At 35.3% G+C, this 57,671-nt stretch carries 36 protein-coding genes and 1 tRNA gene (2 of these 37 running past the window's edge); 10 read left to right on the top strand and 27 right to left on the bottom strand.

The window, feature by feature from the left end; all coding sequences use genetic code 11:
• The 11 genes from EKL97_RS02685 to EKL97_RS02635 form a co-directional block, all read right to left on the bottom strand.
• Window positions 1-1,136 carry the 5' portion of an MFS transporter gene (locus tag EKL97_RS02685; protein WP_126458469.1) on the bottom strand. It extends 79 nt beyond the left edge of the window, so the window shows 1,136 of its 1,215 coding nt (coding positions 1-1,136); its start codon is at window positions 1,134-1,136; its stop codon lies off the left edge, out of view.
• A gap of 39 nt (window positions 1,137-1,175) precedes the next feature.
• Window positions 1,176-2,114: a carbohydrate kinase family protein gene (locus EKL97_RS02680; RefSeq protein WP_126458466.1), complete on the bottom strand. Its 939-nt coding sequence runs from the start codon at window positions 2,112-2,114 to the stop codon at window positions 1,176-1,178.
• Window positions 2,115-3,311 carry a glycoside hydrolase 100 family protein gene (locus EKL97_RS02675; RefSeq protein ID WP_231507383.1) on the bottom strand — a complete coding sequence of 399 codons (1,197 nt, stop codon included), beginning with the start codon at window positions 3,309-3,311 and terminating at the stop codon, window positions 2,115-2,117. It lies immediately after the preceding gene.
• Window positions 3,295-4,596 (bottom strand): MFS transporter, encoded by a 1,302-nt coding sequence (locus EKL97_RS02670; protein ID WP_126563410.1) that lies wholly within the window; start codon window positions 4,594-4,596, stop codon window positions 3,295-3,297. The genes EKL97_RS02675 and EKL97_RS02670 overlap by 17 nt, the downstream gene beginning before the upstream one ends.
• A gap of 133 nt (window positions 4,597-4,729) precedes the next feature.
• Complete coding sequence (locus EKL97_RS02665; RefSeq protein WP_126563411.1) at window positions 4,730-5,647, bottom strand: GyrI-like domain-containing protein; 918 nt, start codon at window positions 5,645-5,647, stop codon at window positions 4,730-4,732.
• Window positions 5,647-7,002, bottom strand: a complete 1,356-nt coding sequence (locus tag EKL97_RS02660) for a vanadium-dependent haloperoxidase (RefSeq protein ID WP_126454194.1) — start codon at window positions 7,000-7,002, stop codon at window positions 5,647-5,649. Before EKL97_RS02660 ends, EKL97_RS02665 begins: the two co-directional genes overlap by 1 nt.
• 33 nt (window positions 7,003-7,035) lie before the next feature.
• A complete protein-coding gene (locus EKL97_RS02655; protein WP_126568016.1) occupies window positions 7,036-10,296 on the bottom strand; it encodes a VCBS repeat-containing protein in 3,261 nt (1,086 codons plus the stop codon).
• Window positions 10,289-13,606 (bottom strand): VCBS repeat-containing protein, encoded by a 3,318-nt coding sequence (locus tag EKL97_RS02650; protein WP_126568014.1) that lies wholly within the window; start codon window positions 13,604-13,606, stop codon window positions 10,289-10,291. The genes EKL97_RS02655 and EKL97_RS02650 overlap by 8 nt, the downstream gene beginning before the upstream one ends.
• A gap of 264 nt (window positions 13,607-13,870) precedes the next feature.
• Window positions 13,871-15,409 (bottom strand): RagB/SusD family nutrient uptake outer membrane protein, encoded by a 1,539-nt coding sequence (locus EKL97_RS02645; protein ID WP_126568012.1) that lies wholly within the window; start codon window positions 15,407-15,409, stop codon window positions 13,871-13,873.
• A gap of 11 nt (window positions 15,410-15,420) precedes the next feature.
• Window positions 15,421-18,396 (bottom strand): SusC/RagA family TonB-linked outer membrane protein, encoded by a 2,976-nt coding sequence (locus EKL97_RS02640; protein ID WP_233588540.1) that lies wholly within the window; start codon window positions 18,394-18,396, stop codon window positions 15,421-15,423.
• Between the two features lie 726 nt (window positions 18,397-19,122).
• Window positions 19,123-21,129 (bottom strand): glycosyl hydrolase family 95 catalytic domain-containing protein, encoded by a 2,007-nt coding sequence (locus tag EKL97_RS02635; protein ID WP_126568011.1) that lies wholly within the window; start codon window positions 21,127-21,129, stop codon window positions 19,123-19,125.
• 196 nt (window positions 21,130-21,325) lie between these two features.
• Between EKL97_RS02635 and EKL97_RS02630 the strand changes: the two genes are divergently transcribed.
• The 4 genes from EKL97_RS02630 to EKL97_RS02615 all read left to right on the top strand — a co-directional run bounded on the left by EKL97_RS02630 (window position 21,326) and on the right by EKL97_RS02615 (window position 26,762).
• Entirely contained in the window at window positions 21,326-22,915 is a 1,590-nt protein-coding gene (locus tag EKL97_RS02630) for a glycoside hydrolase family 32 protein (protein WP_126568010.1), read from the top strand.
• Between the two features lie 49 nt (window positions 22,916-22,964).
• Window positions 22,965-24,293 carry a sugar porter family MFS transporter gene (locus tag EKL97_RS02625; protein WP_126454209.1) on the top strand — a complete coding sequence of 443 codons (1,329 nt, stop codon included), beginning with the start codon at window positions 22,965-22,967 and terminating at the stop codon, window positions 24,291-24,293.
• 2 nt (window positions 24,294-24,295) lie between these two features.
• On the top strand, window positions 24,296-25,183 hold the full coding sequence (locus EKL97_RS02620; RefSeq protein ID WP_126563417.1) for a carbohydrate kinase family protein: 888 nt from the start codon (window positions 24,296-24,298) through the stop codon (window positions 25,181-25,183).
• A gap of 550 nt (window positions 25,184-25,733) precedes the next feature.
• On the top strand, window positions 25,734-26,762 hold the full coding sequence (locus EKL97_RS02615) for a LacI family DNA-binding transcriptional regulator (RefSeq protein ID WP_126458431.1): 1,029 nt from the start codon (window positions 25,734-25,736) through the stop codon (window positions 26,760-26,762).
• Between the two features lie 19 nt (window positions 26,763-26,781).
• On the opposite strand, the gene queG is transcribed toward EKL97_RS02615, so the two are convergent.
• The 10 genes from queG to EKL97_RS02565 all read right to left on the bottom strand — a co-directional run bounded on the left by queG (window position 26,782) and on the right by EKL97_RS02565 (window position 40,539).
• Window positions 26,782-27,750 carry a tRNA epoxyqueuosine(34) reductase QueG gene (queG, locus tag EKL97_RS02610; protein ID WP_126568008.1) on the bottom strand — a complete coding sequence of 323 codons (969 nt, stop codon included), beginning with the start codon at window positions 27,748-27,750 and terminating at the stop codon, window positions 26,782-26,784.
• Between the two features lie 92 nt (window positions 27,751-27,842).
• Window positions 27,843-28,865, bottom strand: coding sequence for a Holliday junction branch migration DNA helicase RuvB (gene ruvB, locus EKL97_RS02605; protein ID WP_126454217.1), 1,023 nt, complete (start codon window positions 28,863-28,865; stop codon window positions 27,843-27,845).
• Between the two features lie 265 nt (window positions 28,866-29,130).
• The gene (locus EKL97_RS02600) at window positions 29,131-30,927 is read right to left on the bottom strand and encodes a cbb3-type cytochrome c oxidase subunit I (protein ID WP_126562636.1); all 1,797 of its coding nucleotides are present in this window, start codon (window positions 30,925-30,927) and stop codon (window positions 29,131-29,133) included.
• A 30-nt stretch (window positions 30,928-30,957) separates the two neighbouring features.
• Window positions 30,958-32,094 carry a cytochrome c oxidase subunit II gene (locus EKL97_RS02595; protein ID WP_126553157.1) on the bottom strand — a complete coding sequence of 379 codons (1,137 nt, stop codon included), beginning with the start codon at window positions 32,092-32,094 and terminating at the stop codon, window positions 30,958-30,960.
• A 19-nt stretch (window positions 32,095-32,113) separates the two neighbouring features.
• Window positions 32,114-33,577 (bottom strand): quinol:cytochrome C oxidoreductase, encoded by a 1,464-nt coding sequence (locus tag EKL97_RS02590; protein ID WP_126563488.1) that lies wholly within the window; start codon window positions 33,575-33,577, stop codon window positions 32,114-32,116.
• A 27-nt stretch (window positions 33,578-33,604) separates the two neighbouring features.
• Window positions 33,605-34,150 carry a c-type cytochrome gene (locus EKL97_RS02585; RefSeq protein ID WP_126458417.1) on the bottom strand — a complete coding sequence of 182 codons (546 nt, stop codon included), beginning with the start codon at window positions 34,148-34,150 and terminating at the stop codon, window positions 33,605-33,607.
• Between the two features lie 8 nt (window positions 34,151-34,158).
• A complete protein-coding gene (locus tag EKL97_RS02580; RefSeq protein ID WP_126458413.1) occupies window positions 34,159-34,683 on the bottom strand; it encodes a DUF3341 domain-containing protein in 525 nt (174 codons plus the stop codon).
• Window positions 34,676-36,079, bottom strand: a complete 1,404-nt coding sequence (gene nrfD / locus EKL97_RS02575; RefSeq protein WP_126458410.1) for an NrfD/PsrC family molybdoenzyme membrane anchor subunit — start codon at window positions 36,077-36,079, stop codon at window positions 34,676-34,678. The genes EKL97_RS02580 and nrfD overlap by 8 nt, the downstream gene beginning before the upstream one ends.
• A 39-nt stretch (window positions 36,080-36,118) precedes the next feature.
• On the bottom strand, window positions 36,119-39,175 hold the full coding sequence (locus EKL97_RS02570) for a TAT-variant-translocated molybdopterin oxidoreductase (RefSeq protein WP_126568006.1): 3,057 nt from the start codon (window positions 39,173-39,175) through the stop codon (window positions 36,119-36,121).
• A 29-nt stretch (window positions 39,176-39,204) separates the two neighbouring features.
• Window positions 39,205-40,539 (bottom strand): c-type cytochrome, encoded by a 1,335-nt coding sequence (locus tag EKL97_RS02565; RefSeq protein ID WP_126568004.1) that lies wholly within the window; start codon window positions 40,537-40,539, stop codon window positions 39,205-39,207.
• Between the two features lie 215 nt (window positions 40,540-40,754).
• On the opposite strand from EKL97_RS02565, the gene EKL97_RS02560 reads away from it, so the two are divergent.
• Window positions 40,755-41,144: an SPOR domain-containing protein gene (locus EKL97_RS02560; RefSeq protein WP_126458404.1), complete on the top strand. Its 390-nt coding sequence runs from the start codon at window positions 40,755-40,757 to the stop codon at window positions 41,142-41,144.
• 440 nt (window positions 41,145-41,584) lie between these two features.
• Here the strand turns inward: EKL97_RS02560 and infB are convergent, their stop codons facing one another.
• The 3 genes from infB to rimP all read right to left on the bottom strand — a co-directional run bounded on the left by infB (window position 41,585) and on the right by rimP (window position 46,326).
• On the bottom strand, window positions 41,585-44,482 hold the full coding sequence (gene infB / locus EKL97_RS02555; RefSeq protein WP_126458402.1) for a translation initiation factor IF-2: 2,898 nt from the start codon (window positions 44,480-44,482) through the stop codon (window positions 41,585-41,587).
• 112 nt (window positions 44,483-44,594) lie between these two features.
• Window positions 44,595-45,848 (bottom strand): transcription termination factor NusA, encoded by a 1,254-nt coding sequence (gene nusA, locus EKL97_RS02550; protein ID WP_126453830.1) that lies wholly within the window; start codon window positions 45,846-45,848, stop codon window positions 44,595-44,597.
• Window positions 45,849-45,861: 13 nt separating this feature from the next.
• Complete coding sequence (gene rimP / locus EKL97_RS02545) at window positions 45,862-46,326, bottom strand: ribosome assembly cofactor RimP (RefSeq protein WP_126459084.1); 465 nt, start codon at window positions 46,324-46,326, stop codon at window positions 45,862-45,864.
• A gap of 175 nt (window positions 46,327-46,501) precedes the next feature.
• Here rimP and EKL97_RS02540 point away from each other — a divergent pair, with 175 nt between their 5' ends.
• Window positions 46,502-47,326: a universal stress protein gene (locus EKL97_RS02540; RefSeq protein ID WP_126568003.1), complete on the top strand. Its 825-nt coding sequence runs from the start codon at window positions 46,502-46,504 to the stop codon at window positions 47,324-47,326.
• Between the two features lie 119 nt (window positions 47,327-47,445).
• Here the strand turns inward: EKL97_RS02540 and EKL97_RS02535 are convergent.
• Window positions 47,446-47,516: transfer RNA gene (locus EKL97_RS02535), tRNA-Gln, on the bottom strand.
• Window positions 47,517-47,753: 237 nt separating this feature from the next.
• On the opposite strand from EKL97_RS02535, the gene EKL97_RS02530 reads away from it, so the two are divergent.
• Window positions 47,754-51,035 carry a DUF2723 domain-containing protein gene (locus EKL97_RS02530; protein WP_126458400.1) on the top strand — a complete coding sequence of 1,094 codons (3,282 nt, stop codon included), beginning with the start codon at window positions 47,754-47,756 and terminating at the stop codon, window positions 51,033-51,035.
• A gap of 72 nt (window positions 51,036-51,107) precedes the next feature.
• Window positions 51,108-51,743, top strand: a complete 636-nt coding sequence (locus EKL97_RS02525; RefSeq protein ID WP_126568150.1) for a polysaccharide deacetylase family protein — start codon at window positions 51,108-51,110, stop codon at window positions 51,741-51,743.
• A 5-nt stretch (window positions 51,744-51,748) separates the two neighbouring features.
• On the opposite strand, the gene EKL97_RS02520 is transcribed toward EKL97_RS02525, so the two are convergent.
• A complete protein-coding gene (locus EKL97_RS02520; RefSeq protein ID WP_126458398.1) occupies window positions 51,749-52,045 on the bottom strand; it encodes a thioredoxin family protein in 297 nt (98 codons plus the stop codon).
• A gap of 64 nt (window positions 52,046-52,109) precedes the next feature.
• Entirely contained in the window at window positions 52,110-53,354 is a 1,245-nt protein-coding gene (locus tag EKL97_RS02515; RefSeq protein ID WP_126563421.1) for a metallophosphoesterase, read from the bottom strand.
• Between the two features lie 329 nt (window positions 53,355-53,683).
• On the opposite strand from EKL97_RS02515, the gene polA reads away from it, so the two are divergent.
• Both polA and EKL97_RS02505 read left to right on the top strand, forming a co-directional pair.
• Window positions 53,684-56,524: a DNA polymerase I gene (gene polA / locus EKL97_RS02510; protein WP_126563422.1), complete on the top strand. Its 2,841-nt coding sequence runs from the start codon at window positions 53,684-53,686 to the stop codon at window positions 56,522-56,524.
• A gap of 304 nt (window positions 56,525-56,828) precedes the next feature.
• Window positions 56,829-57,671 carry the 5' portion of a pseudouridine synthase gene (locus tag EKL97_RS02505; RefSeq protein WP_126458390.1) on the top strand. Its footprint extends 66 nt past the window's final position, so the window shows 843 of its 909 coding nt (coding positions 1-843); its start codon is at window positions 56,829-56,831; the stop codon falls past the right edge of the window.

Raw genomic sequence — 57,671 nt, 5'->3', positions numbered from 1 at the left:
GCGTTTTCAGGGCCTTCATTTTTAAATAAGTAACCAATAACTCTAGAGCCCAAAGTACCACCAAGTGCTGAGAAAACCACAATTAAACCAGTCATAGAACTGTGTAATTTTTTTGGCAAGGCACTTAAAACTACTGAATTTAAAAGCGGATAAATCGGTGCAATAAAAAGTCCTACTAACGGAAATGCAAATCCTATCAAAGGAATATCGCTTAATGAATTGATTTCTTTGACATTCAATCCAACTGTTTTAGGAAGTACAAAAATCACAATGAGCATAGCTGCTATAATACAAAAACTGAGTACCCAAATCCAATTGACTCTTTTAGTAATTACCCCAGCAACAAGTCGGCCTACAGCCAATGAAATAGCCAAAATACTCGCCATCATGATACTGATATTCTCCGGAAGATGCAACACCTTATTATTGAAAGTAGGCAACCAAGACATAATTCCCTGCTCAATCATTACAAATAGGAATGCGCTGATTACAAAAACGATGGTTAACAGTTTCGCAAATAATTTGAACATTTGTTTGAAGTCATCAGCTAGATCAACGCCCGGAATTTCAATTTTATTTTCGAATTTGATAAAAAATAAAAAACCAAAAGACAATAACGAAATACCGGCCAATAACCAATACACGTTCAACCAAGCATCTGGATTCGCATCTGAATTAAAAGCCGGAAACAAGAAATACGCTAATGCAATTCCTATCATAAACACGCCTTCAATGCTACTCATCAAACTATTGTGTTCGTGTTGATTGGTTGTTATGGTTCCAATAAGTGAATACACCGATACTTTTATCAATGCAAAAGAAACGCCCACGGTAGCAAAAAGCAATTTGGCCGTTCCAAAAGAATTTCCATAATACATACTGACGCAAGCTGCTGAAACCAAAGCCAAACCAATAAGCATAGCTTTCTTATATCCAATTCTGGGTAAAAACGAAGCGATTAAAAACGAAACTATAGCAATGGGCAAATCCTTGTATGCTTCCAAAACACTGGCTTGAAATTCATCTACACCATAATTTTTTTGCGCCTTTAATATCACAATTCCCACGCTGTTCAGCAGAATTGCAAATACAAAGTAGTTGAGATACATGGCTAATTTTATAGTGCTTTTTTTCATGTTTTATCTATTATAACAATTAATTTTTATTCAAAGACATTACAAATCGGAATTTAAATATTCCTGAATATCTATTCCTTCTGGCAATCTGCCTACATTCTGAAGTTTCAATACTGCCAGTTTCTGTGCAATAGTTATTGTTTCTTCAAAGTTTTTATTCAACAATTGTGCATATAAAAAACCCGTCCAGAAAGCGTCTCCTGCTCCTGTGGTGTCTTTAATATCTTCTACCGGCAATGCTTTTTGATGAAACCTTCCATAGTCAACATTAGACAATACTACGCCATCTTTCCCTTTTGTCAAACAAATCGTTGAAGCGCCCAAGCTATGAAAATAATCAAAAATAAAATTTTCGGTTTTTTCTTCCGCAAAAAGACGGTAACAGTCATCTTCGCTTAATTTTACCAAAGGATTTGTTGACAAATAATCCTTTAAAACCTCACTTGCCTCTTCCCGATCAGGCCAAATTCTCTCCGAAAAATTAATATCAATACTCGTTTGTAATCCTAATGCTTTCGCTCGTTTGGCACTTTCCACAATAGTGGTCCGAGCTGGATTTTTGCTTAAAGCAAAACAAGTCGTATGGAAAATTTTAGCACTTTCCAGTAAATCATTCGGTATTTGACTTTGCTCAATCTGACAATCTGCTTCTCTGTACGGAATAAAATCCGGCGTACTTGTCGATTTTGAAACAAATATTACAGACGTCGGATGACTTTCTGATATTCTAATTTGTGACGTAATGACATGATTTGCTTTTAACTTTCGAACAATATATTCGCCTAAACCATCTTCTCCACAGGTGGCCACTAATACTGATTTCAGACCCAAACGCGCAGCATTTACGGCCAAATTTGTTGGCGAACCGCCCAGAAAACGATGGTAATCTTTGGTTCTATTTATAGACGTATTCATTTCATGACCAATAAAATCAATCAAAACTTCGCCTGCACATAATATGTCTATTGACTTTTTCACTTAAACTAAAAATTTAAAATTTGTATGTACACTTTGGTGCAACAGCACCGTTGCTGCGCCACTCCAAGCGCAAAAAGGAACGCCGTTTGGCTCTTTGGTTTCGCTATTAAAATTTTCGTAGAAACTAAAATTTTCAATAGCGTTGGCTTCATTTATAGCCGTTAAAAGCGCCTCTGCTTCCTTATTATTTCCTTTCGAAAGCAAAGCCAGACCATAAAAGCCATTGACCATGGACCAACTTCCACCGTTATGAAACTCATTAGGGTAATTTCTGAACTCGTATTTGCAATTGTTTTTAAGCAAATTCCAGTCTAAATCAGTTTCTTGTATTGGTGGCCAAAAAGCAGGTAGCAACTGCAATTTCATTTCGTTTTTGAGTGCAATTGAATATTCTAAAATTGAATTTTGAAAATCTTCTGAACCAATGTTTAAGTACAAAGCCAACGAATTTGCAAAAGCATCAAACTGTGTTTTGTAACCAGCCGGTGAAAAAGAACACGGCATGTATTTTTGGAAGTTCAATTCATTATATGCACGTTCGTGGTATTTTTCACCAACTGAATTTGGAGTGAAATTAATTTCTAGTTGCGCTGTTATTGTTTCAATCTTTACGGTAATATCCTCGTCATGTGCAAAATGATTGTAACTTTTTAAGGCCCAAATTCGGAGTAATTGATCGTACAAAACATAGCCGTCCGTAATATATTCATCCGCCCAATTTCCTGATAATGGCACATACAAAAGGCCTTTATTGTTAAATTCCCAGGATTCCAGGAGCGCAAAACACTTTTCAATTTCAGTATCGTATTTTGCTACAAAAGTAATGTCCTTTGTATAATACGCATATTGGCAGATCCCAATTACAAACCAAGTCACGGCGTCGACTCTTCCTGCCAATCCGCCATAACTAACCTCAACTTGCTCGCCAATTGTCATCACGTTAGACGGAATAGTGCCATTTTGATGTTGATTACTAGCTAATGTTTCTAATGTGTTACGGAATGTTTCGATCAATTTTTTATCTCCCGAGGCCAAAGCCGCCAATCCACAAATCACTCCATCTCGGGCCCAGACCCTTTTATAGTTGGAAATATTTTGAGCACTGGCTAGAAATCCTTCAGAAGAAGACACTTTCTCAAGCAACTCCATTGCTTTTGTATAATTCAAATCACTGTTCATATTATTGTCTTGAAACATTTTTACTTTTAATCAAAAGAGTACAAAAAGCACCGATTAGCATCAGAACACCAGCAAAAGTAATGGCTTGGCGAGCATCATTGTCTAAGAAATTCTTTAAAATATAACCAAAAGAGAGATTTTGGATAATCATTGGAATAACAATCATCATATTAATAATACCCATGTACACTCCATAGCGCTCTTTTGGAATAACAGCAACGACCATCAAATATGGTATTCCCATCATACTGGCCCAAGCAATTCCGTAACCAATAATTACTGCAAAAAATATGTATTGATTTTGCACCATTGGAAACCATAAAAAAGAAACGGCTCCAAATAAAAGACAGACAAAATGAATCATTTTTGCACCGTATTTTTTAGCTAATATTGCCAAATAAAAGGCAATTGAAAAAGTAACTATAAATCCAAAAGCACCAATTAATCCGTTCCATTCTACCGCTTTTTCATAGCCCATTGTATTCATCGGAGTTACATTCCACACGGACAAAGCAATACTTTTCGAATTATTTTGCCAATAGCACATCATGGCATACCATTGAAACAAATACACCAGAAACAGTTGCCACATGACCGTTGGCATTTCTAAAACTGCTTTATAAATATCGATAAAAGGCGAAAAAATATTTAGAGGTTCTGCTTTTAAGATAGCTAATTCTTCTGCTGTTGGCGGGATTTCTGTAGTTTTACCCATACTCCACCAAATGGAAGTTACTGAAAGAATTGCTCCTAAAAAAAAGGAGGCATAAATCCACGTTGGTAGCGATCCTGTATATCCTACAAAAATAATTGGAAACAGAAAAAGTGAAATATAAGCCAGAAACTGTCCGAAACCAGTAAAAAAACTTTGCGCCTGGAAACCTGTTGGTTGTTGTTCTTCATCCAGCGTATCCGCAATAAAAGCCCGATACGGTTCCATAGCAGTATTGTTACCAACATCCAGAATCCAAAGCAAACCTGCAGCCATCCATAAGGAACTGCTAAATGGGAATAGAAATAAGGCGATACTACAAATTATGGCTCCGATAAAAAAGTACGGTTTGCGCCTTCCCCACCTTGGATGCCACGTTTTATCACTCATCGCGCCAATAATGGGTTGAATCAATAAGCCCGTTAAGGGTCCGGCAAGATTTAAAATAGGAATTTGATCCGGACTTGCATGTAAAAAATCATAAATAGGATTTACGGCACTTTGTTGCAAGCCGAAACTGTATTGTATGCCGAAAAAACCAACATTCATATTGATTATCTGCCAAAATTTTAATTTTACTTTAAAGCTCATTTTGGTTGGTTGATTTATTAATTTTATCTAAAAATAATTTTAATATTGCCAATTAAAAACAGATTAAAAACAAAAACGTTTTCGGAAGACCCGAAAACGTTTTCGATTATTTTAAATCAACGACAATCAACCTTTATTTTGAAGCAAAAGGAATGATGATTTTTGTTTCCCATTCTGATTCTACACCCCCATTAAAAGGATTGTCCATGTAATGTTCCAAAACGGTATTTTCTAATTTAAGGTTGTGATTTTTTGCATAATCAATCAAGGCAAACCAACCTCTGTCTGAAGTTCTGAAATTACCATAGTAAGTCGCTTTTAATCCTTTGCGTGCAGGTAAGGTTTTAAATTTAACCACTTCATTTTCAATGACTTTTGTCTTTTTATTAATTGGAAAACAATAATTAAAATCGATTATTTCTTTATCCAAATCCCATTTTGTAATTTCTACATACGGCTTTCCAACTATTTCTATTTTGTTTTGAAATAAAAATCCGGTAATTACAGCGTCATTCGCAATCATATTTTGTGCTTTTTCCTGTAAAACACTTTTTAAACTAATATAGGCCACAAATGTTTCTTCGGAGGAACCTTCCCCGTCAATTCTGACCTTGAAATTTTTTAGATGTTCTGTTAAACCATTTTTAAAATTCGTTATTTTCTTGATTTGATCCTCTTTGAAACTCGTATTAAAAAAAGGAACGGTTATTTTATTGTACCAACTATGATTCAAATCGTGTATTCCAACACTTACTTTTGTAACTGAATCGTTTACAAACTTAATATCCCAAGTATATTCCATTTGGGCAGCTCCTTTTTTCATTTCTTGTTTGATAAAATCAAAATTTCTTTTTTCGAGAATAGTGTAATTTTCTTTTTCATTTTCCAATTGAAGGATCGACCATTCCTGAATCCCTTGAAATACGGTTCCTGTAGCAGCTTTTACTTTAAAAGAAATACAATAATCGGCCTGCTTTAGAAAAAAATACCAAACTAAAAACAAGGACAACACAACGCTTAATACTACTATACTTTTTTTTCTAACTGTCATTATTTTTTACTCATTTTTAATGTATTATTAATGTAATGTCCTATATTATTGCCTTGTACAACACCATTCTCAATAGCGGCTCTGTAATGAATTCCTCCATAAAGCCTACTTATTGAAGCTTCTGCCGCAGCTTGCTTGAATGATTTAAAAGGTCTTTTAGGCAACCCAAAAGAAACTTCTGAGTCATCGATATAACTAAAATTATCTCCAAAAATCGAGGTTAGAATAATTGCCGAACACGACGAAACCACAGAGTGTCCACTCACATATTCCGGAAAAGGAGGTGTTTGTAATTGTGGTCTCCAGTTTTCATCTATGTTTTGATTGATATACGTTTCAGGACGCACAACATTACTCCTATACTTTTCATCCCAACAACTAATGAAGCTCTCAAAAATTCCGATAGATGTTATAGTGTAAGCAAAAACAGTAGTTTCAAAATCTGATTTCGATTTTTTCAAGGCTATTTTAGTGATATTAATCCAATGTGCATCCGGTGTGTTTTTCTTCTTTGCAAACATCATGTGTCCCTGTATGACTGTAGCATAGGGATTACAATCCCAAAAGGAAGCTATAGCCGATTCCTCAGGAATTGGTTTGCTTGGATTTTTTTCGACTTCAATTAATTTTTCAGAAATTAAATTTCCGACATCATAGGTTTCTTTTGCCTCTTTATAAAAAGCAGAATTTTTATCCGTAGAATAAGGATAAGGTGGGATGGCTTTAAATTGAGAGGCTGAATCCATAACCAAAGTTCTTATTTCGCCCCAATGCGGCTCCACACCATCCATATAAGAGGGTGGCGTTGGTTGCCATCGACCGGGTTGATCTGCATACACTGAAAACTTAGAAAAAGTACGCGTTTGTTTATAATTATCTTTCCCCATCCACATTTTTATTCTGTCTACCACTCTTAAAGCGTACGCTTTGGAAACATCAAATTCTTTTTGATTTTCAGCGCTCCATTTTTCATACAAACTATCTCTATATTTTTCTATAGCTTCCTCAGAAAAAATCAATTCTTTACTCACTTCAATATGGGCAATAAGCGCCGCCAAATTTTTATTCACTCCACTTTTAGGATCTAGTTTAGGAATAGAATCCAGACCTTTTAACTGCCCTTGTAAACTTTCGTATTTCGTGCTGTTTTGTGCCATAATCTCGTAAGCGGCAACATTGGGATAAACATAAATTCTACTCGCTACTGGCGGCGAAAATATGTCATGAACCATAATTCCTGTTACTGTATCAACTGCAGCACAAAAATCAGCTGATGATACTTTAATTGGCATCTCTTTGCCACAAGAGGTCAAAAAGAGCATTATAAGTCCTAAAAGATAAATTTTAGAGTTCATTTTACTAGGTTTAAGTGTGTTTTTTTTATTAAATTAGTTCTTAGCTGAAGGCATTTCGTACAGCTCTGCCTTTTTATTATTGATGGTAATTAGTAAATATCTTTTGCCTTTAAAATTGATAATCCCCAGATGCTTAACTGCTTTTTGAGTCAAATCAATTCCTATTTGATGTCCTAGCAAGATGGTTTTTTCGTTCTTGATCAAAGCACCGGAAAACCCATCAAATCTACTGTGGTATGGAGTAACTCCAAAATAATTTCCCGCAGCAAAAACTTCTTCCCTAGCATCTGAATCAAAATTAGATTTCACAAAACTGGTGATAGTCGCTACTTGCATTTTATTCGAAAAGGGCATAAAAGTAAAGGTTCCCTTATCGTTTCTTAAATAACCGGATTTTAAATTATGAACTTCAAATAATTTTCCTGTCGCAAGCATTTTTGGATCAAAAACTTCCTCGAGAGTTTTTCCTGCAAATGATTTGTAACTATTGAACTTCTTTTTTAGCATGCCACTGAATTGCTCTACTAATTCGTCCAGACCTAAAGTGGTGTAATATTTTGCGTTTTTTTCTATTGCCACAATAGTTTCAAAAGACCCGTTCGCATCAAAATCTCCGTAATACATTTTCATTGGAAATTCCTGCGAGGCTTTAAATTTAGAATTCATTCCCCAATTACCAACCAAATAATCTTCGTCACCGTCCTGATCAATATCAAAAGAAAGTATTGACTGCCATAGTCCATTGCTTTTTTCAGGAAAAACAGTTGTTGATACATCCGTGAATTTACCGTTTTTATTCGCAAAAAAAGTAGGCTTCATCCATTCACCTACCACAATTAAATCTGTTTGACCGTCTTTATTGAAGTCTGTAAAAATGGCATCCGTAACCATTCCTATTTTTTCAAAAGTTTTGTTTTGAACTATAGTGAATACGCCTTTATTGTTGTTCAATAAATAACAATCGGGCATACTTCCAAATCTATTATTTACGGAATTATTGGCTACAAAAATATCTAAATCACCATCTTTGTCGTAATCAAAAGCCTTGACAACGGATGCGTTTTGAGCCAGCTTAGGCAAGGTTGCTTTTAGAAATTGATTGTCTTTGCTTAGATATAGTCGGTCTTCCAGATTGGATGCATTTTCGCCCCCACCAGAAACCACTACTAAATCATTCCTTTTATCTGCATTGAAATCCCCGATTACTGCTGAAGCATCTTCATAAACAGAATCCTTTTCGATGGCAGCAAAACCTTTCTTGGTAAATCCATTTTGATTTTGAAAGTAGATTGTCGCTTTTTTATCTTTGGAACCACCAAAGAAGACATCCTCTTTTCCATCTCCATTTAAATCCCCTACTGCAGTAGCCGGACCGCGATCAGAACGTTGATATGGAATCAGTTTTTGAACTAAGAAATCAATATAATCATTTTCCTTATGTATAAAATCAATTCCCAATCCTGTTTCCACCTTTTTGAAAATGGGCAAAACAGCAGGGTGTAATTTTCTGTAATCAAACGCTTTTCTGCTTGTATTTGCTTTTACAGTGAGGGTTTGATTCGTTTTTAAATTCTTCAGAGTTTGATAGGTTTTATCCGGCCAAATTACCACTAAGGAATCTATTTTAGTCGTTTTTCCGTATCCAAAATGAATTATTGGCTCTGATGAGGACTGAAATCCTCTGGTAGTTTGCAGTTCTTTGAATTGTTTTTTTCCTTTGGCATAGGAAATCACTTTGGCTCCAATCCCAAAGGTGTTTTTTCCTATAAACCGCAATTTCAATTTCAGGTAGTTTGCTTTTCCGTCCGTTTTATTAATGTAGACGGTAGCGATACTATTTGTATTATTAGTAATCACGTCTAAATCACCATCATTATCAATATCGGCATAACCACTTCCGTTTGAAATAATAGAGTCGTTTTCTATCCAATCTGCTGATCTGTTTTTATAATGCAAATCAGAAGATCCTTGAAAAATATAATTTGTCACATTTCCTTTTGGCATTCGCTTCAACGCCTCTTTATCCAATAACTTGGTAGTACTGATTTTACTCTTTATCTGATCGTTTGAATAATATTTGACATAATCTAAATCATTAGGTCGCTTAGGAATACCATTAAAAACAAAAATATCCTGCTCCCCATCTTGGTCATAATCGCCAAACAAGGTACTCCAGCTCCAGTCCGTAGCGGAAAGTCCACTTAATAAAGCCGTTTCTGTAAAATGATTACCGGCTTGGTTTAATTGCAACATATTCCTGGCATACTGATAATGATACCCTAATTTTTCGGTTCTCATTTTTAGCATTTGAGAATTATCATCTCCCAAGGAAGATTTTAATACTTTTTCGTCTTCAGGAAGCATATCAAGGCTGAAGATATCAGGGAAACCATCATGGTTCACATCCGCGACATCCAGCCCCATAGAGAACCTGCTAGTGTGTCCAAAGTACTGTTTTAAGCTTTCCGTAAAAGTTCCGTCTCCGTTATTGAGATAATAATAATCATCTTCATGAAAATCATTCCCCACATAAATATCCGGATACCCATCTAAATTAAAATCAGAAACGGCTAATCCTAAACCATAGCCATTGGCACCTCCAAAAATCCCTGCCTGCTCGCTAACATCTACAAATTTTCCATTGTCATTGCGGAATAATTTATCCCCGCATTCGTAACTTCTTTTATTTCTTGTAGCGGCATTGCCAAAAGACAATTCGGAGTGAACCGCATGATTCAACAAATACATGTCTAAATCCCCGTCCAGATCATAATCAAAAAATGCTGCCGAAGAGCTGTAATTATCAAGATCTAATCCGTATTCAGCCGCACTTTCGGTAAATGTATTGTCTTTATTATTGATAAACAGTTCATTCTGTCCCTCGAAACCATTAATTCCTACTACGGCACATACGTAAATATCTAAATATCCGTCACCATTTACATCGGCCATCACCGTTCCGGCATTCCAATCACTTTGCCCCTCTACTCCAGCTTTAGCGGAAATATCTTCAAATTTATTGTTACCTTTATTCAGGTACAATTTATTTTTACCTTGATTAGAAGTAAAATAGATATCGACCAAACCATCGTTATTGACGTCGCCAAGCGCTACACCACCGCCATTATAGTAATAGAGGTAATCTAAAATGGAAATGTTTTTGGACTCTAATAATTGATTATTGAATGTAACATTACTTTCCTCCGAAGACAATTTTTCAAACAACTGTCCTTCTTTTTTGGAACATCCCATAAATAGAAGTGATGCGAGTCCTATTCTAATAAAATTATTCATTGGGTCTAAATAGTTTAGGGGTATTATCATTTACAACGGCTAGTATTGAAATCGTATTGTTTTTGTCTTTGATTGCCTTGAGTTGTTTTACTTCGCCTTTTATGAAAAAACCAGATTTGTCATAAGGAGTCCATGAGAAAGTGCCTTTTTTATTTCCTAAGAGGACACTCCCAAAATTAGCATCTAATCTGGAAAACTGAGGTTTAAATTCATATTGATTTCCTCCTAAGATCAGGTCTAGTATTCCGTCATTATTTACATCCATCGCACAAATAGTGTTTACGCTGGAGAACTGCACTTCTTTTGGAAGCATTTGTATTTCAAATTTTCCATTGCCTTTATTAATGGCAATCACGCTTTCTTGAATAGCAACGGTTTTCTGAATCGAATTAGTAACGATCTCTGGAGTGAAAAGTTCCTGAAACGTTTTCTTAGAATAATCGGCATAACTTAAATTTTTCTTCTTTATAGAAGGAATTTGCCTTGCTAATTCTTGTTTTAAATGGATTGGCAAATCCTTTCCATTTACGGATCGGGTAGCTATTTGCTCAATGGTTCCGTTGTTGTCAAAATCATTGGTAAATAATTTCAACGGATTTCCTTTGGTTGGTTTATAAGGCATATTGGTCCCTCTATTGCCCAGAATTAAATCTTTTTTTCCATCTTTATTTAGGTCAACACAAGCCACAGCATTCCAAAAACCAGTATAACCACTGAGGTTCGTTTTGTATGCTGTCAATCGTCTTCCTGTGTTTTTGAAAATCATTGGTGCCATCCAATCACCAACCAGAATTAAATCTTTTTTGGCATCGTTATCAATATCTTCCCAAACGGCATCGGTTATCATTCCCACAGTATTTATTTTGAATGCTTTTTTATCTGTTACATTCACAAAATTACCTTTTCCCTCGTTTTCTAATAGTAGATGTTTTGGATCTATACCATATACGCCAGGAACACTTCGGCTTCCAATAAACACATCAATATCACCATCATCATCAAAATCACAGGGTGCAATTACGGAAACATTATTGTTCGTTGTTGGGATATTGGTTTTGCTTTTCACAAAAAATCCGTTTCCATCATTCAAATACAAGCGGTTTTTATAATTGGCCTGATCTGATTTCTCGTTTCCTCCTGAACCAACTAATAAATCAACGTGTCCGTCATTATTGGCATCAAAAAAACTAGCGGCAGTATCTTCAAAACCGGCATCTGACTCCAAGTCTTTTTGAGCCAAAAGAGTGAAATTACCATTTCCTTTGTTCACATATATTTTTCCGGCTTGTCCTTTGGCTCCGCCAATAAAAACATCTTCATTTCCGTCACCGTTAATATCAGCCACCGCAAGTGCAGGTCCTTCTTGTGAAAGCATTTTAGAAATTAATCCTTCATGATCAAAATCGACATAATTATTTTCTTTGTGGGCTAAAAACGGTGCTTTCTTTTCAGAAAATAATGGCTTGAGCACCTTGTTTTTTGGAACATAATCCAATTTAGCTGTTGCAATATTTAAATTCATCGTGGTATTATTTACCACTTTTTTAATCATTTCAAACTTTCCATTTGGCCAAATTACCTGCAAAGAGTCAATTTTTTTGGTACCTATTCCAAAAGTCATCACATAATCTACCGAAGACTGAAATCCTCTGGAAGGAATTAATTCTTGTCTGAGAATTTCTTTGCCTGAGAACAACTCCACGACACTTCCTACCGCAAATGTGTTTTGTCCTTCGCCTTTTAGTTTTACTTTTATGAAATGATTATTTTTGTTTTTTTCGGAATTATTTCGATAAATAAAAGCCTCCATATTGACGTTATTGACAATTAAATCGAGGTCTCCATCGTTATCTAAATCGCCGTACGCTGCCCCATTAGAAAAACTTGGTGTATCTAATCCCCATTTCAAAGCTTCATTCGTAAAGGTCAGATTTTTGTTATTCTTGAAGGCATAATTAGGTATTGGAGTGCTTGGCATTTTACTGATAATGGTTTGAATTTCTTCTTTTTTGCCCGTAACGACCATTTTCTGCATGAATTCGTTGGCAAAGAAATCTACAAAATCCTGATTGGTTAAATCGTTATAAATTCCGTTACAAACATAAATATCTTTGTATCCGTCATTATCCATGTCAAATAATAATGCGCCCCAACTCCAATCCGTTTTGGCTACGCCAGCATGATTTGCTATTTCAAGAAATTGATTATTCCCATTATTAATTTGCAGGGTGTTCTGCATATACTGCGTATAAAAATCGAGATTTACTTTTCGGGTAAATAAATCATAATTTTCAAAATTAGTAGTCGTTTTTAAGCGTTCGTCCGGTTCCGGCAACATATCGGTTACAAAAATATCGGCTTTCCCGTCATTGTTTACATCGGCCATGTCAGCACCCATAGAAGATTGACTGATATGAGACGTCCATCCCTGAATTTGTTCGGTAAAGGTTCCGTTTTTATTGTTTATGTATAAATAATCTCTTTCATAAAAATCATTAGAAATATAAATATCCGGATACAAATCTCCGTTTACATCTCCTACGGTAACGCCCAAACCAAAGCCAATCAGACTTCCATAAATGCCTGCTTCTTTGCTGACATCAACAAATTTTCCGTTGTCATTGCGCATTAATTTATCGCCTCCTCCTTTTAGGATTTCAGCCACATCCCAGTCTTTGTCTCTTAAATCTCTTTTGTTAGAATAATTAAGACTACTTACCGGTATAAAACTGTTGTTCAGAATATATACGTCTAAGTCACCATCTTTATCATAATCAAAAAAAGCGGCATGAGTTGTTATGCCCGTATCCGCAAGATTGTATTCGGCTGCCTTTTCCGTGAAAGTATTGTCACCATTATTAATAAAAAGTTCGTTTTGTTGCAAGTCACCCATACTGTTTCCGGCATTACAGACATAAATATCCAGAAACCCATCAGCATTGATATCGACCATCACGACACCAGTTGACCAGGTTTTAGTTCCTTCGATTCCGGCTTTTTTAGAAATATCTTCAAATTTAAAATTTCCTTTATTTAAGTAGAGTTTATTATCGCCCAGATTTGAAGTAAAATACACATCTGAAAGACCATCATTATTGATATCACCAATAGCGACACCACCACCATTATAAAAATTCCTGTACTTGAATATGTTCATATCCGCACCATTCTTCACTTCATTGATAAAATTAATTCCGGTTTGGGAGGCATCTACTTTAGAGAACAAAGTATCGTCGTTTCCAGGGTTATTTTTAGAACAGTTAGAAAAAACAATTATTAAAGGAATAAATAAAAAAATACGATTAAACATATTTACAAACTATTTGATTATGTAATTAGAAATGCCTAATTTATATAATAAACATTATATAAAAAAATTAAAAATAGATAAAATAGAGGCTTAACAGTTAAAAAAACGTTCCTTATTTCTATAATTATTTGAAGACTACTTATAACATTGATTAAGAACTCAAGATTAAATTAAAACACATTTTGCTGTATTATAAAAAAATAAAGAGGGTACTAAATACCCTCTTTATAACTAACTCAAAAATAATTGATTTTAAATAACTTTTTAGTAGCCTGGGTTTTGTTTTAAATTTACATTAAATAAAGCCGCAGATGGGATTGGATACAATGCATACCTCTTATCTGATACATACTTTTTAAGCTCTCTTTCCTGAAGAAATTTTCCAAAACGAATCATATCATTCCTTCTGTACTCTTCAAACCATAACTCACGACCTCTCTCAGCATAAATACCTTCTAGATCTAAAGTTACAGCAGCACTGTTAGTTCTTGCAAAATATGCGGTCATATTAGGAGCTGTTCCTGATCCACCACGTAAGATAGCTTCAGCTTTCATCAATAAAGCATCAGAATAACGCATTAAAACAAAATCATTTTCTGGCGAACCCAAACTAGCGACATCCGGAATGTACTTTTGAGCTCTAATACCTGCAGACTCTAATGTTGCTCCGCTAGTAATTAATGTCAATTCGCGTGTATATTTTAAAGGTTGACCAAGAGGATTAGCATCTGTTTTGATTCTATCCCGCACAATTTGAGTTCCTCCTGGCTTGTATATCTGACCTATTTGGAAACCAACAGGATTTCCGAAAGCAGCAATAATTGAAGCATCATCGTTTTTAGCACGTCTATCAGTCGATTTAAATTTGTCATAGTATTCAGCTACAGTAGCAAAACCGTTCCATCCATCAGGAGTTTGATTGTAATGCATACCCATTCTCCAGAAACATTGAATATTCCCTCCGTTTCCTGGACTGTTTCTTGACGCAAATAAAATCTCAGGAGATGTATTATTTGTTGGCTTAAAATTATCCCAATAGTCTGTTGCTAAACTACTGTTAATAGCATTCACATGCTGAACAACTTTTGTCATATCAGCGGCAGCAAATGTGTAAGGACCTGCAGCATCAGCTGCTGTAAAAACACCTTTATTCAAATACAATTTTGCTAATAAAAAATTAGCCGCGTCTTTGTTAGCAGTTCCAGGATCACCAACAATTCTAGCTGGTAAGTCTGCAAGAACAGCTTCTACTTCGCTAATTACAAAAGTAGTTGCTTCAGATCTAGTCCATACTTTCGGGTCTGCTAAAGAAGAACTTCCCGCCTCTCTGTAAGGAACTTGACCAAATAAGTCAATTACATGATAATAATAGAAGGCTCTTAAAAAACGTGCTTGTGCTTTTTGAGATGCTGTCCCACTGCCGCTAAAAATTACTAGGTTACAGTTATTAACTTGTGATAACAACTGGTTCCACGCCCCTCTTACCTCATTGTGATCTGGCCCCCAGGTATGTACGTGAATCTGTCTCCAAACTCCCGCGTCATCCCAGTCACCACCACGTGTAGGTCCGACTAAGGCATCAGTAGACATTTCATTTAAAGCAAACATTGTTCCCTGGCCTTGAAAATTTCTTAATCCCTCATAAGCTGTTGATAAGAATTGCACAGGATTGATGGCTCCACCTTCTGCTTTTTCAGGAACTACATACCCATCTAAAACTTCTTCTTCAAGATTCGTACAACTTACGCCAAGCGCAAGAGTACTAACGAAGAAAATACCTTTAATTATATTTATTTTTTTCATTGTTATTTTTATTAAAATGTTACGTTTAGTCCAACTCCTAGACTTTTCTCTCTTGGATATGATAAATACTCCATACCCGCAGATGGCACACCATTTAATGATTTATCAGTATCAACCTCCGGATCTGTCCCAGAATATTTAGTGATAATAAATAAGTTAGAACCATTAACAAACAAACGGGCAGATTTTATTCTTAATTTTTCTAATGAACTTCCTGTAAATGTATAACCAAAAGTTAAGTTACCCATTCTAAGAAAATCACCTTTTTCAAGATATTTAGTAGATGGTGAATTTGGATCACCTTGTGCCTGAGGTGAAGTTGCAGCTTCTTCAGTTGTATTTCTTCCTCCTAAGAATGAACCTTTAAAGAAATAGGCATTCGTTGTATTGTTATAAATATAATGACCGAAGGCACCGTAAAAAGAAGCACTTGCATCAAAGTTTTTGTAAGTAAAACTTGTAGAAAAACCAACATTAACTTTTGGCAACGGCTGCTTGTCTAATATCTTTTTAGCAGCTGTCCCTAAACCTGTATCATTACCCGCAGCATCCGCATATATAGACATCCCATTAGCATCATATCCTCTCCATTCATACAAATTGTAAGAATATAAAGGTCTGTCATTCGTTATAATTTGGGCATAAGCCCCTGATAATCCTTGACCATTTAAACCTCCCGTTTGAACGAATCCAGCAAAATTTGTAAATTTATTTGAGTTAAAAGAGGCATTACCCGATACATCCCAAGTAAAATCTCCTGAATCAATTACTTTGTAGTTTAATGAAATTTCATACCCTTTGTTAATTAAATTTCCTTTTGCATTCAGCAAGCGAGGAAAATAAGTCCCTGGTTGAGATCCATCTGGTTGATTCGGAAATATCAAGTCAGTAGTGTTTTTGTTATAATAATCAAGAGAACCTGTCAATCTATTGTTAATCAATTCAAAATCAACACCTACTCCGGAAGAAGTGGTAGTTTCCCATTTCAAATCTGGATTGGCGTTATTAACCGTTACTGGAGTACCATTTAAGCCAAATTGACCTGCAGAAATAGCTGAGTTAGGAGCAAATTCTTGATTCCCAGTTATACCATAACTTCCTCTAATTTTGACATCATTCACTAAACCTTCCCCGCTTTCAACCACCTTATAACCAACACCTACAGATGGGAATGTTCCGTATTTGTTATTTTCTCCAAATTTACTAGAACCATCAATACGGACAGTACCAGTTAATAACAACTTCTTGAACAAAGTAGCATTAACCCTTGTAAAATATGATTGCAAGTCCACCTTATTTCTACCCGATGATGGACGATACTCTCTACTAAGAGCACCTTCTATGTTATCAATCAAGTTTAATTGGTCGCTATTAAATCCTTTTGCACTGACGCCAAAACCGTCATAATTATATTCATAGAAGGAATATCCTGCTAAAGCGTCAAAAACAAAATTTTCGTTAAATTCTTTGTTATAATTCAGAGTATGCTCAAAAGTTCTGTTAAATTTATTTTGTGTTGAAATAAAAGCAGTACCTCTCTTTACAGTGTTATCAATAGGATCTACTGCTTGAAATTGAGGTCCTTGTATATCAATTGTTGGCAACAATTGACTTTTTCTAGTAGAAGTTGAATTTTCAATACCGAATAAAAATTTATAACTAAAGTTGCTATTAATTTTATAAGTAGCTGCAACACTTCCAAATAATTTACTTGTATTGGTATAATCTGTGTAAGAATTCAATAATTGTACTGGATTCAAAAAAGTATTACTTATTACATTATAAGAACCATCTGTGTTGTAGATTGGAGATGTTGGATTCCAATACAAAGCGGAACCAATTATATTACCTATAAATCCAGCGTCATTGGAAATAAGCGTTGTTTGATCTTTAATACCTGCGTAAACCAATCTAGTTTCCACTTTCAAAGCACCACCAAAAAAGTCATTTGAATTATAAAGTGACGCAGTGTATTTTCCTATTCCAGTATTTCTGACAATACCATCAGTATCTGTCGCACTAAGTGACAATCTAGTATTAGAATTAGCTGTTGATTTACTGAAGGATAAATCATGATTTTTAGTAATCCCTGATCTAAGAACTGCCTTTTTCCAATCGTATGATCTCGATTTTTGGTCATCACCACCTGCCGCAACAAACTGATCTGCTGTCATTACCCCAAAATCTCCTGCAATTTTACTAAACTGAACAGATGTTGAATAAGCTAATTCTGGCTCTGCAGATTTCCCTTTTTTAGTCGTTATAACAATAACTCCATTTGCTCCACGAGAACCATAGATAGCTGTAGAAGACGCATCTTTCAACACAGTCATACTTTCAATATCATTCTGATTCACAAAGTTCAACGGATTTCTTGGAGTTGAACCACCCAATAAACCATCACCTCCGGCAGAAACATTTCCTCCATCTAACGGAACACCGTCAATAACTATCAACGGTCCGTTTCCTGAACGAACAGAAGTATTACCACGAACTCTAATAGAAATCGCGCCACCTGGTTCTCCACTAGATTGAGTAACTTGAACACCTGCTACTTTACCTCTTAATAATTGTGCTGGAGAAGGAGAGGCTACGTTATCAAATTTTTTAGAGCTAATTTGATCTACTGCTCCAGTTGCATCTTTCTTTTTAACCGTTCCGTAACCAATGACGATTACTTCTTTCAGTTCTGCAGAATCTTCTTTTAAGACTACACTAATAATGCTCTTACCTGCAACATTTAACTCTTGCGATTTAAGACCAATGTAGCTGAATACTAAAACTGCATTTGAGCCTACATTTTTGATCGTAAATTTTCCATCCAAATCAGTTTGTGCTCCATTTGTTGTTCCTTTAACTAAGACAGAAGCCCCTGGAAGCGGACCGCTGCCATCAGATACTGTACCAGACACATCTTGCGAATAAGTCAAGCTTGTACACAGCATCGTTAGAAACACCATCAAGCCTTTAATTAGACTATTTTTCATACGTAATAAATAAGTTGGTTAATAATTTTTTTTATTGGTTTGTTTAAATATTAACATCAAACATAATTATAAATTTATGATAATATTAAGATATTACTAAACTATAACGTTTTCGTTACGCCGAAAACGTTTTCGATTTTAAAATTAATACTTTAAAAAATTAATACTAAAATTATACTAAACACAAAAAAAAGATACTAAAAAACATATTATTATAATTTAGTGGCTTTTTCACTTCAAATCAATTGTATATTACTCAATAGAAAAGCTTTTTACAAACTAAGATTACGAATTACTCATCATAATAAAGTTTTTTATAATAAATCGATAATCCAAAATAAGCCGCGTTAAATGCCTAAAAATAGCACGACATAAATACCCTATTTAATTTTCACTCACTGTTTCAACGGCTAAAAATATCATATTTACAAGACGTATTATAACTAAATTGTATTCTCCTTTAAAATATAAATTTGGAATAAATTACATAATTAAACCATTTATCACTTCATCCTATTTATTCTATCTAAACAATCAGTCCTACAATAGTAAAAGCAATCATACCTCTTTTTCTATAGAAAATTTAAATTGAATAAAACCCAATGGCTTCTAAAAACAAAAACCACGAATACTATAACAATCTTCAAAATAGATTGCTTGTATATTCGTGGCAAAAATTATTTAAAGTAACCCGTTTGGTGTAATTACACCCAACGGGTTACTGTATTATTTGATAACAATTGTTTTATTATCCACTCCCACTCCAATAATCTTAAGTGATTTCCATTGTTTTGGCAGCAGTCCCTTGTTGTATTTCAATCCCATATCCGTTTGTTCCACTCCGCCAAAACCATAAATAACGGCTTGAAGCATTGCTCCGGCTCCAGTAGCAAAATAAGGGTTATTACTATTGGCTGATTCCGAAAATACGCCAAAAGGAGGCCGACTGTTAGGTAAATACGATTTCACAAAATAACTATAGGCTTTATCTCTATCTCCCAATCGAGCATATAGAACCGATAAAACTCCGGAAGCCATAGCTGGACCATCTTTTTTATCAATTTTTTCGGCGTAATATTCCAAATCTCTTTTTATTTGTTCTTTGTCAGTGATTGTATGCAAAGGATATGCTAATAAGTTGACATCTGCCTGTTTGATCATTTGTCCTTGATATCCTTTATAATTTTGAGTAATCCCATCCTTTTTATGAATCACTAATTTCTCTGATACTGCTATCCATTCTGGATTGATCGGCTCATTTAAAAGTGTCGCTGCTTTAATCGTATTTTTCAAAGACTCGATCGCTGATGCATTGGTAAAAGCATTGTCATCTACATGTTGCGCATACTCATCGGCACCAACTACATTCAAAATAGAAAAACTTCCGTCTTGATTTTTAACTACTCTGCTTACCCAGAAATCGGCTGTTTCTTTAAGAACCGCCCATTCTTTTTTCAACCAAGAAGTGTCTTGTGTATAGGCGTAATAATTCCAAAAAGCTATCGAAACATCTGCTGTGATGTGCTGTTCAAAAATACCTGTCAAGGCCCAAGTTGGTGTTGCTTCTTCTCCTGTATCATCAGATTCCCAAGGATACATTGCTCCTTTGTACCCATAAATAAAGGCTTTTTGTTTTGCTTTTTGCAAACGATCTGAGCGATAATCCAAACATGATTTTGCCATATCAGGTTGCAGTGCCAAGAGCGTTGGATACATCCAAAGTTCCGTATCCCAAAAAATATGTCCGTTATAGCCTTGAGACGACAACCCCATAGGCGCAATACTTTGTCTGGTTCCTGGACGTATATAAGAATACAAGTTATACAATGCAAAACGCACCCGTTGTTGCGCATCCAGATCGCCTTCAATTTGTATGTCACCCGTTTTCCATAATTCAGCCCAAGCTTGTTTGTGACGGTTCAATAATTTATCAATTCCTTCCTGCAGCGCATAAATAGGTTGTCTTTCGGATTCGTTCAAAGGATCCGTAACATCCTTGGAAGTGCAAATTCCTCCTGCAACCGCAAAACGGTATTTTTGGCCTTTGATCAATTTTTTAGTAAACCCAACTTCATTTCCGGTTTGTTTTAAGGTTTCGCTTTCACCATCAAAAAGAAAAGTTGTTGAAGCGGCCACTGTATATTTACCGGTTAGCGTTTTAGCTGTAGTACCAAAAACCGGCATTAAATACTGATTGTCCTTTAAGACCCGAAACTGACTTTTTGCCTCTTTCAGTTCATCAGGAACAACCATGTAATTGTTAGCGGTAATTTCTATATCCTTAATAGGAGTAATTTCGACAATTGCCATCGCTGAAAAAGGAACAGCTCTATTAGCCAAAATCGTGTAATTAATTGTGGCCAAATCTTTAAACGAAAAGGAAGTGGTACTCGTTCCTTCTTTCATTGAAACCACTTGACTCCAATTATCGATATTGTCTGATTTGATTTCTTGCTTATTGATATTCAAATGCAGATTTAAAAACTCAATTCCGCGTACTATTCTGCTGATCCCATTTTCAGGACTTCCGTCATACACACCATTCAGGATAATTTCTTTTGTTTTGAGAGGTGTGTCGTCAGTAACGATTCCTATTTGACCATTGGCCATGGCAACTCCAAAATAATTCTCTCTGGAATTAGCATATAAGTGCCACTCGTCTGATTGGGCTTGACCACAAACCACAGTACTAACTAAGAGCATGAACACCAATGTTTTAACTGTTAAATTCATCATATAATTTTTTAATAATATCTTCAAACATATATAAATTATTCGTAAAAACATTAAATAGCTCAATATAGTATATGGAATACAAATCGAAAACGTTTTCGACTAATCGAAAACGTTTTTGATCGGTCCCAAATGAACAATTACAAAATATAATTCTATTTTTATGAGGATACTATACTAATTAATCCTTTTTTTAATGAAGTTCACAAATAAAATCACCTATTTTTTTATACTATTGGGAGTCTCTTTATCCTTGTTTTCCTGTAAAAAAGAAACTAAAAATGATGTTATCACCATTGATGCTTCTGGAAAATTAGCAGTAGATTCCTCTAAAAAATACAAAGAACCATTTAGACCACAATTTCATTTTTCTCCGGAAAAAAAATGGATGAATGATCCCAACGGAATGGTTTTCTATAAAGGGATTTATCATTTATTTTACCAATATTACCCAGATGATATCGTTTGGGGACCAATGCATTGGGGACACGCCACAAGTACAGATTTAATCCATTGGACACACCAAAAAATCGCTTTGTTTCCTGACAAATTAGGAATGATATTTTCAGGAAGTGCCGTTGTAGATTTAAAAAATACTTCTGGTTTGGGAACAAAAGAAAATCCACCAATGATTGCCATTTTTACCTATCACGACATGGCAGGCGAAAAAGCGGGCAAAAGAAATTATCAAACGCAAGGATTGGCATATAGCTTAGACGAAGGCGAAACTTGGCTCAAATACAATGGAAATCCAATCATAGGAAATGTTGATCAGAAAGATTTTAGAGATCCTAAAATGTTCTGGAATACCGAAACTAATCTTTGGAATATGGTATTAGTAGCAGGAGATCATGCACAATTTTATACTTCCAAAAATTTAATTAATTGGAAATTTGAAAGTGAATTTGGTAAAAATATAGGAGCTCATGGCGGTGTTTGGGAATGTCCTGATCTTTTCAAATTAAAAATTGCCGGTTCCAATGAAGAAAAATGGGTTCTACTCATTAGCATCAATCCCGGTGCACCACTTGGTGGTTCAGGAACACAATATTTCATTGGTGATTTTGATGGAAAAAGTTTTAAAACCACCCAAAAAAACATCAAATGGATTGACAATGGTACTGATAACTATGCCGGAGTCACGTACAATAATACGCCAGAAAACAAACGGATATTCATAGGCTGGATGAGCAATTGGCTGTATGCCAGAAATACGCCTACCAAAAACTGGAGAAGCGCCATGACGTTGCCAAGAGAACTTTCGCTTGCAAAAATCAATGGCGATTATGTCCTAAAAAACGTTCCTGTGGAACAATTCAAAAAACAAGAGACCATAGCCTTTTCTAAAGATGAAATTATCCTAAAAGCGAATCAAAAAACTACATTTAATTACCAATATTTAAATCAATCAGCAGTACAATTTAATGCTAAAAATAAAAATTTAAAATTGGTTTTTTCCAATGATGTAAAGGATTCTTTGGTCATGAATTACGATGCGAAACGAAAGACTTTTTCTGTTGACAGAAGATATTCCGGCGTAGTCAATTTTGAAAAAAGTTTTGGAGAAGAAATACACAACACCAAAATTCCAAATATAATTTCTGAGGCTATTGATTATCAAATCATAGTAGATTGGTCCTCAATAGAAATTTTCCTCAACGGTGGCGTTTACAGTTTCACAGAACAAATTTTCCCTAACAAACCATATACCAAACTAACCATTCAATCCGATGAAAATCAAGAAATTAAAAATTTTAGTATTGCTGAAATAAAAGGAATCTGGTAATAAAATTCATTTATAATAACCAAAACCACTAACTAAAAAAAACAGAATAATGAATAACAAAAAAATACTCTATTGGTCCATTATCGTTGCCTTTGCAGGATTTCTATTTGGATTTGACACCGTCGTAATTTCAGGAGCAGATAAACAATTGCAACAACTATGGGGTTCTTCTGATTTGTTTCATGGATTAGTAGTGATGTCATCCGCATTATGGGGAACGGTTATTGGCGCTATTTTTGGTGCGTTTCCAACGAATATTTTAGGTCGGAAAAAGACTCTAATAATTATAGGATTACTGTTTTTGGTTTCTTCCATTGGAACTGCATTCGCAAATGATCCCATTTTCTTTTCCGTTTTTAGATTTCTTGGCGGAATTGGTATTGGCGCTTCAACCATTGCTGCTCCAACCTATGTTTCTGAAATTGCTCCTGCAAAAGACCGTGGAAAACTGGTTGCTTTGTACCAATTCAATATTGTTTTTGGGATTTTAATCGCCTTTACATCCAACTACTATTTGCAAGATATAGGAGAAAATGCCTGGCGATGGATGTTAGGAATACAAGCGTTTCCATCTTTCATTTACACACTTCTGGTATTTGGAATCCCGGAAAGTCCGCGTTGGATTTTAGAATACAAAAAAGACAGACAAAAAGCAGTCGCTATTTTGAAACAAATCAATAGTGACGCAGCAGTAGAAGCGGAAATTGCTGCTATAGAAAAAGAAACTGTTCAGGAGGGGAAAAACGAATCTATTTTCATGGCTAAATATAGAAAACCATTGCTCTTAGCGTTTTTTATTGCCTTTTTCAATCAGCTCTCCGGAATTAATGCTTTTTTATATTACGCGCCTCGAATTTTTGAATTGGCAGGATTAGAAAAATCTGCCTCTTTTTTGAGTAGTATCGGAATTGGGATAATCAATTTAATATTTACCATGATTGGAATCTCGCTAATAGATAAATATGGCCGAAAAACGCTCATGTATTTGGGTTCGGTAGGATACATTATTTCTCTAGGATTAGTGACAACCGCCTTTTATTTTGAATGGAAAGGAATGGCTGTTCCGTTATTTTTCTTTTTGTTTATAGCCTCACACGCCATAGGTCAAGGAGCCGTCATTTGGGTATTTATCTCTGAATTGTTCCCTAATAAACTTCGAGCTGCCGGAACCTCTTTTGGCACTTCTGTACATTGGATTTTAGCAGCATTAATCCCATCATTCATTCCGTTTTTGTTTAAAGAGATTGGAACAACAACCGTTTTTGCCGTCTTCTGCATAATGATGGTTTTCCAATTGCTTTGGGTATTTACAAAAATGCCGGAAACCAAAGGGAGAACATTAGAAGAACTATCTGAAAGTTTGTCAAAAAAAGAATAATTATGACCAAAAAAATAATCTGTTTCGGGGAAGTTTTATTTGACGTTTTCCCAACGCACCAAAAAATCGGAGGAGCGCCATTGAACGTGGCGCTGCGTTTAGCATCACTTGGTATTGATGCTCAAATAATAAGCCGGGTAGGAAATGATGAAATTGGAAAAGAACTCCTTGCCTTTGTTAAAAAAAATGGAGTTGTTACCGATACGATTCAAGTTGATAAAAACGCTTCTACCGGACAAGTCATTGTTCAATTAAATGAGAAAGGAGCTGCTTCATACACAATCAATTATCCGGTTGCTTGGGACAAAATTATATGTATTCCGGAAGACGAAATAATGGTCAAGAAAGCAGATGCACTAGTTTTTGGGAGTCTTGCATGTAGAGATTCTGTTTCGCACGATTCCCTATTAGAAATAATTAACTATGCAAAATATGCCGTTTTCGATGTTAATTTACGTGCTCCTTTTTACACTAAGGAACTACTGATTAATTTGATGATGCAGTCAGATTTTATAAAATTTAATGATGAGGAATTGTATGAAATAAGTGCTTTTATGAATTCACCATACCATTCATTAGAGCAAAATATTCTATTTATTGCTACACAAACGAATACAAAACACATTTGCGTTACAAAAGGAAATCATGGTGCGGTGTTGTATTACAATGAAAAAATGTACTACAATAGTGGCTATAAAATAGATGTTGTAGATACCGTGGGTTCCGGAGATTCTTTTTTAGCCGGATTGCTTTCTAAACTATTAAAGGATGCCGATCCCCAAGAAGCAATTGATTTCGCTTGTGCAATAGGAGCCATTGTAGCCAAAAATGAAGGAGCCAATCCCAAAATTTCAAATAATGAAATTAGTGCCTTTATGAATCCATGCTAGTTTAGCGAAACTGATTTTTAACAATTACAACAACCCAAAAAAAACCCATGCATCTGTAAATCAATCATGAAAAGATTGATTTACAGAAATTTTTTGGGATAACAAAAAAGTTATTGTTCTTTTTTTTAGGGTTTTAAACAAAAGTATTGAACTTTGAAAAATCCCATTATCAACGAAATAGCCACTCAATTACGGATTTCTAAAACCCACGTTTCAGAGTCATTGAAGGAATGCCGAAATCTATTAAAGAAAACAATTCCCTTCTGGTTTTAAGTACATTAAGATCGGAACACGTATAAATGAAAGAACGTCAACCTAGGATGTTCCCGCCTTTACTAAAAATGGCAGATCCAATTAGTTTATGTAACGAATGTGTAATAATTTGTTTTATTATTAAAAAATTACAGAAATAAGATAAAAATCAATACCTTGGTAAGGAATATTTGAACTTATAGTCTTTTTTATACCTATGTCAAAGACTGAAAAAGGACGCACAGCAAAGTTACTATAAACACCTTTTCTTAAAATTAAATACGTAGAAATTCGATTCATGAAAGACATTACTCTTAAGGAAATTGCAACAAAACTGGGAATTTCAATAACGACTGTTTCAAAAGCGCTTAAAAATTACCCTGATGTTAGTGAAAAAACTAAAAAAGCGGTAATTGAACTTGCCCAGCAATTACACTATACTCCTAATAGTTTTGCTGTAAATTTAAGAACAAAAGAATCAAAAACCATTGGTCTAATTATTCCTGAAGTAGTGCATCATTTTTTTTCGAATGTGGTCAATGCCATCATCAACGAAGCTGAAAAAAATGGCTATTTAGTAATCATTTTACAATCAAATGAGACGCTGGCTTTAGAAAAAAAACAAGTAGAACTGCTTATAAACAAAAGAGTTGACGGAATCATCATGTCCTTATCAAATGAGTCCAATAATGATGATCATATAAAAGAAATAATGAATAGAAATATTCCTTTTGTTATGTTTGACAAAATAGCAAAGCTTTCTAAATGCTCGAAAGTAATAATTGATGACCAAAAAGCGGCCTTTAATGCAGTGCAACACTTAATCGACACTGGTTGTAGAAAAATAGCACACATTAGAGGGCCATTGAATCCACAAAATTCAATAGATCGGTATATTGGATATAAAAAAGCATTAGAGAAAAATAACATTCCTTTTGACACAAAATTAGTTTTTGCATGTGAAAATGTGACTTTTGAAGAAGGAAGATATTTTGCTAAACAGATTATTCAGGAGCATGCTGATATAGACGGCATATTTGCTATAACAGATCTGGTAGCAGTGGGAGTATTAGACTATTTTAATGAAAACAAAATCAATGTCCCGGAACAAGTAGCGGTAATTGGTTTTAGCAATTGGTTTATATCGCAAGTACTGACTCCAAAACTTAGTACTGTAGATCAGCCAAGCCATGAAATGGGAATTGAATCTTTTAACTTATTGTTAGAAGAAATGAATTGTCATAAAGAAGGAATTCCTTTTACTCCAAGAACTGTTGAATTAGAAACAAGCATTATTGTTAGAGAATCTTCTACAAAATTCAAATAAATTAAGTTTCAAAATTTCGTTACTGTAAAAAATCAATATTCCTTTTTAATCCTTGAAACTTGGCTCTTTTAAGTGGTGAGTTTTTAAAAACAGCTTTAAATGTTTCTTCAGTAATTTCTATCCAATCTTTTTTGGACAAGGACAGTAATTCTGGATTTGGGTTAAATAAAGGTTCCTTATGTGCTTTTGAAAACTTGTTCCAAGGACAAACATCCTGACACACATCGCATCCAAAAGCCCATTCATCAAATTTACCTTTCATCTCCTGAGGGATATTTTCTTTTAATTCAATTGTAAAATAGGAAATGCATTTGCTACCATCTACTACATAAGGCGCAACTATTGCCGCTGTAGGGCACGCATCTATACAAGCTGTACACGTACCACAATGATCGGTTGTAGGATTGTCATAGTCTAAATCTAAATCGATAATGAGTTCCGCGATAAAGTAAAAAGACCCTACTTTTTGTGTCAATAAATTACTGTTTTTGCCTATCCAACCCAAACCACTTTTGGCAGCCCAAGCTTTGTCAAGGACTGGAGCAGAATCTACAAAGGCCCGACCAGAAACATCTCCGATTGTAGATTGAATAGAAAATAAAAATTCTTTGAGTTTTTCCTTGATCACAAAATGATAATCCTGACCGTACGCATATTTTGAAATCTTATAAGAATCTGTATTTTGCAGGTCTTCTGGATAATAATTTAACAACAGTGAAACTACACTTTTAGCATCCTCAACGAGTAAAGTTGGATTTAAACGCTTGTCAAAATGGTTTTCCATATAGGACATTTGGCCATTTCTATTGTTCTCCAACCAGTTTTCTAACCGCGGTGCTTCTTGTTCCAAGAAACCAGCTTTAGCTATTCCACAGGATAAAAATCCGAGACGTTTCGCTTCAGATTTGATAAATTGCGTGTATGTCGCTTTTGTATTAATAGTTAAAAAATAGAAGTTAATAAACGGGATTTCAAGACCTGATAGCATCGGCGTCTCCCGATTAACAAAAACTACGGCTGAAAAAGCCTTGTTTTTCTATATCGGAAATACAGCGGAAAGCGGGAAACAGCTCCTAAAAATCAGAATAAACCGCCTTGATTGTTTGTTTTTAATTTCCCTAAATGTTGATATGCTTTATCGGTAACTTCTCTACCTCTTGGCGTACGCATAATAAAACCTTCCTGAATCAAAAATGGTTCATAGACTTCCTCGATTGTTTCACTGCTTTCAGATACAGCTGTCGCCAAAGTAGATAAACCTACAGGTCCGCCTTTGAATTTATCGATGATTGTATTTAGTATTTTATTATCCATCTCGTCCAGGCCATGAGCATCTACATTAAGTGCTTTTAAGGCGTAACGGGCAATTTCTATATCGATAGTGCCATTCCCTTTTATCTGGGCAAAATCACGCACACGCCGTAACAATGCGTTCGCGATGCGAGGAGTTCCACGACTACGACCAGCTATTTCTATAGCTGCCTCCATGGATATAGGCATTTTAAATATAGTAGCACTTCTTTCTACGATTGTGGTGAGTAACTCAGTGGTGTAATATTGTAAGCGGGAAGAAATTCCAAAACGCGCTCTCATAGGAGCGGTTAATAAACCAGAACGCGTGGTGGCTCCAATTAAGGTAAATGGATTTAGATTGATTTGGACGGTTCTTGCATTAGGTCCAGATTCAATCATGATATCAATCTTAAAATCCTCCATAGCAGAATACAAATATTCTTCTACTATTGGACTCAAACGATGAATTTCATCAATAAATAAAACGTCTCTTTCTTCTAGATTAGTCAGTAAACCGGCTAAATCTCCAGGTTTGTCTAAAACCGGACCGGAAGTAATTTTGATTCCCACTTGCAATTCATTGGCAAGAATATTGGCTAATGTTGTTTTTCCTAAGCCAGGTGGACCATGAAACAGCGTGTGATCAAGTGCTTCATTTCGTTGATTTGCAGCCTGAACAAAAACTTTCAGATTTTCTAATATTTGGTCTTGTCCTGCAAAATCATCAAAAGAAAGTGGTCTCAATTTTTTTTCAAGATCTAGCTCTTCTGAATTGTAACCATTTGCTGTTGGGTCTAAATTTTCATTCATATAACAAAGATAGCAAAGCAATATTGAATTATAAATTTAAATTTAAAATGCTATAAATAAAAAAGCAATAGTATCAAGCAATCTATTTCAGTATGTTATTTTTTTATTCATTCAAACAAAATCCAGACACCACAATGGTTGTAGAATGCACTGCATTAACAATTGAACCCTTCTATAAATACAGTGATTACACACTTACAAAAGGGATGAAAATTGAGTAATGTCCTAAAAAAAGCCTCTACTTTCGCGAGGCTTTTTTTATATTTTAGTGATGTAAAACTTCTTCACCTTCTTTCATTGGAACATTTTGAGGTACAAAATCTACATCATGAGCTGGATTACTGTAGTCATAAGGCCAACGATGAACCTCAGGAATTTCTCCTGGCCAGTTCCCATGAATATGTTCCACAGGTGCAGTCCACTCTAATGTATTTGATTTCCAAGGATTCATTACTGATTTTTTACCGTAGAAGATACTACTGAAAAAATTGTACAAGAAAACCAATTGAAAGGCACCACCAATTAAAGCAAATATTGTGATCAAAACGTTAACATTTTGTAAATCATCAAATAACGGAAAGTTGGTGTTAGTATAGTAACGTCTTGGCAGACCCGCTAGTCCAATAAAGTGCATCGGAAAGAAAACTCCATAGGCACAAATTGCAGTTACCCAAAAGTGTACATATCCAAGATTCTTGTTTAACATTCTTCCAAATAATCTTGGAAACCAGTGATAAATACCTGCAAACATTCCATAAAGTGCAGAAATTCCCATTACCAAGTGAAAGTGAGCTACAACAAAATAAGTATCGTGTACATTAATATCAAGTGTACTATCCCCAAGAATAATCCCTGTTAAACCACCTGTAATAAATGTAGAAACCAATCCAATAGAAAACAGCATAGCCGGATTCAATTGTAAATTTCCTTTCCACAATGTTGTAATATAATTAAACGCTTTTACCGCTGAAGGTATCGCAATTAACAATGTTGTAAATGTAAATACAGATCCTAAAAACGGATTCATACCGGAGACAAACATATGATGCCCCCACACTATCGTCGATAAGAATGCAATTGCAATAATTGACATAATCATTGCTCTGTAACCAAAAATTGGTTTACGAGAATTTGTAGCAATCACTTCAGAAGTAATACCCAAAGCAGGTAATAAAACTATATAAACTTCAGGGTGACCTAAAAACCAGAATAAATGCTCAAACAATACTGGAGAACCTCCTTGATAATGCAACACTTCCCCTGCAATATAAATATCAGATAAGAAAAATGAAGTACCAAAGCTTCTATCAAAAATCAATAATAAAGCAGCTGATAAAAGAACAGGAAAAGATACTATACCAATAATAGCAGTCACAAAGAAAGCCCATATAGTAAGTGGTAATCGAGTCATAGACATTCCCTTAGTCCTTAAGTTAATTACCGTAACAACATAGTTCAAAGATCCCATTAAAGAAGATGCAATAAAAATAGCCATTGAAATTAACCATAATGTCATACCCATACCCGAACCAGGAATAGCTTGTGGTAAAGCACTTAAGGGAGGATATATCGTCCATCCTGAAGAAGCAGGACCAGCCTCAACAAAAAGGGAACTAATCATTATTACACTAGATAAGAAAAACAACCAATACGAAATCATATTCATAAAACCGGATGCCATATCTCGCGCTCCAATTTGAAGTGGAATCAATAAGTTACTAAAAGTACCACTCAGGGCAGCCGTTAAAACAAAGAAAACCATTATTGTTCCATGAATAGTAACCAATGCTAAGTAAATATCATTAGCCATGACTCCATTAGGAGCAAATTTATCCCCTAGTAAAATATTAAATATTCGGAAAGATTCTTCCGGCCATGCTAATTGCATTCTAAAAAGCATAGACATCCCAACACCAATAATCCCCATAATGATACCCGTAATTAGGTATTGTTTGGCAATCATCTTATGATCAATACTAAAAATATATTTAGTAATAAAAGTGTCTTTATGGTGATGTTCGTGTTCGTGATCTATTGCGTGATCGTGACCTTCTGCTGACATATATGTTTACTTTAAATTTTTTTTATAATATTATTTCATTGCCGTTACAGCAGCAGCAGTATCAGTACTTGCTCCAGTATCTACAGGAGCTGGCGTAGCTAAAGCTGCTTTAACTTCATTAACGATAGTAGCCTTCTCTTTCAACCAAGCTTTATAGTCTTCAGGAGTATCTACAATGATCTTCATTTGCATGTTGTAATGAGATGTACCACAAATTTTATTACAAAGTAACAGATAATCAAAAGTATAAGGATCTAAAGCTGCCTCTCCTTTTGCCACCAAACCAACACTTTTCTTAGCCCTTAAAGCATTAATATTTGCAACTTTTTCAACCATATAAGGCAATTCTCTGTATTCTACAGTGGTATAAACAGGCTCAAAAGCGAACTCAGTTACCATACCAGGAACACAATTCATTTGCGCTCTAAAGTGAGGCATGTAAGCAGAATGTAAAACGTCTTGAGAACGCATTTTGAAATGAATTTTCTTCCCTTTTGGAATATGCAATTCTGTTACCAATATATCATCTTGAGAATATGGATCCGATAAATCAACTCCTACAGCATTTGCACCTTCGATAAACCTTACATTTGCTTTTCCAAGTACGTTATCCTCTCCTGAATATCTGGCTTTCCAGTTAAACTGTTGCGCATATAATTCGATTACGATTGTATCTTCATCTTCATCAACAAACATAATATTATTCCAAGCATACAATCCATAAAGTATTAATCCTGCCAAAACTACTGCAGGAATAACGCTCCAAATAGCTTCTAATTTATTATTATCGGCAAAATAAAGTGCCTTTTGATCTTTTTTTCCTCTGTATTTGAAAGCAAAATAATGCAATAAAACCTGAGTAATAGCTTGCACAATAAAGATAAGAATCCAAGTTATGTTCATCAAATAATCCACTTGTTCACCATGAGCAGAAGCAGATGTATGAAGGACTAAAGGTCCCCAAGCAAACAAACCATATATTGAAAAAATATAAATAAAGGCCAAAAAACCAAACATTAAATAACCTTGAACGTTATTGTCATTATCTGTAGCTACTTCAGAGCTATCGGAATTGGATCCAACTTGCGTCAGATCGAATATTTTAGTCAATTGCCACAAAGCAACAGCTAATAAAGCTAAAACTATAATTACCAACAAACTTGTCATCTGTTTTTTTCTTTAAATATTAATAATGGAAATGTTTACTTTCTTCAATAAATGGATTTCTTTTTGGCAACAAAGGAACTTTTGTCAATGCTGTAAAAACAACATAAATAAATAATCCAAGGAAGAAAAGAACAGAAGCTATCTCTGAAACCCCAATGAACCATCTGTCTCCAACAGTTCCTGGCATAATCATGTTGAAAAAGTCTATATAATGTCCAACCAAAATAACGGCACCTGCCATGACTAAAACCCATGTAATTCTTTTAAAATCAGTATTAACTAAGATCAACAAAGGAAATACAAAATTCATAACCACAGCACCAAAGAACGGAATATTATATAATTCGATTCTAGTTATATAATAAGTTACCTCTTCCGGAATATTAGCATACCAAATAAGCATATATTGTGAAAACCATAAATAAGTCCAAAATATACTAAAACCGAACATGAATTTTGCTAAATCATGAATATGACTCGTATTAACGTGCTCTAAAAAACCTCTAGATTTCAAATACAAAGTAACTAATGCTATCGTGGTGATTCCACTAACAAAGAAACTTGAAAAAACATACCACCCAAATAAAGTACTAAACCAATGTGGATCGATAGACATAATCCAGTCCCAGGACATTATCGATTCTGTAACAATAAAGAAAACTAAGAAGACAGCCGATAATTTAAAGTTTTTCTTGTAAAATAAATCATCACTAGCATCATCTTGCGCTAAACAATATTTTCTAGAAAAATAGTGATACAAATTCCAACCAGTCAAAAATATAGCTGCCCTAATAATCCAAAAAGGAAAATTTAAATACCCCGCTTTATTCGCAATTAATTTATCCGTAGCAACAACTTCAGGATCTAACCATATAAAAAGATGATTAAGATGAAGACCACATAACAATAATACTATAAAAAAGACAACAGACCCTACTGGTAAATAAGACGTTATACCCTGCATAACTCTAAACAAAACAGGCGACCAACCAGCCTGAGCTACTTGTTGAATAGCATAAAAAGCTAAAACACCCAAAGACACCAACATAAAGAATATACAGGCAACATAAAAAGCAGCCCATGGCTTATTTTGCAACTGATGCAAAACATGATTCAAATGTTCCGCATGTTTCACTTCTTCACTAATTTCATGTTCACCCTTTTTTACAGCTACTTCGGTGTGTAACGAATTCTCATGAACTTCATTAATAACTTCTGAAGTGCTGTCCGTAGGCGATACTATTGCATTGCCCTCTTTTGTACTTTGAGCTTCCTCGTGCCCGTTAGAAACAACATGCTCTTCAACAGGTTTTGAAGTTTCATGTTTAACTTCTCCATGACTACCATGGCTTTCAGCAGCAAGAAGAGTTTCAACTTCTTGAATATCCTTTGGTGCACTCCAAAAACCATATCCAATCCCTAATACGCCTATGGCCATTAAGAGGAAAGAAAAAGTTTTTAATTTACTTGAAAATGTATACATATCTATTACGATCAGTTTGTTCAACAATTATAATTCGCTTTTTAGTTTTAGAACATAGTCAGTAACCAACCAACGTTCATGGGCACTCAACTGGTTTGCATGCGAGCCCATAGAATTCAAACCATACGTTATTACATGATAAATACTTCCCTCAGTAATAACTCTATCTTTATAACTAGGAACACCCAGAAATTTTTCTCTTTCTACCAGTTTACCTTTACCGTTTCCAGAAGCACCGTGGCAACTGATACAATAAATTTCAAAAAGTTCTTTTGCCTTTTCAGGTTCTCTACTTAAGGAGTCTAAAGGAGATTTAAGATTCACTTTAGCTAACTCATATCCAGCCGTAGAGTTTTCGTATTCAAAAGGCTCAAACCCTCGGTTTATGGATCCTTGAGCAGGAAGTTGTCCTTCTTTACCATTTTTAAATGCATTTGATTCAGAATAAGTTTCATACCCTACTGACTCATACATATTTGGAAAATACTGATAGTTTGGTGCCGCATTATTATGGCAGGAGGAAACTAAAATAGTTATACCAAATAAAAGTGTTATTTTATATACGCTTTTCATATCTATAATTAATGCTTTTCTATTACTTTAACTTCTACAGCTCCCGTGCTTTGGAAAAAAGAAACTAATTCCTCTTCATTATTGTTTACAGCAACTTCCATTAAAAAATGGTCATCTGTGGTTCTTACATCAGGATTTTCCGCTTCTTTGAAAGGCCATAATTTACTTCTCATATAAAAAGTAATAACCATTAAGTGAGCAGAAAAGAACACTGTAAGTTCAAACATAATTGGAACAAAAGCTGGCATATTTTCAATATAACTGAAACTTGGCTTTCCACCAATATCCTGAGGCCAATCTTGAATCATTATATAATTCATCATGGCTGTTGCTACCGAAATACCTACGCAACCATACAGGAAAGCACAAATCGCTAATCTCGTTGGTGCAATTCCCATAGCTTTATCCAAACCGTGTACAGGGAATGGAGTAAAAACTTCTTCAATATGATGATGGGCTGCTCGGGTTTTTTTAACCGCATCCATCAAAATATCATCGTCATTATAAATGGCGTATATTACTTTATTACTCATGGTGTGAATCTTTATTTGCTTCTCTTTCTCTTTTGTAATTATCTCCGGTTCCTTTTAAAATTGTTTTCACCTCTGCCTGAGCTATCACAGGAAATGTTCTGGAATAGAGTAAAAACAGTACGAAGAAGAATCCTATAGTTCCAATAAAAATTCCAATATCAACAAATGTAGGAGAGAACATTGTCCATGAAGATGGCAAATAATCCCTGTGCAATGAAGTTACAATGATTACAAATCTTTCAAACCACATTCCAATATTCACTACAATTGAAATTATAAAGGAAAACATAATACTTGTTCTTAATTTTTTAAACCACATGAATTGTGGAGAAAAAACATTGCAAGTCATCATAGACCAATAAGCCCACCAGTACGGTCCAGTAGCTCTGTTTAAAAAAGCATATTGTTCATACTCTACACCGGAATACCATGCAACAAATAATTCCGTAATATAAGCAACACCTACAATTGAACCTGTAATCATGATTACGATATTCATCAATTCAATGTGTTGAACTGTGATATAAGCTTCTAAATTTGAAACTTTTCTCATAATAATCAGCAACGTATTTACCATTGCAAACCCTGAGAAAACTGCTCCAGCAACAAAGTAAGGCGGAAAAATTGTAGTATGCCAGCCAGGAATAACTGACGTGGCAAAATCCATTGATACAATTGTGTGCACCGAAAGCACAAGCGGAGTTGCTAAACCTGCAAGAACTAAAGAAACTTCTTCAAATCGTTGCCAGTCTTTTGCTCTACCGCTCCAACCAAAACTCAATATAGAATATACTCTTTTATTAAAAGGAGTTATTGCTCTGTCACGCAACATGGCAAAATCAGGTAATAAACCAGTCCACCAAAATACTAATGAAACAGAAAGATAGGTAGAAATTGCAAATACATCCCAAAGTAATGGTGAGTTAAAATTCACCCAAAGAGAACCAAATTGATTCGGAATTGGTAAAACCCAATAGGCTAACCATGGACGACCCATGTGAATAATTGGAAATAAACCTGCCTGGATAACAGAGAAAATTGTCATTGCTTCAGCAGAACGGTTAATAGCCATTCTCCAACGCTGACGGAAAAGCAATAATACTGCCGAAATTAAAGTTCCAGCATGACCAATACCAACCCACCAAACAAAGTTCGTGATATCCCAAGCCCATCCAACAGTTTTATTTAACCCCCATGTTCCAATACCTGTAGAAACAGTGTAAATTATACAACCTAAACCCCAAAGGAAGGCTATTAATGCAATTGAAAATACAATCCACCAATGTTTATTTGCTTTACCTTCAACAGGTGCTGCTACATCTACAGTTACATCATGATAAGTTTTATCACCTATAACTAAGGGTTTTCTAATGGTTGCTTCGTAGTGAGACGACATAATCCTTTATATTGATTCTTAATTAATTCTTTTTTTGTACTAAGTATTTCTAACTTTAACGTGATAAATCACATTAGGTTTTGTTCCAACATGCTCCAACAAATGATACATCCTTTCGTCAGCAACTAAGGCAGCCACTTCCGCATCTTTATCATTTATATCTCCAAATTTCATTGCTCCATTAGAACAAGCATTTGAACATGCCGTTTGGAATTCACCATCAATGATTACTCTTCCTTCGTTTTTAGCTTTCAAAATAGTTGCTTGTGTCATTTGAATACACATTGAACATTTTTCCATAACTCCACGAGAGCGAACATTAACATCCGGATTCAATACCATACGTCCTAAATCATCATTCATATGATAATCAAATTCACTGTTTTTGTTGTATAAAAACCAGTTAAAACGACGTACTTTATACGGACAGTTGTTAGCACAATAACGCGTACCAACGCATCTGTTATAAGCCATATGATTTTGACCTTGACGCGAGTGTGAAGTTGCCGCTACTGGACAAACTGTTTCACAGGGCGCATGGTTACAATGTTGACACATTACAGGCTGAAAGGAAACTTGAGGATTATCACCTGCCTTTTCCATTTCATTAAATGTAGATAATGAACTTGATAAACCTGCTATATTTTCTTTTCTTTCGTTATCACCTTCAAAAGTACTTTCGGAAGAATAATACCTGTCAATACGCAACCAGTGCATATCACGACTTCTTCTAATCTCAGCTTTCCCTACTACAGGAACGTTATTTTCAGCATGACATGCTATCACACAAGCACCACAACCGGTACATGAATTTAAATCTATAGAAAGATTAAAATGATGCCCGACAGAACGATCAAATGAAGACCACAAATCTACCTTAGTAGCTTCTACCTCCTTATGATCCAATGACACCATAGGTTGAGGATTCCAAATTTGAGCATCTTTTGTATTAAAAATTTCTAAAGATGTTTCTTTTATAATATCCCCTCTTCCCATCAATGTTTTCTGACCTTGAACACAAGCAAACTCATGTTCACCTTCAGCTTTCACCAAGGTTATTGACTGTACATTATTGAAACCTTTATATAAAGAATAGGCATTTAAACCCACCATCATTTCTTCCTTCAAAGCCGCTTTGCGACCGTACCCTAACGCCAAGCCAATAGTACCAACAGCCTGACCCGGTTGCACAATTACAGGAACATTTTCTAATTTAATTCCGTCTGCTGTGGTAATGCTAGCATAACTTCCGTTTAACCCCCCATTAGCAACAATTTCATTCGAAAGATCATATTTCTTAGCATCAGCATTCGAAACCGTAAGATAGTTATCCCAAGAAACTCTTGTAATTGGATCCGGAAATTCTTGTAACCAAGGGTTGTTTGCTTGTTGTCCATCCCCTAAACCAGTTTTGGTGTATAAAACAAGTTCTAGTCCTTCAGAAGCTTTTGATTGTGCCAAAGCAGTTGCAGCAGCACCATAATCAGCAGAACCTGCAGCTACAGTTGGTACAACACCCACATAAACACCATCATGCAACACTTTATTCCAAGAAGAACCTGCTATTATTGTCGAAGCATTCCCTTTAATATAATCGTAAAATGTACCAGTCATTCCATTTAAAGACAACAATACATCCTGAAATTGTTTGGTATTAAAAAGAGGACGGATCGTAGGCTGAGTAATCCCATAAGTTCCTTTGGTGAAACTTACATCATTCCATGATTCCAAATAATGAGGAACAGCTGCTGCAATTGTACTTACTAAAGCCGTTTCATCTTCTTTCAAAGAAAAAGATACTGATGTATTAACTTTCTTCAGTGCTTCAACAAAAGAAGTGCTGTCTGGTAAAGTATAGACTGGATTAACACCACTCATAATCAACGTATGAACACTTCCTGCTTTCATATCATTAATTAATTGATTCACTTTTTCATTTGAACCTTTTCTGATTTGTCTTACACCAGAGGTAGTAAAAGCCTCACTGGCCAATGCTTGATTGACAGCCAAAACTACTAACTGAGCATTTTTATCTTGAATACCAGAAACTAAAACTCCTTTTGCACCAGCAGCTTTTAACTGCTGAGCCGCTTTAGTAACTTCAGCTTTAAATTTATCTTCTAAAGTTACGCCAACAGAAGAACCTGTTACCACATTATAAATATGAACTAACGCTTGCTTTTGATTAGCCGTAGACATTGGCAAACGTTTATCAGCTGCAGCACCCGAGAGTGTCATATTAGCTTCTAACTGAAAATGACGAGACATTTTTCCTGCTTTTGGCACTCTTCCTTGCGTATAACCCGAATCATAACCCCCGCCTTGCCAGTCTCCAAGAAAATCAGCTCCAACAGAAACGATAAGAGATGCTTTTGAAAAATCATAATTAACTAAAGCTCTTTCTCCATAAACAGTTTCAAAAGCATCTAATGCCTCCGAAGAAGAAACAGCATCGTAAACAACATGTTTCGCATTTGGATTTTTGGCAATAAATTCAGCAATAAGCTTTTCTGATGATGGACTCGCCAATGTATTAGTCAAAAGCACCACTTGCCCGCCTTTTGCAGCAGCAGCAACGATACTAGACTTTATTTTAGAATCAACAGCAGACCAAGCCGCATTTTTACCTTCTATCTTTGGCTCCTTCAAACGCATACTGTCGTATAACGAAAGAATAGAAGCATGAATTCTTGCATTAGCACTAAACGCAGCACCTTGAATAGTATTATTATCTATTTTAATAGGGCGCCCTTCACGTGTTTTCACCAAAAGATTTGCAAAGTCAAAACCATCAAAAACTGACGTTGCATAATAATCGGCTACTCCGGGGATAATTTGTTCCGGCTGAAGCACGTAAGGAATAGACTTGTTAACCGGTCCTTCACAAGCCGCAAGCGTGGCTGCTGCTGTGCTAAAACCAACGTACTTTAAAAAATCACGACGTGATGTTGACGAAGATGACAAAGTACCATCATTTCCTAAAAATTCATCCGTAGGAATTTCTTCAACAAATTCGTTATTTCTAAGGGCCTCAACAACAGAACTATTTTGATCTAGCTCTTCAACACTTTTCCAGTATTTTTTGTTTGATGACATATATAAATATTAAAATCTTAATAATTTGATTAATAATGGCATTTACCACATTCTAAACCTCCCATTTGAGCCGCAGTCAACTTGTCTACACCGTATTTCTTAGAAAGCTCCTCGTGAATCTTAGTATAATATTCATTGCCTTCCATTTTTACCTCAGTTTTCCTGTGACAATCAATACACCAACCCATTGTTAAAGGAGCGAATTGTTTTTGAATCTCATATTCTTGTACTGGACCGTGACAAGTTTGACATTCAATACCAGCCACCGTTACGTGTTGCGAGTGATTAAAATAAACAAAATCCGGCAAGTTATGAATACGAACCCATTTTACAGGCTGTGTTTTACCTGTGTACGTTTGAGTTGTTTGATCCCAACCAACTGCTGTATATAATTTCTGAATTTGCTCATCATAAAACGCCTTACTATATTCAGGAGTAGCTGTTGTTTCAGCAACTTCAGCAATATTCTTATGACAATTCATACAAACATTCAATGAAGGAATTCCAGCATTCTTACTAACTCTTGCCGAGGAGTGACAATACTTACAGTTGATCTCATTATCTCCAGCATGTATTCTATGAGAATAATGAATCGGCTGAACTGGCGCATAATCCTGGTCAACACCAATTTGCATCAGATAACCATATACAAAATACGCACTCGCCAACAACAAAAACACAGAAGTAACCAATACTAAAAACTGATTTCTAACAAACGATTTCCAAATAGGTGTTGTTGGAGTTTTTGGAGCAACTTCAATACCATTTGCTTTTGCTACTTTAGTTAACACATTATTTACAAGAAACAACATTACCACAAGAACTAACATCACCAAGGACAAAGCCCCTAAAATAATATTATTCGAAACCCCACTGCCTGCATCAGCTGTTCCTGGAACCGCCTCAGTACCTGAAGCTGCTGCAGGAGCCTCCGCTTTTGGCTCTGAAGTGTAAGCAATTATATTATCAATATCAGCATCCGATAATTGAGGAAAAGCAGACATTACGGCCTTGTTATTTTCCTCATAAACTTTTACAGCTTGAGCATCTCCTGATTTGATAAGATCTGAACTATTACGAACCCACTTATGAAGCCATGAAGCATCATATTTAGCACCCACGCCTCTAAGAGCCGGTCCTGTTGCTTTCGCATCAAGTTTGTGACATGCCGCACAGTTAGCATTAAAAAGCTCTTTACCCTTAACCGGATCAGCACTTTGTGAAGTAGCTGTAGCATCCGCAGTAACATCCGCTACTGCTGGAGTAGCTTCTTGAGCAAATGAAGTAAAGGAAACAGACAGCATTAAAGCTATGCTAAGAATTAATTTCCTTGAGATCGAATTATGGTTACCCACCTTTTTCATATAGTATAATGATTATCTACTAAAAATTGGCACAGTTTTTTCTAATTATTTTTATAAAAACTGATCCTTTATTTTAAACTTGCACAAAAATACGACTTAAGAACTACTCTCAAAACCTTAAAATAGTCTTAATTTCAATTTATATCTATTCTAAATAATATTCTGAGTTTAGTATGATTTATTAAATAGTACTTTTACACAAAAACAATCACATTATGAGAATTTTAGCCTCCAAAAAAGCTTTTTTTATCACTATTGCATTTTGTATATCTTATATACATGCAATTGCACAAGACAAAAACTTAACCGTTAATCAAGACCCTAAATTTGAACAATTACTAAATGAAAAGAGAAAAACAAATATTTCTAATGCTATAAATGACCAATATAAAATTCAAATATTTAGTGGCGAAAGTGAAAAAGCAAGAAACACTCTTAATCAATTTAGACAACAATTTCGAGATATTGACGGCACCATTATTTTTTTTACTCCAAACTACAAAGTTTGGGTTGGGAATTTCAAAACACGAATTGAAGCAGAACGAAATCTAATAGAGATCAAAAAAAGCTATTCCAATGTACATTTGATAAAGCCTAACAAATAAAACAGCATCAGTAATCATGCATCTCCTATTTTAAAAAAACCACTTCAAAAGTGGTTTTTTTGTTTTTATAATTGGATTAAAAAAAACCAAAGACAATTGAAAAATAGCAAAATTATCCTCTAATAAACTTAAAAAATATTCAAATTATATAAAATCAAGCTCTCTATTATTTGAAATAAGCAAAAAACTTTAAATCAGGATGACATAAACGAATAAGCTCAGTTCAACACAAACTCCTATCCCACTCTCGATTAAATAAAAAATCGCGTTTTACTAACTGAAATAAAAAAAAGTTGTCACTTTTCCTTAACAAATAAAAATCAGTGTTAAAACAAAAAACTTTTATTCAGCCATTAAAAAAGCTTTTCAAGACTAAACCTGTCTTTGTTTAAAACAAAAAAATCCCGACTAGTCGGGATTTTAATTAAAACAATATAATTCTATTTCAATTTCTTCTTAATTGCTACCTCATGGTAAGATTCAATAACATCTCTTTCTTCAATGTCATTATATCCCTTGATCTGAATTCCACAATCATAGCCTTTAGCAACCTCTTTAACATCATCTTTGAAACGTTTCAATGCTATCAGTTCACCTGTATGCACCACCACACCATCTCTAATGATTCTCATTTTAGCGCTTCTGGAAATTTTACCGTCCATTACCATACAACCCGCAATAGAACCTACTTTAGAGATTTTGAATATCTCTCTAATCTCCGCTGTACCCAGAATTTCTTCTTTCATTTCCGGAGCTAACATCCCTTCCATGGCATCTTTCAAGTCATCAATTGCAGCATAAATAATAGAATAGTAACGGATATCAATTTCTTCTTTATCTGCTAATTGTCTTGCGTTTCCAGCAGGACGAACATTAAATCCGATGATGATTGCATCAGATGCCGAAGCCAACATTACGTCAGTTTCTGTAATTGCACCAACCCCTTTATGAATAATATTAATTTGAATTTCTTCGGTAGATAATTTAGAGAACGAATCAGACAATGCTTCAACAGAACCATCCACATCTCCCTTAAGGATAATATTTAATTCTTTAAATTGACCCAATGCTATTCTACGTCCAATTTCATCCAATGTAATGTGTCGTTGTGTACGTACAGACTGCTCACGCATCAATTGAGAACGTTTTGAAGCAATTTGTTTGGCTTCTTTTTCATCTTCAAAAATATTGAACTTATCCCCTGCAGTGGCTGCTCCATCAAGACCCAGAACAGAAACCGGAGTTGAAGGTCCCGCAACTGTAACTATATTCCCTCTTTCATCATGCATGGCTTTTATCTTACCATGATGCTTCCCTGCTAACATATAATCACCAACTCGTAACGTTCCATGCTGTACTAATATGGTAGAAACATATCCTTTTCCTTTATCAAGAAATGCCTCAACCACTGTACCTTGAGCCGCTTTATTTGGATTTGATTTTAAATCTAAAAGTTCCGCTTCTAACAATACCTTCTCTAATAATTCTTTGACACCTGTACCAACTTTTGCAGAGATATCATGAGATTGAATTTTCCCACCCCAATCTTCTACTAGTAAATTCATACCCGCTAATCTTTCTTTTACTTTTTCAGGATTGGCATTAGGCTTGTCAATTTTATTAATGGCAAATATAATAGGAACGCCTGCTGCTTGAGCATGACTGATCGCTTCTTTCGTTTGTGGCATGATGTCATCATCCGCAGCAATCACAATAATTGCAATATCCGTAACTTGAGCACCACGCGCACGCATCGCTGTAAAAGCTTCGTGACCCGGTGTATCTAAGAATGCAATTTTTTGTCCGTTATCCAAAGTTACTCCGTAGGCACCAATATGTTGTGTAATTCCTCCAGACTCCCCTGCGATTACGTTTTCTTTACGAACGTAATCCAGTAACGATGTTTTACCGTGATCTACGTGACCCATTACCGTAACAATAGGCGCTCTGAATACTAAATCTTCTTCTCTATCTGCAACAACCTGAATTGCTTCTTCAATATCTACCGTGATAAATTCAACTTCATAACCAAACTCATCCGCAACGATTGTCAATGTTTCCGCATCAAGACGCTGATTCATGGTAACCATGATTCCAAGCGACATACAAGTTCCAATAACTTTTGTAATTGGCACATCCATCATGATGGCAATTTCACCAACGGTAACAAACTCAGTAACCTTAATCGTTTTGCTTCCTTCGTCTATGGCTCTTTGCTCGTCATCTGATTTTTGACGGTGCGTATCTCTTTTATCTCTTCTATATTTAGCTGCTTTAGATTTACCTCCTTTTCCTTGAAGTTTTTCTAAAGTCTCTCTAATTTGGTTTTTTACTTCTTCTTCCGTAGGCTCTACTTTAGCAACAATAGCAGGTCTGTTTCCTCTTACGAAACCAGGTCTTGCACTTCTGTTAGCATTAAATCCGCCACCACCAACATTTGGCGTAATCTTGTTAGGATTTGGCGCTCCCGGAACTCCTGGAACTGCAGGCGGCCTAGGAACTCCTGGTTTAGGAGCAATCCTTTTACGCTTGTTTTTATTTGCATTAGCCGCAGCCGATCCTGGAGCACCCGGTTTATTAGGAGTGATTTTAGGTTCTTCTTTTTTCTTTTTTGGTTTGTTGAATTGTGACAAATCAATGATCTGCCCTGTCAAAGTAGTTCCTGATAATTTTTGATATTGCGTTGTGATGGTTTCATCAACAGGCACGTCATCAGTTTTAGCAATTTCCGTTTTCACTACCTCTTTTGGTTCAGCAGGGACTGCTTTTACAGTCTCTTTTTTTACCTCTTTAATTCCAACAACCGGTTTTATCTCTTTTTTATCTGAAACAGGTTTTTCTTCTAAAGGTTTTTCTGGCGACAGTTTCTCTGTTGAAGCTTCTTTTTGAATTGCTTTCACCTCAGCTACTTTAGCAACTGGAGTCTCCACTTTTTCAACCGCTTTCACAGGAGTGACGATGGAAGGTTTTTTAGGATTAAGATCAATCTTACCTACCTGAACAGGACCCGCTATAACTGCTCTCGCTTTTATAACTTCTTGCTGTTTCAGACGCTCTTCCTCAATCTTACGTTTGTCTTCGATTTCTTTCTCTCGTTCTAAACGCAAAGCCTCTTTTTCTTTTCTTTTTTCTTCCCCAACTTCTTTCGAAGCTTCTTTATTCCCTTTGTCACCTGCAAACTGACCGCACAAGACATTGTATACATCATCAGAAATTTTTGTGTTTGGGTTTGCTTCAATAGCTATCCCTTTATCTTTTAGATAATCCACAGCTCTTTCCAAAGAAATATTCAATTCCCTTAAAACTTTGTTTATTCTAATAATTCTCTCTTCAGACATAAAACCTTTTTATTATTACCTTTTTTGTTATTCCTCACTTTACTCCCGACTCGATACCTACCGAGCAAGAATTAATTGTAAAATGGCATGTTTATCGTTGAAGACTCAATGACTAACTGTCAAATTCTTCTTTCAATATTCTCATTACATCCAGAATCGTTTCCTCTTCCAGGTCTGTTCTTCGTACTAAATCTTCTACATCTTGTTTTAAGATACTTTTTGCAGTATCCAATCCAATTTTTGCAAATTCTTCAATAACCCAGTCTTCAATTTCATCTGAAAACTCTGTTAATTCAACATCATCATCATCAGCGGTAGCACCAGCAACATCACCTTCACGAATAACGTCTAATTCATAGCCCGTTAATAAGCCCGCTAATTTGATATTGTGTCCCCCACGACCAATCGCTTTTGAAACTTCTTCAAGCTTCAAGAAAACCTCTGCTCTTTTAGTCTCTTCATTGATCTTGATCGAAGATACTTTTGCAGGGCTTAATGCTCTTGTGATAAACAATTGAATGTTGCTTGTATAATTGATAACATCTATATTCTCATTACCTAATTCACGCACGATTCCATGAATACGAGACCCTTTCATACCTACACAAGCCCCCACAGGATCTATTCTGTCGTCATAAGAATCAACAGCTACTTTTGCTTTTTCGCCGGGTATCCTAACCACTTTCTTTACCATGATTAAACCATCAAATACTTCCGGAATTTCTTGCTCAAACAATTTTTCCAAGAACTTCTCCGAAGTTCTAGACATAATAATTTGAGGTTTATTTCCCTTCAACTCAACGCTTTCAATTATCCCTCTGACATTATCTCCCTTGCGGAAAAAATCAGAAGGTATTTGTTTTTCTTTTGGCAAAATAATTTCATTGCCTTCATCATCAACTAAAATCACAACTCTTGGACGCACATGGTGCACTTCAGCGGTGTAAATATCTCCTATTAAATCTTTAAACTGCTTGTAAAGATTGGTGTTATCGTGTTCATGAATTTTAGAAATCAAATTCTGACGCAAAGCTAAAATTGCTCTTCTTCCTAAATCAATTAATTTAACTTCTTCAGAAACCTCTTCTCCAATTTCAAAATCAGGCTCTATTTTTCTAGCTTCAGTCAATGTAATTTCAAGGTGATCAAAATCCAAGTCTTCATCCGCAACAATTACTCTTCTTTGCCAAATCTCCATATCTCCTTTATCAGGATTTATAATGATATCGAAATTATCATCTGAACCGTATTTTTTTTTCAATGCATTTCTAAATACATCTTCTAAAATTGCCATAAGCGTTACACGATCAATAAGTTTATCATCTTTAAACTCTGAGAATGAATCGATCAATGCTAAATTTTCCATGCGAATTCTTTAATTAAAATGTTACTGTAACAATTGCTTCTTTAATGTCTCCATAAGGTAGTTTAAGTTCTTTTTGAACGGTCTCCTTCCCTTTACCAATCTTTTTTGGCTCTCTTGCTTCCCATGACAAAATTACAAAATCATCATTAGCTTCCACTAATTCCGCTTCAATTATTTCTGCTCCAGTCTTCACAATCAATGTACGCCCTATATTTTTCTTGTATTGTCTGATCAATTTCAATGGAGATCCTACTCCTACCGAAGCCACTTCTAAAGAAAAATCCTGCTCCTCACGGTCCAGGTTATTGTCTAGTGAACGGCTCACATCAATACAATCCTGAAGCGCTACTCCATTATCTCCATCCAAGGTCACAATAACCTTAAAAGCATCCGTGATAATCAGGTCTATCAAAAAAATTGACGGCTTCTCTAACAGGCCTTCTGCCAATAACGTGTTTACTTTCTCTTTAAATGTCATATGCTTATAAAAAGAGGGGACATTTAGTCCCCTCATTATCTAGATTTTAATAAATAACGGTGCAAATATAGTGTTTTTTTTTATAAATTAAAATAATCGATTGCTGTAAAATAATTTCTTACCTTTATTATAGCATTAAAATAACAGTTTTCATATAATTTAATACTTTCAATTGATGAAACGCATTTTAGTCCCCACCGATTTTTCCACACATGCTGAAAACGCACTTAAAGCAGCCGCCATAATTGCAAAAAAAAATAAAGGCGAAATATTTCTATTGCATTTATTAGAACTCCCAAACCACATGAATGACTCTGTTACTGGAGCAGACATTACTCCGGCGCTTATGTTGTTCATCAAAAAAGTTAACGAAAACCTTCAAAAAATAAAAGAACAGCCCTATTTGAAAGGAATTCCGGTACATGTCTCTGTACAATTTGAAAAAGCTTTTAGCGGTATTTTATCCTTTAACAAAAAGAATAAAATTGATTTAATCGTTATGGGCTCTCATGGCACTTCAGGCATTGAAGAAATCATTATTGGCTCTAATACTGAAAAAGTGGTCCGACTCTCCGAAATTCCAGTTTTAGTTATAAAAAAAGATGTAGGTAAATTAAAATTTAAAAATTTCGTCTTTGCCTCTGATTTTTCAAAAGAAGCTAAAAAGCCTTTTAAAAAAATAATGGAGTTCGCGAAGATCTTTGATGCCAATTTGTTTTTAGTCATGATTTGCACTCCCAATAGTTTTAAGACCACTCTTGCTGCCGAAAAGGTGATGGGCGCTTTTATGGCTGAATTTGATCTTCCAAACTACTCCTCACATCTATTTAATGATGCAAATATTGAAAGTGGAATAATCAATTTTTCAAAAACAATAGATGCTGATTTAATTGGCCTTTGCACTCATGGCAGAACTGGTTTAGCGCATTTTTTTAACGGAAGCATCAGTGAGGACTTAGTAAACCACACCACCAGACCTGTTATCACTTTTAGAATTTAACTCCTTTTGGCTTTGCAAAAACAACTAACCAACTTCATTCTCTTATCTCGAAAATCCCAACAAACACTACTCAGAATTTTATCTATAAAAAAACCTCTCAGGAATTGAGAGGTTTTTTGTTGGTCTACAAGGACTCGAACCTTGAACGACTGCACCAAAAACAGTTGTGTTACCATTACACCATAGACCAGCATTGCTGCTAAGCGAGTGCAAATTTAAAATAAAATTTAGTTTGCACAAATTTTTTTTGCCTTTTTATTAAAAAAAAATAACAAAAAATAAAATCAGCTGCAAAATATCTCAAAAGAGCTTTACAATCAATTGATTATTGAATTTCATTACTTTTCCAGAAAATAGTGTTAATGCTACTAGGGTTAAATAAAAAAACATTTTCTTTGTAACTTACATTTAAACTAAATTTTAGTACATGGACAAAGGAACATTCAACTTCAATAAATGGAACACAATTATTGGTTGGTTAACATTTGGAATCGCATTATTAACTTACACTTTAACTGTTGAGCCTACCATGAGTTTTTGGGATTGTGGCGAATACATTTCCACCGCAGCAAAACTTCAAGTTGGCCACCCTCCGGGAGCTCCTTTATACCAGATGATTGGCGCTTTTTTTGCCATGTTTGCATCAGATGATCAACACATTGCCTTAATGGTAAATATGATGTCCGTATTCTCGAGTGCCTTTACTATTTTATTCCTTTTTTGGTCTTCGTCCATTCTTCTAAAAAAATTGATTTCCCGATTTTCAGAGACTAACAGAAACAATGAAATCGTTATACTAGGAAGTTCATTTGTTGGTGCTTTAGCCTTCACTTTTTCAGATAGCTTTTGGTACAATGCTGTCGAGGCTGAGGTTTACGCCATGGCATCCTTGTTTATTGCCCTATTGTTTTGGCTGGGTTTACGCTGGGAGCAAGACATGAATACTCCAAGAGGAAATAAGTGGTTATTGATTATTTCTCTTGTTGTAGGACTTTCCTTTGGGGTTCACTTTATGGCATTACTAACAATTCCCGCAATAGGTTTTCTTTATTTTTTTAAAAACTATAAGGTAGTAACAGTTAAAAGTTTCCTTATTGCAAATGTTGTAGTAATTGCTATTTTGTTGTTTATTTTCAAATTGCTACTTCCTATGACCATGGGATTCTTTGGTAAAACAGAAGTTTTTATGGTCAATAGTTTAGGACTGCCGTTTGACTCAGGTACTGTGTTTGTTACAATAGCTTTGATTGCTTTCTTTTACTTTGGATTGAAATACACCAAACAAAAAGGCTTTGTGTTCTACAACACCATAATTCTTTGCATCCTTTTTATTTTAATTGGTTTCTCGACATGGATGATGCTACCCATTCGAGCAAATGCAAATACTGTAATCAATGAAAACAAACCGTCTGATGCCCGCGAAGTTTTAGCCTATTACAATAGAGAACAATATGGTGTAAATGCATTGTTCTATGGTCCACAATACACAGAGAATTTTGCCGGATTAGATGCCAATAATCCTTATTTAGACAAAGCACCCAATTATGAAAGAGATTATAAAACAGGGAAATATGTTATTGTCAATAATTATAAAAATGCTTCCCAAAATTCAGATGACAATCATAAAACCATTCTCCCAAGAATGTGGAGCGATGGACATATTGAAAATTACATGAATTTTACCAATCCGCCTCAATTCAAATTAAATCCTAATTATCCTTACGAGGATGATTTAGCAAAATACGGTATTGATGCCAGTCAGCTTAGTGAAGAAGATTACAATAAAGCGATTGCTCAACTCAAAAATGAAACTCAAAAAATAATTTCTGAATTCAGACAAGCCTACGCGCAAAAACAAATTGACAACGAAGGATATGTCACCTTCCTAAAAAGTTATGGCGACTATTTGATTGTTGAAAAACCAACAACTGCGGACAATCTAGGTTTTATGGTAGAGTATCAATTTGGATACATGTATTGGAGGTACTTGATGTGGAATTTTGTTGGCCGTCAAAATGATGTTCAGGGACGATACGACTATCTGGATGGCAACTGGCTCAGTGGTATAAAATTCATTGATGAATTGCATTTAGGAAGTCAGGACAACTTACCATCGGATGTATTGAACAATAAAGGTCGGAATGTATATTTCTTTTTGCCTTTTATTCTGGGCCTTATTGGACTTATGTATCATGCCAATAAGGATTTAAAAAGCTTTTATGTTTTGCTTGCCTTGTTCCTTTTTACGGGAATAGCCCTGAAAATTTATTTGAACGAAAGGCCTTTTGAACCTCGAGAAAGGGATTATGCATTGGTAGGCTCCTTTTATGTATTTGCCATCTGGATAGGCTTTGGTGTTTACGCCTTGTATGAAAGTGTCAAAAAACATCTCGCTCCAAAAATAGCTGGCCCTCTCCTTATCGCATTAAGTTTGGTAGCGGCACCAGTGCTTATGGCGTCACAAAACTGGGATGACCACGACCGTTCCGGCAAATATACCGCCTTGTCTATGGCAAAAGCGTATCTTACCTCGTGCGACCCTAATGCCATCTTATTCACCATTGGAGACAATGACACTTTCCCGCTTTGGTACGCACAGGAAATTGAAAAAATAAGAACCGATGTCAAAATTGTAAACACCAGTTTATTCATGACGGACTGGTATATCGATCAAATGAAAACCAAAACATACGAATCAGACCCAGTACCGGTTTCATTTACACACGAGGAATATGTTGGAGATAAATTAGACTATGTGGCCCATATTCCAAAAATTGAAAGTCGCTGGGATATAAAAGATTTTATCGATTTTATTAAAAATCCGAAATCAACGGTAGGAATGCAAAACGGACAAACCATCCATTTTTACCCAACCAATAAGATTCGGATTCCCGTTGACAAAAATACGATCATACAAAACAAAGTAGTATCCCCTAAATACAATGACTCTATAGTGCCTTATATTGATATAGACATCAAAGGGAGTGCGTTGTACAAAAACAGATTGATGATGCTTGACATTGTTGCTAATAACAACTGGAAAAGACCAATTTATTTTAGCGGTGGTGCTTATGATAGCGAGGACTACCTCTGGATGAAAGAATATCTTCAACTCGAAGGTATGGTGTACAAACTAGTTCCAATAAAAACTCCAATGTCCAAAGATGGAAGTCCACTTGAAATGGGACAAATAGACACTGACAGAATGTATGCAAAGGTCATGAAATGGGATTGGGGAAATAGTGATAGTCCTTCTATTTATCATGATCCAGAAACCAGAAAAAATAGCATTACCTACCGAAACAATCTGTCAAGATTGATGAATCAGTTAATCCTGGAAGGACAGAAAGAAAAAGCCAAAAAAATCATTGATTTAGCTATGGCAAAAATGCCTTTGGACAGCTTTGGCTATTATTCATTAGTAGAACCTTTTGCGGGAGGCTATTATAAAACTGGCGAAAAAATAAAAGCCGAACAATTATTGGACCGATTAGTCTTTAAGTACCAAGAAAACCTCAACTATTATGGCAATCTTAAATCTTCTGAACAAAGCAGTATTGCAATTCCAATCATAACTGATATTGAGCGCTACAGAAGCCTCTTGCAAGTCATGAAAGAAAATGGCGATCTCGCATTTTACAATAAGAACAAAATTGTCTTCAATACGTACATCAAAATGTTTGAACGTTTTGGACGCGACAAAGAGTAATATTAGAGAGCCATTAAAAAAATAGCGACATTTTTCAATGTCGCTATTTTTTTTAATTTTAAAATGAAAAAAATGAAATTGTACTGGACAAAGACCCATTCGATTATAAAAAAAATATTCTCTAATTATAGTTGGGATGTCTCCAATACAGGAAATACTGTATACCTTACCTTTGATGACGGCCCCATTCCAGAAGTTACAGAATGGGTTTTGGTGGAATTAAAAAAATACGGAATCAAAGCCACTTTTTTCTGTATTGGAAATAATATCGAAAAAAATTCTGAAATATTCAAAAAGGTGATTCGGGAAGGCCACACCATAGGAAACCACACTTTCAACCACTTAAATGGCTGGCAAACAACTACTGAGACGTACATCAAAAACACGAAACAAGCTCAAGAAGCGATTGAAAACCACACCCATCCAGACGCTAAACTTTTTCGCCCTCCGTATGGAAAAATAAAAAAATCGCAATCAAAAAAACTACAAAAACTAGGGTACAAAATAATTATGTGGGATGTCCTGAGTGCTGATTTTGATACCACAATATCTAAAGAAAAATGCCTTAATAATGTGTTGTCAAATGTAAGACCGGGGAGTATTATTGTTTTTCACGACAGTATAAAAGCGTTCAAGAACCTACAATACGTGTTGCCAAAAACACTAGCTTATTTAAAAGAAAATAATTTTAAGTGCAACCCTTTATAAAAATATTACAATTGTTCCTGAACGAGACTAATTATCGTATTGGCGTCAAGTTCTCCGGACTGTCTCCAGATCATCTGACCTTGTTTATAGATCATCAACGTAGGCAACCCTTTGATCCGCAAAGCATCCGCTAATTCTTGATTTTTATCCACGTCAATCTTAATGACTTTCGCTTTATCGCCAAGAGCCGCCGCTACATCTCTGATCACAGGATGCATTAAAACGGAGGATTCATTCCACTCCGTATAAAAGTCAATTAATACCGGAATTTTAGTATTTATAAGTTCTCCAAATTTTGACATAAAACCAAAAATTTAATTTTTAAAATTCACTAAACAGAGATATTATTTTTACAAATGTAGCATTTTAAACGAATTCTGCTACATTAGTGCCTTTTTTTAGTTCGATGACCGTTATTTCCGGCATGATTCCTACTCTTCCGGGAAAGGCATGAAAACCAAATCCCCTATTGACATAAACGTATCTTCCCATGTTTTCATATAAGCCGGCCCATTGTTTGTATACGTATTGCGCCAAACTCCATTTGAAATAACCGGGAATTTCGATTCCAAATTGCATTCCGTGTGTGTGCCCGGAAAGCGTAAGGTGGTAGTGTTTATCATCGTGCTGCACCACGTGCTCCCAATGGGAAGGGTCATGGCTCATCAAAATCTTGAAATCTTCTTTCTTTAACTGCCCCGAAGCCTTATTCAAATCTCCGGCCTGCTTGAAATTATGTCCCCAGTTTTCGACACCTACTAATGCTATTTTGGCATCTCCTTTCTCGATAAACGTATGCTCATTCAGCAATAAATCAAACCCAATTTCTCCGTATAAATTTTTTATTGCCTTAAAATTATCTGCTTTTGCGGCTTCACTTGGCCAGGTTACATATTCTCCGTAATCATGATTCCCCAAAACGGAATATTTGCCATATTCATGTTTCTTAATTCGGTTGAATGTTTCTATCCAAGGATGCATCTCTTTGGCGTGCGTATTGACAATATCTCCAGTAAACAGAATCATATCTGAATTTTGCTCATTTACCAAGTCAATCGCATAATTAATTTTTTCCGGGTCATCAAAGCTTCCACTATGAACATCGGATATTTGAGTAATTTTAAAACCATCAAAAGCATCCGGTAAATCCGGAAAAAAAATACGCTGCCTGATCACTTTGTAATTGTATTTCCCAATCGTGACTCCATATATCAAGGATAAAAACGGAACCGCCGCTAACCCTAATCCTATTTGACTGATAAACTTTCTTCTGGAATTAAGGAAATCAGTACTCTTGTCATAATCCACGAAAAAATTTAAGGCTCCAGCACCTACTCTAAAAATGTCTTCCCCTATTAAAATTAAGGCTAAAATTAATTTTGGAACATAAACAATAAGCAACAATCCCATACTAAACATGAATTGCTGGGTTTGTCCTACGCTACGGTCAAATTGCATTAAAGAATACACGATATATATTAAAACTAATAGGCTTATACCCTGAATTGAAAACAATATTAGTTTTGATTTTATCAAAGTTTTTAAGATCTGAAAAGTATACAGCTCAATAATAAGTAGAATTGAACACAAGAATACGACACGGAAAATCATTTTTAATCAAATTTTACACAAAATAACAAATTAAGAAAATAGTATGCGTTTTTATTAATCTAAATTTAACTAAAATTACATTAAATCAACTTGAAACAGCTTAGCTGAAATAGAAAAACTTAATTTTAAATAAAAAGCAAAACCGTTATCGTACAAATTATTCGTGCTTTATTTAATAAACAAGTTTAACAAATATAAAATCGCTGCACCTAAGCCCCTGTTTCTCCTATTTTATTTTAAAAAACATAGTGAAATTGATTTGAAGAAATATTTCATGCCTTTATCTGACAAGTTTTGTACTTTTGAAAACTTTACAAAAATTACAATTCATGTCACAACAAAAACGCCTGTTTCTTCTTGATGCCTATGCCTTAATCTTCAGAGGCTATTATGCTTTTATAAAAAATCCACGGATCAATTCTAAAGGAATGGATACATCCGCCATTATGGGTTTTATGAATTCATTGATGGATGTTATAAAAAGAGAAAAACCAGATCATTTAGCCGTTGCTTTTGACAATGGTGGCAGCCAGTTGAGAAATGACATCTTCCCGGAATACAAAGCCCATCGTGATGCTACTCCGGAAGCCATAAAAATTGCTATTCCTTATATCCAAGATTTACTGAAAGCCATGCATATTCCTATAATAGAAGTCAAAGGCTATGAGGCTGATGACCTAATTGGGACCATTGCCAAACAAGCCGAAAAACAAAATTATAAAGTTTTTATGGTCACCCCGGATAAGGATTTTGCACAACTTGTTTCTGAAAACATATTTATGTACAAACCTGCCCGAATGGGGAATGGAATAGAGATCTGGGGAATTCCTGAGGTTTTGGCAAAATTTGAAATTGAACGCCCGGATCAGGTAATCGATTTCCTTGGAATGATGGGTGATGCAGCGGATAATATTCCAGGACTTCCCGGGGTAGGCGAAGTCACTGCAAAGAAGTTTCTAAAAGAATTTGGAACCATGGAAAATCTTTTAGCTAATACGGATAAGCTGAAAGGAAAAATGAAAGAGAACATTGAGGCGAACAAGGAAAAAGGATTATTATCTAAAACCTTAGCCACAATTTTACTGGATTGTCCCGTTATTTTTGATGAAACGGACTATGAATTATCCACTCCTGATGTCGAAAAAACAGACGCACTGTTCAACGAGTTAGAATTCCGCCGAATGGCAGAGCAGTTTGACGCTATATTCAAAAAAGGAGCGACTGCGACCACCAATAACCCGGTTGATGAAACTAAATTATATAAAAAAACACAACCTAAAACTGAAGAACAATTTGATCTTTTTGGAAGTGCCATTCAGGAAGATTCATCAGAAGAAACACGCCATCAATATTATAGTTCACTAGCAAACACAGAACATTCGTATCAGATAATCCAAGGGGATTTAGGGCTGAAGTTGCTGTTGCAAAATTTACAAAAACAAGCTTCAGTATGTTTTGACACCGAAACAACTGGTCTAGATGCTTTGCATGCCGAATTAGTGGGGATTTCGTTTTCTTTCGAAAAAGGAAAAGGATTCTATGTTCCTTTTCCGGAAAATCAAGAGGAAGCACAAGTTTTAATCGAGAAATTCATTCCTTTTTTCGAAAATGAAAACATCGAGAAAATTGGTCAGAATTTAAAATACGATTTAAAGATACTCTCTAATTACAAGGTTACCGTAAAAGGAAAACTATTCGATACCATGATTGCACATTATCTAATCAATCCGGATATGCGTCATAATATGGATATTTTGGCAGAAACATATTTAAAATATTCCCCGCAATCTATTGAAACTTTAATTGGGAAAAAAGGAAAAAACCAGAAATCAATGCGCGACGTTGAACTGGAAGAAATCAAAGAATATGCGGTTGAAGACGCTGATGTAACTTTGCAACTCAAGGAAATATTCACTTTAGAATTAGACAAAACCGGCACCAAAAAACTTTTTGAGGAAATCGAAATTCCATTGGTACCTGTTTTGGCCGCTATGGAAAAAGAAGGAATCCGCGTAGATGTCGATTTCTTGAAATCCCTGTCGAAAACCTTGGATGATGATATAAAGATACTGGAAGCAAATATTTATGAAACTGCCGGTGAAAAATTCAATCTCGCTTCCCCAAAACAACTGGGCGATGTATTATTTGACAAATTGAAAATTGGAGGAGCCAAACAAAAGAAAACCAAAACCGGTCAATACGCAACTGGAGAGGAAATCTTAAGTTATTTAGCCGCTGAAAACCCAATTGTAAAAGACATTCTGGATTGGCGACAATTGATAAAGCTGCAAAACACGTATGTTGATGCTTTACCCAACCAAGTTGACAAAATCACGAACCGCATACACACCGATTATATGCAAACCGTTGCGGCAACAGGACGATTGAGTTCGAATAATCCCAACTTACAAAACATCCCGATTCGAACCGAACGTGGCCGACAAATCCGGAAAGCATTTGTGGCACGAGATGAAAATTACACATTGGTTTCTGCAGATTATTCCCAAATAGAATTGCGGGTAATTGCTGCATTAAGCGGTGAAGAAAACATGATCAAAGCCTTTCAGAATCACGAAGACATTCACAAATCTACTGCTTCAAAAGTCTTTAATGTTCCGCTGGAAGAAGTGACTCGCGAGCAACGAAGTCATGCCAAAACGGTCAATTTCGGAATTATATATGGTGTTTCGGCTTTTGGATTGAGCAATCAAACTAACTTATCTCGTAAAGAGAGCGCTGATTTGATTGAAGCGTATTACCAAACCTATCCAAGATTAAAGTCCTATATACAGAATCAAATAGATTTTGCAAGAGAGAACGGCTATGTGCAAACCATCCTGGGTCGTCGTCGTTATTTGAAAGATATCAATTCACAAAACGCCATTGTTCGTGGTGGAGCAGAACGAAATGCGGTAAACGCACCAATTCAAGGCAGTGCTGCTGATATCATCAAAATTGCAATGATTAATATTCACGGAAAACTAACCTCTGAAAATTGGAAAAGTAAAATGTTGCTACAGGTTCATGATGAGCTTGTGTTTGATGTGCATAATGATGAACTCGAAAAAATCAAACCGATGATAAAATATGAAATGGAAAATGCTTTCAAGTTAAATGTTCCACTAGAAGTAGATCTTGGTACTGGCAAAGACTGGCTGGAAGCGCATTAATAACTGCTTGAAATATCCCAGAAAGATTGCATCTAATAGTACAATTAGTGCTTTATTGCGGCAGTATTTCACTGTTTCATTCCTGATAAAACGAACAAAAAACAACTTATGAAAACAGCAAGATGACTAGATTTTTTTTGTTTTAAAAAGAAAAGGGGGAACAGTAGAAATCGAGAGCCATCTCTAAAAAGCGAATTTAATTTTTTTTAATTCGCTTATTAACAAGCCAGTTACCTTTTTTATAATTGCCATCTATTGATTCTCAATTATATAAATACTATCTTTGCGCAAATTAAGGAATATTATGAATAATAAGCAAGGCAACAATAAAGGAAGTGGTGCTAGAACAAATAGTTCAAGACCAAGTTCTAACAAGCCAAAACCTGCGATGCAAAAACGGGCACAAGGGCCAAAAAAAGTTAAAATAAATACTAAAGTTGTAGCTGTCGATACGGATAAAGTAGAAAAAAAACCAAATCAAGCTCCTAAAAGACCAAAGGTAAAAGACGAAATCCGTTTGAATAAATACATCGCTAATTCTGGGGCATGCTCGCGTCGTGATGCGGATATTTACATTCAATCCGGAACTGTAAAAGTAAATGGAATTCCCGTTATCGAAATGGGATATATGGTAAAACCGGGAGACGTAGTAAATTTTGACGGCGCCACTTTGACACCGGAGAAAAAAGTATACATCTTATTGAACAAACCAAAAAACTTTACTACTGCGATGGACGAAGGTCAGGAATATCGTAATGTACTGGAACTAGTAAAAGGCTCTACAACAGCAAAAATTGGCGCTATTGGGAGAATGGACAAGAATACAACTGGTTTACTATTGTTTACGAATGATACGGATATGATTCGTAAATTTACGTTACCAAGTCAAAAATCATCTAAAATCTACCAAGTTTCATTAGATAAAAACTTGAAATTTGAGGATTTAGAAAAAATAAACAAAGGACTGACTCTTGACGGACACCGTGTTTTTGTGGAAGATGTAAGCTACATTGACGGAGAAGCGAAAAGTGAAATTGGATTACAGTTGAGATCCGCTAACGTGAAAGTGGTTCGTAATATTTTTGAACATTTCAGTTATGATGTGTTGCGAATTGACAGAGTTGCTTTTGCTGGTTTGACTAAAAAG

The organism is Flavobacterium sp. LS1P28, from assembly GCF_003970335.1.
In the GTDB taxonomy this organism is placed as follows: Bacteria; Bacteroidota; Bacteroidia; order Flavobacteriales; family Flavobacteriaceae; genus Flavobacterium.
The sequence above is the reverse complement of the archived record's forward strand: the minus strand, read 5'-3'. Positions and strand labels throughout refer to the sequence as shown.

Bases quoted from the DNA above. Each gene is read 5' to 3' on its own strand.
- rimP (WP_126459084.1), bottom strand. From the start codon at position 46,326: ATGACATTTAAAGAGAAAGTAAACACGTTATTGGCAGAAGGCCTGTTA.
- EKL97_RS02655 (WP_126568016.1), bottom strand. From the start codon at position 10,296: ATGAATAATTTTATTAGAATAGGACTCGCATCACTTCTATTTATGGGA.
- EKL97_RS02590 (WP_126563488.1), bottom strand. From the start codon at position 33,577: ATGTATACATTTTCAAGTAAATTAAAAACTTTTTCTTTCCTCTTAATG.
- EKL97_RS02640 (WP_233588540.1), bottom strand. From the start codon at position 18,396: ATGAAAAATAGTCTAATTAAAGGCTTGATGGTGTTTCTAACGATGCTG.
- EKL97_RS02670 (WP_126563410.1), bottom strand. From the start codon at position 4,596: ATGAGCTTTAAAGTAAAATTAAAATTTTGGCAGATAATCAATATGAAT.
- EKL97_RS02660 (WP_126454194.1), bottom strand. From the start codon at position 7,002: ATGAACTCTAAAATTTATCTTTTAGGACTTATAATGCTCTTTTTGACC.
- EKL97_RS02570 (WP_126568006.1), bottom strand. From the start codon at position 39,175: ATGTCATCAAACAAAAAATACTGGAAAAGTGTTGAAGAGCTAGATCAA.
- EKL97_RS02530 (WP_126458400.1), top strand. From the start codon at position 47,754: ATGGACAAAGGAACATTCAACTTCAATAAATGGAACACAATTATTGGT.
- EKL97_RS02620 (WP_126563417.1), top strand. From the start codon at position 24,296: ATGACCAAAAAAATAATCTGTTTCGGGGAAGTTTTATTTGACGTTTTC.
- EKL97_RS02540 (WP_126568003.1), top strand. From the start codon at position 46,502: ATGAAACGCATTTTAGTCCCCACCGATTTTTCCACACATGCTGAAAAC.
- polA (WP_126563422.1), top strand. From the start codon at position 53,684: ATGTCACAACAAAAACGCCTGTTTCTTCTTGATGCCTATGCCTTAATC.
- EKL97_RS02665 (WP_126563411.1), bottom strand. From the start codon at position 5,647: ATGACAGTTAGAAAAAAAAGTATAGTAGTATTAAGCGTTGTGTTGTCC.
- EKL97_RS02675 (WP_231507383.1), bottom strand. From the start codon at position 3,311: ATGTTTCAAGACAATAATATGAACAGTGATTTGAATTATACAAAAGCA.
- EKL97_RS02645 (WP_126568012.1), bottom strand. From the start codon at position 15,409: ATGAAAAAAATAAATATAATTAAAGGTATTTTCTTCGTTAGTACTCTT.
- EKL97_RS02520 (WP_126458398.1), bottom strand. From the start codon at position 52,045: ATGTCAAAATTTGGAGAACTTATAAATACTAAAATTCCGGTATTAATT.
- EKL97_RS02585 (WP_126458417.1), bottom strand. From the start codon at position 34,150: ATGAAAAGCGTATATAAAATAACACTTTTATTTGGTATAACTATTTTA.
- EKL97_RS02625 (WP_126454209.1), top strand. From the start codon at position 22,965: ATGAATAACAAAAAAATACTCTATTGGTCCATTATCGTTGCCTTTGCA.
- nrfD (WP_126458410.1), bottom strand. From the start codon at position 36,079: ATGTCGTCTCACTACGAAGCAACCATTAGAAAACCCTTAGTTATAGGT.
- EKL97_RS02615 (WP_126458431.1), top strand. From the start codon at position 25,734: ATGAAAGACATTACTCTTAAGGAAATTGCAACAAAACTGGGAATTTCA.
- EKL97_RS02560 (WP_126458404.1), top strand. From the start codon at position 40,755: ATGAGAATTTTAGCCTCCAAAAAAGCTTTTTTTATCACTATTGCATTT.
- EKL97_RS02600 (WP_126562636.1), bottom strand. From the start codon at position 30,927: ATGTCAGCAGAAGGTCACGATCACGCAATAGATCACGAACACGAACAT.
- infB (WP_126458402.1), bottom strand. From the start codon at position 44,482: ATGTCTGAAGAGAGAATTATTAGAATAAACAAAGTTTTAAGGGAATTG.
- EKL97_RS02565 (WP_126568004.1), bottom strand. From the start codon at position 40,539: ATGAAAAAGGTGGGTAACCATAATTCGATCTCAAGGAAATTAATTCTT.
- EKL97_RS02515 (WP_126563421.1), bottom strand. From the start codon at position 53,354: ATGATTTTCCGTGTCGTATTCTTGTGTTCAATTCTACTTATTATTGAG.
- EKL97_RS02595 (WP_126553157.1), bottom strand. From the start codon at position 32,094: ATGACAAGTTTGTTGGTAATTATAGTTTTAGCTTTATTAGCTGTTGCT.
- ruvB (WP_126454217.1), bottom strand. From the start codon at position 28,865: ATGAATGAAAATTTAGACCCAACAGCAAATGGTTACAATTCAGAAGAG.
- nusA (WP_126453830.1), bottom strand. From the start codon at position 45,848: ATGGAAAATTTAGCATTGATCGATTCATTCTCAGAGTTTAAAGATGAT.
- EKL97_RS02580 (WP_126458413.1), bottom strand. From the start codon at position 34,683: ATGAGTAATAAAGTAATATACGCCATTTATAATGACGATGATATTTTG.
- EKL97_RS02630 (WP_126568010.1), top strand. From the start codon at position 21,326: ATGAAGTTCACAAATAAAATCACCTATTTTTTTATACTATTGGGAGTC.
- EKL97_RS02650 (WP_126568014.1), bottom strand. From the start codon at position 13,606: ATGTTTAATCGTATTTTTTTATTTATTCCTTTAATAATTGTTTTTTCT.
- EKL97_RS02635 (WP_126568011.1), bottom strand. From the start codon at position 21,129: ATGAATTTAACAGTTAAAACATTGGTGTTCATGCTCTTAGTTAGTACT.
- queG (WP_126568008.1), bottom strand. From the start codon at position 27,750: ATGCTATCAGGTCTTGAAATCCCGTTTATTAACTTCTATTTTTTAACT.
- EKL97_RS02525 (WP_126568150.1), top strand. From the start codon at position 51,108: ATGAAATTGTACTGGACAAAGACCCATTCGATTATAAAAAAAATATTC.